At 68.2% G+C, this 57,671-nt stretch carries 46 protein-coding genes (2 of these 46 only partly in view); 18 read left to right on the top strand and 28 right to left on the bottom strand.

Going from position 1 to position 57,671, the window contains the following annotated elements; genetic code table 11:
• The 7 genes from SB751_RS19380 to SB751_RS19350 form a co-directional block, all read right to left on the bottom strand.
• A protein-coding gene (locus SB751_RS19380) for a hypothetical protein (RefSeq protein ID WP_331491834.1) crosses the window boundary here: on the bottom strand, positions 1 to 996 show its 5' portion. It extends 441 nt beyond the left edge of the window; the window shows 996 of its 1,437 coding nt (coding positions 1–996); the start codon lies at positions 994 to 996; its stop codon lies off the left edge, out of view.
• A 64-nt stretch (positions 997 to 1,060) separates the two neighbouring features.
• Complete coding sequence (locus SB751_RS19375) at positions 1,061 to 3,370, bottom strand: polysaccharide biosynthesis tyrosine autokinase (protein WP_144201094.1); 2,310 nt, start codon at positions 3,368 to 3,370, stop codon at positions 1,061 to 1,063.
• A gap of 21 nt (positions 3,371 to 3,391) precedes the next feature.
• Positions 3,392 to 4,582 carry a polysaccharide biosynthesis/export family protein gene (locus SB751_RS19370; RefSeq protein WP_144201091.1) on the bottom strand — a complete coding sequence of 397 codons (1,191 nt, stop codon included), beginning with the start codon at positions 4,580 to 4,582 and terminating at the stop codon, positions 3,392 to 3,394.
• Positions 4,576 to 5,682 carry a glycosyltransferase gene (locus SB751_RS19365; protein WP_144201089.1) on the bottom strand — a complete coding sequence of 369 codons (1,107 nt, stop codon included), beginning with the start codon at positions 5,680 to 5,682 and terminating at the stop codon, positions 4,576 to 4,578. The genes SB751_RS19370 and SB751_RS19365 overlap by 7 nt, the downstream gene beginning before the upstream one ends.
• Before the next feature lie 96 nt (positions 5,683 to 5,778).
• Positions 5,779 to 7,170, bottom strand: coding sequence for an undecaprenyl-phosphate glucose phosphotransferase (locus tag SB751_RS19360; RefSeq protein WP_144201087.1), 1,392 nt, complete (start codon positions 7,168 to 7,170; stop codon positions 5,779 to 5,781).
• A gap of 12 nt (positions 7,171 to 7,182) precedes the next feature.
• Positions 7,183 to 8,736, bottom strand: coding sequence for a mannose-1-phosphate guanylyltransferase/mannose-6-phosphate isomerase (locus SB751_RS19355; RefSeq protein ID WP_144201085.1), 1,554 nt, complete (start codon positions 8,734 to 8,736; stop codon positions 7,183 to 7,185).
• Between the two features lie 31 nt (positions 8,737 to 8,767).
• Complete coding sequence (locus SB751_RS19350) at positions 8,768 to 9,253, bottom strand: GNAT family N-acetyltransferase (RefSeq protein ID WP_092294228.1); 486 nt, start codon at positions 9,251 to 9,253, stop codon at positions 8,768 to 8,770.
• A gap of 410 nt (positions 9,254 to 9,663) precedes the next feature.
• Here SB751_RS19350 and SB751_RS19345 point away from each other — a divergent pair, with 410 nt between their 5' ends.
• A complete protein-coding gene (locus tag SB751_RS19345; RefSeq protein WP_244844458.1) occupies positions 9,664 to 10,680 on the top strand; it encodes a DUF1839 family protein in 1,017 nt (338 codons plus the stop codon).
• Positions 10,667 to 12,643, top strand: coding sequence for a serine aminopeptidase domain-containing protein (locus SB751_RS19340; protein WP_410748301.1), 1,977 nt, complete (start codon positions 10,667 to 10,669; stop codon positions 12,641 to 12,643). Before SB751_RS19345 ends, SB751_RS19340 begins: the two co-directional genes overlap by 14 nt.
• A gap of 73 nt (positions 12,644 to 12,716) precedes the next feature.
• Here the strand turns inward: SB751_RS19340 and SB751_RS19335 are convergent, their stop codons facing one another.
• From SB751_RS19335 to SB751_RS19280, 12 genes are all read right to left on the bottom strand, one after another.
• Positions 12,717 to 14,381 (bottom strand): hypothetical protein, encoded by a 1,665-nt coding sequence (locus SB751_RS19335; protein ID WP_144201077.1) that lies wholly within the window; start codon positions 14,379 to 14,381, stop codon positions 12,717 to 12,719.
• A gap of 86 nt (positions 14,382 to 14,467) precedes the next feature.
• A complete protein-coding gene (locus SB751_RS19330; protein ID WP_092294220.1) occupies positions 14,468 to 15,190 on the bottom strand; it encodes a Crp/Fnr family transcriptional regulator in 723 nt (240 codons plus the stop codon).
• 380 nt (positions 15,191 to 15,570) lie between these two features.
• The gene (locus SB751_RS19325; protein ID WP_313818651.1) at positions 15,571 to 18,120 is read right to left on the bottom strand and encodes a glycoside hydrolase family 2 protein; all 2,550 of its coding nucleotides are present in this window, start codon (positions 18,118 to 18,120) and stop codon (positions 15,571 to 15,573) included.
• Entirely contained in the window at positions 18,117 to 19,097 is a 981-nt protein-coding gene (locus tag SB751_RS19320; protein ID WP_149138553.1) for a DUF1839 family protein, read from the bottom strand. Before SB751_RS19320 ends, SB751_RS19325 begins: the two co-directional genes overlap by 4 nt.
• Positions 19,098 to 20,063, bottom strand: a complete 966-nt coding sequence (locus tag SB751_RS19315; RefSeq protein ID WP_144201071.1) for an amino acid--[acyl-carrier-protein] ligase — start codon at positions 20,061 to 20,063, stop codon at positions 19,098 to 19,100. It abuts the gene before it with no gap.
• A 24-nt stretch (positions 20,064 to 20,087) separates the two neighbouring features.
• Positions 20,088 to 21,281 carry an acyl-CoA dehydrogenase family protein gene (locus SB751_RS19310; protein WP_144201069.1) on the bottom strand — a complete coding sequence of 398 codons (1,194 nt, stop codon included), beginning with the start codon at positions 21,279 to 21,281 and terminating at the stop codon, positions 20,088 to 20,090.
• Complete coding sequence (locus tag SB751_RS19305) at positions 21,281 to 21,523, bottom strand: acyl carrier protein (RefSeq protein WP_144201067.1); 243 nt, start codon at positions 21,521 to 21,523, stop codon at positions 21,281 to 21,283. Before SB751_RS19305 ends, SB751_RS19310 begins: the two co-directional genes overlap by 1 nt.
• A gap of 182 nt (positions 21,524 to 21,705) precedes the next feature.
• Positions 21,706 to 23,112 (bottom strand): undecaprenyl-phosphate glucose phosphotransferase, encoded by a 1,407-nt coding sequence (locus tag SB751_RS19300; protein WP_410748300.1) that lies wholly within the window; start codon positions 23,110 to 23,112, stop codon positions 21,706 to 21,708.
• 36 nt (positions 23,113 to 23,148) lie between these two features.
• Positions 23,149 to 23,877, bottom strand: coding sequence for a phosphatase PAP2 family protein (locus SB751_RS19295; protein WP_144201063.1), 729 nt, complete (start codon positions 23,875 to 23,877; stop codon positions 23,149 to 23,151).
• 302 nt (positions 23,878 to 24,179) lie between these two features.
• Positions 24,180 to 24,482: a hypothetical protein gene (locus tag SB751_RS19290; RefSeq protein ID WP_244844460.1), complete on the bottom strand. Its 303-nt coding sequence runs from the start codon at positions 24,480 to 24,482 to the stop codon at positions 24,180 to 24,182.
• Between the two features lie 98 nt (positions 24,483 to 24,580).
• Complete coding sequence (locus SB751_RS19285) at positions 24,581 to 25,123, bottom strand: DNA-binding response regulator (RefSeq protein WP_244844462.1); 543 nt, start codon at positions 25,121 to 25,123, stop codon at positions 24,581 to 24,583.
• A gap of 323 nt (positions 25,124 to 25,446) precedes the next feature.
• Positions 25,447 to 26,337: a helix-turn-helix transcriptional regulator gene (locus SB751_RS19280; RefSeq protein ID WP_144201061.1), complete on the bottom strand. Its 891-nt coding sequence runs from the start codon at positions 26,335 to 26,337 to the stop codon at positions 25,447 to 25,449.
• Between the two features lie 592 nt (positions 26,338 to 26,929).
• On the opposite strand from SB751_RS19280, the gene SB751_RS19275 reads away from it, so the two are divergent.
• Positions 26,930 to 28,525: a phage integrase family protein gene (locus SB751_RS19275; protein WP_410748299.1), complete on the top strand. Its 1,596-nt coding sequence runs from the start codon at positions 26,930 to 26,932 to the stop codon at positions 28,523 to 28,525.
• Positions 28,526 to 28,597: 72 nt separating this feature from the next.
• Here SB751_RS19275 and SB751_RS19270 read toward each other — a convergent pair whose 3' ends face one another.
• Both SB751_RS19270 and SB751_RS19265 read right to left on the bottom strand, forming a co-directional pair.
• On the bottom strand, positions 28,598 to 29,626 hold the full coding sequence (locus tag SB751_RS19270; protein WP_211942685.1) for a ParB/RepB/Spo0J family partition protein: 1,029 nt from the start codon (positions 29,624 to 29,626) through the stop codon (positions 28,598 to 28,600).
• 5 nt (positions 29,627 to 29,631) lie between these two features.
• Positions 29,632 to 30,288, bottom strand: a complete 657-nt coding sequence (locus SB751_RS19265) for an AAA family ATPase (RefSeq protein ID WP_144201200.1) — start codon at positions 30,286 to 30,288, stop codon at positions 29,632 to 29,634.
• Positions 30,289 to 30,679: 391 nt separating this feature from the next.
• Here SB751_RS19265 and SB751_RS19260 point away from each other — a divergent pair, with 391 nt between their 5' ends.
• Positions 30,680 to 30,883, top strand: coding sequence for a cold-shock protein (locus SB751_RS19260; protein WP_006159056.1), 204 nt, complete (start codon positions 30,680 to 30,682; stop codon positions 30,881 to 30,883).
• 104 nt (positions 30,884 to 30,987) lie between these two features.
• Here SB751_RS19260 and SB751_RS19255 read toward each other — a convergent pair whose 3' ends face one another.
• Complete coding sequence (locus SB751_RS19255; protein WP_144201054.1) at positions 30,988 to 32,082, bottom strand: replication protein RepA; 1,095 nt, start codon at positions 32,080 to 32,082, stop codon at positions 30,988 to 30,990.
• Positions 32,083 to 33,574: 1,492 nt separating this feature from the next.
• Entirely contained in the window at positions 33,575 to 33,778 is a 204-nt protein-coding gene (locus tag SB751_RS19250; protein WP_008646365.1) for a cold-shock protein, read from the bottom strand.
• 331 nt (positions 33,779 to 34,109) lie between these two features.
• Here SB751_RS19250 and SB751_RS19245 point away from each other — a divergent pair, with 331 nt between their 5' ends.
• The 3 genes from SB751_RS19245 (at position 34,110) to SB751_RS19235 (ending at position 37,870) form a co-directional block, all read left to right on the top strand.
• Positions 34,110 to 35,483, top strand: a complete 1,374-nt coding sequence (locus tag SB751_RS19245) for an NCS2 family permease (RefSeq protein ID WP_144201052.1) — start codon at positions 34,110 to 34,112, stop codon at positions 35,481 to 35,483.
• Positions 35,484 to 35,918: 435 nt separating this feature from the next.
• Positions 35,919 to 36,374 carry a hypothetical protein gene (locus SB751_RS19240; RefSeq protein WP_144201050.1) on the top strand — a complete coding sequence of 152 codons (456 nt, stop codon included), beginning with the start codon at positions 35,919 to 35,921 and terminating at the stop codon, positions 36,372 to 36,374.
• 122 nt (positions 36,375 to 36,496) lie between these two features.
• A complete protein-coding gene (locus tag SB751_RS19235) occupies positions 36,497 to 37,870 on the top strand; it encodes a sigma-54-dependent transcriptional regulator (RefSeq protein ID WP_144201198.1) in 1,374 nt (457 codons plus the stop codon).
• Between the two features lie 186 nt (positions 37,871 to 38,056).
• Here SB751_RS19235 and SB751_RS19230 read toward each other — a convergent pair whose 3' ends face one another.
• Positions 38,057 to 38,377, bottom strand: coding sequence for a hypothetical protein (locus SB751_RS19230; protein ID WP_149138543.1), 321 nt, complete (start codon positions 38,375 to 38,377; stop codon positions 38,057 to 38,059).
• Positions 38,378 to 39,653: 1,276 nt separating this feature from the next.
• Between SB751_RS19230 and SB751_RS19225 the strand changes: the two genes are divergently transcribed.
• The 4 genes from SB751_RS19225 to SB751_RS19210 all read left to right on the top strand — a co-directional run bounded on the left by SB751_RS19225 (position 39,654) and on the right by SB751_RS19210 (position 44,928).
• Positions 39,654 to 40,661 carry a YihY/virulence factor BrkB family protein gene (locus tag SB751_RS19225; protein ID WP_410748298.1) on the top strand — a complete coding sequence of 336 codons (1,008 nt, stop codon included), beginning with the start codon at positions 39,654 to 39,656 and terminating at the stop codon, positions 40,659 to 40,661.
• A gap of 76 nt (positions 40,662 to 40,737) precedes the next feature.
• A complete protein-coding gene (locus SB751_RS19220; protein WP_144201042.1) occupies positions 40,738 to 42,330 on the top strand; it encodes a peptide chain release factor 3 in 1,593 nt (530 codons plus the stop codon).
• An 81-nt stretch (positions 42,331 to 42,411) separates the two neighbouring features.
• Positions 42,412 to 43,680 (top strand): MFS transporter, encoded by a 1,269-nt coding sequence (locus SB751_RS19215; RefSeq protein WP_144201040.1) that lies wholly within the window; start codon positions 42,412 to 42,414, stop codon positions 43,678 to 43,680.
• A gap of 303 nt (positions 43,681 to 43,983) precedes the next feature.
• Positions 43,984 to 44,928 carry a mechanosensitive ion channel family protein gene (locus tag SB751_RS19210; protein ID WP_313818650.1) on the top strand — a complete coding sequence of 315 codons (945 nt, stop codon included), beginning with the start codon at positions 43,984 to 43,986 and terminating at the stop codon, positions 44,926 to 44,928.
• Here the strand turns inward: SB751_RS19210 and edd are convergent.
• Positions 44,925 to 46,763: a phosphogluconate dehydratase gene (gene edd, locus SB751_RS19205; protein ID WP_144201036.1), complete on the bottom strand. Its 1,839-nt coding sequence runs from the start codon at positions 46,761 to 46,763 to the stop codon at positions 44,925 to 44,927. The two genes, SB751_RS19210 and edd, sit on opposite strands and share 4 nt — an antisense overlap.
• Positions 46,764 to 47,092: 329 nt before the next feature.
• On the opposite strand from edd, the gene zwf reads away from it, so the two are divergent.
• From zwf to SB751_RS19180, 5 genes are read left to right on the top strand one after another with little or no spacing between them, the layout of a single operon-like run.
• Positions 47,093 to 48,541, top strand: coding sequence for a glucose-6-phosphate dehydrogenase (gene zwf, locus SB751_RS19200; protein ID WP_211942688.1), 1,449 nt, complete (start codon positions 47,093 to 47,095; stop codon positions 48,539 to 48,541).
• A 33-nt stretch (positions 48,542 to 48,574) separates the two neighbouring features.
• Positions 48,575 to 49,255: a 6-phosphogluconolactonase gene (pgl, locus tag SB751_RS19195; protein ID WP_144201032.1), complete on the top strand. Its 681-nt coding sequence runs from the start codon at positions 48,575 to 48,577 to the stop codon at positions 49,253 to 49,255.
• Between the two features lie 48 nt (positions 49,256 to 49,303).
• Positions 49,304 to 50,326, top strand: coding sequence for a glucokinase (locus SB751_RS19190; protein WP_144201030.1), 1,023 nt, complete (start codon positions 49,304 to 49,306; stop codon positions 50,324 to 50,326).
• A 15-nt stretch (positions 50,327 to 50,341) separates the two neighbouring features.
• Positions 50,342 to 51,049 carry a response regulator transcription factor gene (locus SB751_RS19185; protein ID WP_144201028.1) on the top strand — a complete coding sequence of 236 codons (708 nt, stop codon included), beginning with the start codon at positions 50,342 to 50,344 and terminating at the stop codon, positions 51,047 to 51,049.
• Positions 51,049 to 52,431, top strand: coding sequence for a sensor histidine kinase (locus SB751_RS19180; RefSeq protein ID WP_250025702.1), 1,383 nt, complete (start codon positions 51,049 to 51,051; stop codon positions 52,429 to 52,431). Before SB751_RS19185 ends, SB751_RS19180 begins: the two co-directional genes overlap by 1 nt.
• A 7-nt stretch (positions 52,432 to 52,438) precedes the next feature.
• Here SB751_RS19180 and SB751_RS19175 read toward each other — a convergent pair whose 3' ends face one another.
• Positions 52,439 to 53,383, bottom strand: a complete 945-nt coding sequence (locus SB751_RS19175; RefSeq protein ID WP_144201024.1) for a 2-hydroxyacid dehydrogenase — start codon at positions 53,381 to 53,383, stop codon at positions 52,439 to 52,441.
• Between the two features lie 229 nt (positions 53,384 to 53,612).
• Between SB751_RS19175 and SB751_RS19170 the strand changes: the two genes are divergently transcribed.
• Positions 53,613 to 55,445 (top strand): OPT/YSL family transporter, encoded by a 1,833-nt coding sequence (locus SB751_RS19170; RefSeq protein WP_211942691.1) that lies wholly within the window; start codon positions 53,613 to 53,615, stop codon positions 55,443 to 55,445.
• 7 nt (positions 55,446 to 55,452) lie between these two features.
• Here the strand turns inward: SB751_RS19170 and fumC are convergent, their stop codons facing one another.
• Positions 55,453 to 56,868: a class II fumarate hydratase gene (gene fumC / locus SB751_RS19165; protein WP_144201019.1), complete on the bottom strand. Its 1,416-nt coding sequence runs from the start codon at positions 56,866 to 56,868 to the stop codon at positions 55,453 to 55,455.
• A gap of 135 nt (positions 56,869 to 57,003) precedes the next feature.
• Positions 57,004 to 57,354, bottom strand: coding sequence for a four-helix bundle copper-binding protein (locus SB751_RS19160; protein ID WP_144201017.1), 351 nt, complete (start codon positions 57,352 to 57,354; stop codon positions 57,004 to 57,006).
• A 218-nt stretch (positions 57,355 to 57,572) separates the two neighbouring features.
• Here SB751_RS19160 and SB751_RS19155 point away from each other — a divergent pair, with 218 nt between their 5' ends.
• On the top strand, positions 57,573 to 57,671 hold the start of the coding sequence (locus SB751_RS19155) for a hypothetical protein (RefSeq protein ID WP_144201015.1). Its footprint extends 273 nt past the window's final position; the window shows 99 of its 372 coding nt (coding positions 1–99); the start codon lies at positions 57,573 to 57,575; its stop codon lies beyond the right edge, outside the window.

Below are 57,671 nucleotides of genomic sequence, written 5' to 3'. Positions count from 1 at the left end.
CTTGATCGACGTCACGCTCTCCATGCGGTCCAGTACCGGCTTGGCGAATTCCTCGACAGCGAACATCGGCACGGACAGCGCGGAGACGATCAGGATGGCGAGGATCACCCGGGCCCGCGTGCGGGCGTCGATGCAGGCCAGCGCGTAGATCCCGCCGATGATCAGCCCGCCCCAGGCCGAGCGCACGGCCGTCAGCAGCAGCACCACCAGCCCGGACACCGCGCCCACCCAGACCACCTTGCCGCGCCCGGCCAGCATGAACAGCAGCCCGCCCATCAGCACCGTGGCGAGCGGCCCCGGCGAGTTGAGCGTGCTGAACACGCGGAAGCTGAACGGCAGCGGCTCGCCCACCGAGCCGATGCCTGACTTCAGCATCCACATGGCGTCCCAGGGCGGCATCAGCACGTACTGGATTACCCCGTAGATGCCGATCACGAACATGCCCCAGCTGAACGTGGAGACCAGCACGCGCGAATAGACCGGGAAGTGCTTCCAGGTAGCCAGCACATGGAAGCCCACGAAGACCGGGATGATGGCGTAGCCGAACGAGAACAGCGCGGACGGCACCGAGTTGCGGATGCATCCCACCACCAGCGCGTACGTCATCGCCAGCACGATCAGCAGCGACGGGAAGGCCCGCTTGGTTGCCACCACGCGGTAGTGGGTGAGCACGGTCAGGCCGCTGAGGATGGCCACCAGCACCGGCGCCATCTGGATCGGGCTGATGGGGTTGTAGGCGCCGTTGAAGAAGTCGGCGATGCGGCGCACCTCGGGCGAGAGGAAGTAGAGCCAGCACATGAAGGACACATACTCGGCCGGGTTGCGCCGGTAGCACATCAGCCCCACCAGCACGGCGCCCACCGGGTACGCCAGCTCCACCACGCGGCCCAGCCTGAGCAGGATCAGCACCAGCACGAAGGCGAAGAACAGCCCCGGCACCAGTGCGGGGTGCAGCTGCCGGCTGGCGCGGCGGGGGCCGTCGAGGGCGAGGGTCATCACGGGCGGGCTCCCGGGAGGCGTGCGTGGCGCGTGAGGCGCGTATGACGGGCGGGGCGGCGCATCACGCGGGCTGCCCGGCGGCACGCGCGAGCGTGTCGCTCAGGCTGTCCGACTGCGGCACGGCGTCGCCAACCACGGTGTTGAGGATGCCCCCCACCACGTTGCCGCCGGCCCGCTTGAGCCGCTTCACCGCATCGACGATCTGTTCCTCGGTATGGGCGCCCGTACGCAGCACCATCACGGTGGCGGCGGCCAGCGCGGAGACGGCCATCGCATCGTTGTGGTCCAGCACCGGCGGGGTGTCGATGATGACCAGGTCGTAGGTGCGTGCGTAGGTGTCCAGCGCCTGGCGGAAGCGCGTGTTCATCAGCAGCTCGGCCGGCGTGGCGCCGAAGTTGCCGGCGGGCACGATCCAGAGGTTCGACACGCCCGTGGGCACCACCGCCTGGTTGGCGTCGATGCGGCCGCCCAGCATTTCCGAGAGGCCCATGCCGGCGGCGCGGTTGAAGTAGCCGGACAGGCGCTGCCGGCGCAGGTCGCCATCGATCAGCAGCACGCGGCGATTCGACTTGGCCAGCAGCGTGCCGAGGTTCGACGTGACGAAGCTCTTGCCCACTCCGGAGGTGGCCCCGACCATCGCCACCACGCGGTGGCCCATCTGCTCCAGCGTGAACTGGAACTGCGTGCAGATGCCGCACAGCGCCTCGATGGCCTCGTCGTGCGGCCGGCTCTCCGCCAGCACCGGGCGGGTGGCGGCGGGCAGCCATTCCTCGGCGCGCTCGGGCGTCACCGGCACGTGCTCGGCGCCGGCCAGTTCCACCGGCAGCGGCAACTCGGGCGGCGCGGTGGCTTCAAGCCGCGAGTAGTCCTCCAGCCAGCTCTGCGCCGGGCTGAACGGAATCTCGCCGAACATCGGCAGCGCCAGGCGCCGTTCGATCTCCTCCATCTCGTGCATGCGGCCAAACACCGCGCGGCGCAGGAACACCGTCAGCACGGCCAGCACCAGCCCGAGGATCAGCCCGGCCGCGATGATCAGCGCCCGCTTGGGCTTGACCGGCGACGACGGCACCAGCGCCTCGTCCAGCACGTGCACATTGCCGACCATGCCGGCACGGTTGATCATCAGCTCCTGCGTCTTGTTCTGCAGCGAGATGTAGATCTCCTGGGCGATCTTCACGTCGCGTTCCATGCGCACACCGGCCTTCTCGGACGCCGGCATGTCGTGGAAGCGCGATTCCAGCTTCTGCTGCAGCGCGCGCAGCTGCCCAAGCTGCGTGTCGATGGTCTGCACCTGCGGATGGCCCGGCATGAAGCGCTGCAGCAGCTGCGTGCGCTGCAGGTTGAGCTGGGCGATCTGGCGATCCAGCTCCAGCCCGCCAGCCAGGTACGATTGCGCCTCCGACGTCGGCTTCACCGCGCCCTGCCGCTGTTGCAGCGCGGCCAGCGCGTCCTCGGCCTTCTCCAGGTCGGCGCGCACGCGCGGTACCTCGGCGTTGAGGAAGTCGAGCGTACGGGCGGTTTCCTCCTGGTGCCGCTCCAGGTTCTGCCGCACGTAGGACTGCACCACCGCGTTGGCGATCTGCATGGCGCGCACGCGGTCGCTGCTCTCCATCGAGATCTGCACAATGCCGGTCTGCTTGCCCTGCTCCAGCACCAGCAGGGACTTGGCCAGCCCGCCGATGGCCGCGAGCTGGTTGGAGCGCGTGACCGTGAACTCCGTGCCGGGCCGGGCCACCAGCTTGCCGATGCGGATCTGCAGCGGGCCGTCGTCGACAATCTCGCCCACCTGCCCGCTCAGCAGCTTCATCCCTTCGGGGTCGTACAGCGCGAAGCTGTCGTTGCCGAGCGCGCGCAGCGTCAGCGGCACGCCTTCCAGTGCCGCCGGCACGCCGAGCAGTTCCAGGTCGATCTGCTCGCCGCCCCAGGCGTAGCGCGACATGCCGAACCACGCCGGCGCCGGCTCGCCCGGCTTGGCGAAGCGCCGCGCCAGGTTGCCGAGGTAGGGCATGACCACCGGCGACACCGAGACGTTGAGCCGGAACGCATTCACCACCGGCTCAAGCACCGAGCGGCTGCGGATGATCTCGATCTCGGTCTCGGTGCCGAGCTGCGAGGTGCCGCCCATCATCTGCGAGGCACGCGACAGCGGGTTGCTGTCCGCGTTCTTTGCCTGCACCTGGAGCAGCGCGTCCGCCGCGTAGATCGCCGGCAGCGAGTAGGCGTAGAGCGTGGCCACCGCAGCCACCACGGCCGTGATGCCGATCACCCAGCCAAGCTGCTGGCGCACCATGCGCACCAGATCGCGCAGGATGAACTCGTCGTCCTCCAGGGGCAGTGGCGTACCGTAGGGACGCTGGAAAGGGGTATTCATGTCGGCTCCGTCCTGACGAGGCTAGCGAGCCAGTTCCACTGTGAAGAACAGGGTCTGGATGGTGGGGGTGATCTGGTCGAGCACGCGGTTGAAGCGCACGGCGTCCGAGGTGCCGACGTAGACCACATCGAGCGGCTCAAGCCGGAACTGCGTGGACAGCAGCATCGCGTCCACCTGGGTCATGTCCAGGCGGTACACGTCGGGCGTCTGCGGCTTGTCGCGCATGCCGCGGATCACGAAGATCTGGCGCGGGTCGGCCGCCTTCACGTCGATGCTGTTCACGCCGGCCAGCGCGTCGGCCAGCGACAGCCGTCCCTTGTTCATCAGCAGCGACTGCGGCCGCGCCACCTCGCCGAGCACGAAGATGCGGCTGGACAGGCGGTCCGGCACGTAGACCACGTCGCCGCCGCGCAGCAGGAAGTCGTGCGCGCCGTTGCGGCGTTCGATCAGTGCTTCCAGGTCGAACTCGAACAGCTTGCCGTCACGGGTCAGGCGCACCTTCTGCACGTCCGCCTCCGGCGCGAAGCCGCCGGCCCGCGTGATGGCGTTGACCAGCGTCACCGGTACGTCCGTCACCGGCAGCATGCCCGGCGTGCGGACCTGTCCGGTCACGTCCACGCGCTTGCTGCGGTAGGCGATCACGCGCACGTCCACGCGCGGGTCGCGCACGGTGTTCTTGATCGCGCTGGTGATCATGCCGCGCACCTGATCGACGGTCTTGCCGCCCACGCGCAGCTTGCCCACGGGCGGGTAGTACATCTCGCCGTTGCGGTCCACGCGGTAGCCGCTCTGGTCGGATGGGAGCACGGTGGGCGTGATCTGCGGCACGCCGGGCACGGGTGCGGTGGCGCCGGTGACCGGGGCGGTCATCAGGCCCGAACTCATCTCGGGGTGGTCGAGCACGGTCACCCCGACGAGATCCTGGGGTCCGATCAGGTATTCGTAGCCGTCGAGGTCATCGCCCAGCTTGCCCGTGCGGGCCGGCGAATCGGGCACGGCCGCCGCCAGCGCGATGGAGTCGGGCTGGGCGCGCACCACGTCGGCGGTGATCAGCTTGACCGGATAGACATCCGTGCCGGTCTTGGCGGTCAGGTCGTCCTGGATGCGGCTGCTGTCCAGCGCGGGCCCCGGTGCCCAGGTGCAGCCGCCAAGCGTACCGAGCGCGGCCAGCATGGCCAGCACGGCGAGGCGGGGGAGGAATCGAATTACCATGGCAGCTTCTCCTTGTCGGCGCCTGCGCGCCCTTGTTGCTGCATACCGATGGGGGTCATTGAAGCGCCGCCGGCATGGGGGCGGACGTCTGTTTCCGCACGTTCCGGCACGCCGGACGTGGGCGGCCCCACGTGGGGCATTCGCCGCAGGGCGGCCATGGCGAGCATGGCGTCGGCCCGCGCGCGCTGCGCGAGCGCCATGCGCCGCCACGCGCGGCCACCCTCGCCCCCCAGGCACAACGCCAGCGCGCGCAGCCAGCCCGGATAGTTGCGCGAGCCCGCCAGCACCTGCCACGCGCCCGCCATGGCCCGGCGGCTGGCCGGCACGCCGGTGGCGCGCAGGTGCTCGTCCAGCACCAGGTGGAGGTTGTAGCTGGCGTTGTAGTAGGACTCGGCGTTGAAGATCGCGCGCTGGTCGGCATCGGCACGTGGCGCCGGAAAGTGATCGACGCACAGCGCCGGGTCATAGAGCAGGCGCCAGCCCGCGCGGCGCACGGCCAGGCTGAAGGCGAGGTCGTTATGAACCTGGGCGCCCGCGCCGCGCAGCCGCGTATCGAAGCGCAGCCCGTCCACCGCGCTGCGCCGCCACGCCATGTTCACGCCCTTGAGCACGTCCACGTCGCGCGGCGCGCCGGCTCCGATGTGATGATTGCCGATCACCCGGCCATACCAGCGCACCTGGCCCACGCAGCTTGCCGCACCCTGCAGGATGCGGCCGCCCTCGTGCACGCGGTCGCGCCCGCCCACGCCGCCAAGGCTGGCATCGCGCGCGAAGTGGCTGCCGATGCGCGCCAGCCAGTCTGGATGCGGCGCGGCGTCGTCGTCGGTCAGGCACAGGATGTCGCCGCGCGCGGCCGCGAAGCCGCGGTTGTTGGCGGCCACCTGGCCGGGCTCGTCCACCGTCACCAGGCGCAGGCCCGGCAGCGTCTCGGGGCAGGCCGTGGAGAGCCAGCGCGAGAGCAGCGCCAGCGTGGGCGCGTCGTCGGCGCGCGCCACCACCACCACCTCGTCGGCGGGGCGCTGCTGGCGCGCCAGCGCGCGCAGACAGCGGTCCAGGTCGTCGCAGCGCCTGTAGCTGGGAATGATTACCGATAGGTCCATCTTGGCGTCCCCCGGCGGATCAGCGGGCGGGCTCCATTGCCGCGCTGCCTTGCCGCCACTTACACGTACCCTGTCTCAATACCGCCCGCGCCGCTCTCAGTAGGCGTTGCGCCGGAGCAAAATGCACGCCGGCGTGCGCAGGATGATCTGCATGTCGAACCAGAACGACCAGTTCCGGATATAGAACAGGTCGAACTTGACCCGGGTCTCCATCTTCTCCACCGTGGACGTCTCGCCCCGATACCCGTTCACCTGCGCCCAGCCGGTCAGGCCGGGACGGATGCGGTAGCGGTGCATGTAGCCCTCCACCAGATTCTTGTAGAGCTCGTCGTGCGCCAGTGCGTGCGGGCGCGGCCCCACCAGCGACATCTGTCCGCGCAGCACGTTGAGGAGTTGCGGCAGCTCGTCGATGGACAGCGCACGCAGCACCGCGCCCACGCGCGTCACACGCGGATCGCCGCGCCGCGCCTGCGTCACCGTGCCGGGTGCCTCGTCGTGCAGGCACATCGTGCGGAACTTGAGAATCTCGAACTCGCGGCCGTCGTAGCCCTTGCGGCGCTGGCGGAAGAACACCGGCCCGTGCGAGGACTGCTTGACCAGCGCCGCCACCACCACGAACAGCGGGATCAGCGCCACCAGCGCCAGCGCGGCGGCCACGCGGTCGAAGATCTCCTTCGGCCAGAGCTGGTATTCGTCGGCCGGCGAGACGGCCAGATTGAGCGTGGGATAGCCCAGCACCTTGTCCACCGAGCATTGCAGGTGCGGCAGGCCGCGCAGGTCCGGCATGTAGCGGATGTCAACGAAGTCGTTGCGGAACTCGCGCACGAAGCGGCGCACCAGATGCTGGTCCGCCAGCGGCAGCGCCAGCCAGATCTCATCGATGGCGCGCGCGCGGACCATGCCGGCGAAGTCGCGGAAGTTGCCGCAGACCGGCACGTTGTGCAGCCACTCGGGGGCGTCGTCGCTCTCGTCATAGACACACACGGCGCGGTACTGCGCACCCGGCGCATGGGCGAGCTGCGCCAGCATGTTGCGCGCATGGGCGCGCGTGCTGACCACGGCCACCGTGCGCGTGCGCGTAGCCGCCCGGCCCAGCCGCCGCGCCACCCAGCCCGGTACCAGCCGCGCCAGCAGCAGCATGCCCGCCGAGGCGGCGGTCACGGCGATGAACCACGAAGTCGGCACGTTCTCCAGGCGTGGCGTGCACAGCAGCGCCAGCCCGGCCAGCGCCACCACGCCACAGGCCGCCAGCACCCGGTGGGTAAGCTGGCTGAGCGAGCGGTCGCGCCACTGGCCGTAGACGCCGAAGGCGGCGAACAGCACCACCGCCAGCAGCGCGTTGAACGACACCAGCATGGTCTGCGTGTCCGACCAGGCCAGCGGCAGGCCATGCCCCGGCAATGCCGGGGGCAGCATGAGCTGGTGCACCAGCAGCGCGCTGCCCGCCACCAGCAGCAGGTCCAGCGCGCAGGCAAGCAGCCCGGTCATCGCGGCATCTCCTTACTTGCGGCCATAGTTGTCCTCGAAGCGGACGATGTCGTCTTCTCCCAGATAGGCCCCCGACTGCACCTCGATGATCTCCAGCGGCGTCTTGCCCGGGTTTTCAAGCCGGTGCAGCGTGCCGATGGGGATGTAGGTGGACTGGTTCTCGCTGAGGATGCTCACGGTCTCGCCGCAGGTGACGCGCGCGGTGCCGCGCACCACGACCCAGTGCTCGGCGCGGTGGTAGTGCATCTGGAGCGAAAGGCTGGCGCCCGGCTCGACAATGATCCGCTTCACCTGGAAGCGGTCGCCATGGTCGATGGCGTCGTAGCAGCCCCACGGGCGGTGCACCTTGCGATGGTTGACCACCTCGCTGCCGTGTTCGGCGCGCAGGCGCTGCACCACGTTCTTCACGTCCTGCACGTGGGCCTTGTCGACCACCAGCACGGCGTCGGCGGTTTCCACCACCACCACGTCATGCACGCCCACGCAGGCAATCAGCCGGCCTTCCGAGTGGGCGAGGCAGGCCGTCGCGCCATCGAACACCACGCGGCCCCGCGCGGCGTTGCCGAGCGCATCCTTGGGCGCGATGTCCCAGATCGCGGCCCAGGAGCCGACATCGGACCAGCCCGCGTCCAGCGGCACCACGCGCCCGGGCACGTCGGGCAGGCTCTCCAGCTTCTCCATCACGGCGTAGTCGATGGAGTCCGACTGGCACGCGCCGAAGGCCTCGCGGTTCAGCCGGAACGTATCGCCGCCGGCCTCACCAGCCTCGCCAGCCTCGTAGGCGGCGCGGCACTGCATGTACATCTCGGGCTGGAGCTGGCTCACCGCGCGCAGCCACACCGCCGCACGCACCACGAAGATGCCGCTGTTCCACCAGTAGCCGCCGGATTCCACGTAGTGCCGGGCCAGCTCCAGGTGCGGCTTCTCGACGAATTTCTCCAGCGTGTAGGCGCCATCGACCGCCGTGCCGCCGGCGCGGATGTAGCCGTAGCCGGTTTCCGGCGAGACCGGCACCACGCCGAGCGTGACGATGGCGCCGGCGTCGGCATGGCGTACCGCCGTGGCGAGCGCCTGGCGAAACGCCGGCAGGTCCGTGACGCTGTGGTCGGCCGGCGTCACCACCAGCACCACATCGCCCCCATCCGTAGCCGCCATCGCGTGCAGCGCCGCCACGGTCAGCGCCGGGGCCGTGTTGCGGCCGCAGGGCTCGGTCAGCAGCCGCGCGGGCTTGCCGGCGCGCTTCATCATGTCCGCGATCATGAAGCGATGTTCCTCGCCGCAGACCACCAGCTGCGGCGGCTCGATGCCGGCCGGGCGGCCCGCCAGCACCGCCACGCCGTCGAAGCGGCGCGCGGTGGCCTCCAGCAGCGTGTCTTCCGCCACGAGGTTCAGCAGCTGCTTGGGAAACTGTTCGCGCGAGAGCGGCCACAGGCGCGTGCCGGCACCCCCGGCCATGATCACGGGCTGGATCGGGAACTGGATGACGGGCAGCGCCGCAGCCACAGGCGGCGCGAGGGCGGCGCCGAGCGTGACGGGCGGCAGGCCCACCGGAATCGGTTGGTTCATGGAATGCTCTCCCGGCCGGGCCGCATGCGGCTCAGCGTGTCAGGCGGAACAGCCGGGCGCGCGCGCGGGGCGGCTGCCAGACCATACCGATGAAATGCGTACCGTGTTCCAGGTACGGGCCCTCGCGTTTGCTGAAGCCGAACCCCTCGCAGAACTCGCGCAGGTAGAACGGCACCTGGATGCCCACCGGCGCACCGGGCCAGCGCGTCTGGATGGCCTCCTGCGCGCTGCGCATCAATGCCTCGGCCGTGCCGTCGCCGCGACGCGACATGCGCGTGAGGAACTTGTCGATCCGGATCTCACTGCCCTCCCCCTTGAGCAGGCGGGCGTAGGCCACCACCTGCTGTGTGTCCTCCGCCGGCTCCACGCCAAGCACGTGCGTGCCGACGATGTCCTTGCCGTCGACGTCGAGCAACAGGCTGCCCTGCTCCACGATGAAGACCTCGCTGCGCACGCGCAGGATCTGATACAGCTCCCGCGTGGTCAGCTCGCTGAATTCCTTGTCCACCCAGTTCATGCCCGTCTTCCTGGTCTGTCCAAAGGCACGGACGGCGCTGCGCGCCGCGCTCACGCTCCCCATGCTCACCGCTGTTCTCGATGCGCGCGCCGCAACGCTGGCGGCACGCGGCCACAATCCATGAGTTGCAGTGTAGGAACGGCCCCTCGCCGTCTCTGTACGCTTCCGCACACCTTGCCCGGCGTGCGGTGGCGTGCCCATCAGAGCGCTAAATCGGCCGGGAAAGTGCCACTGCCGGCACGCGGCCTGCCCTCTGCCGGTGCCCCGCCAGCATGCGCGCAAACGTGCACCTTGCTGCGCCGCCTGTGTTGCCTCGCGCACCAATCTTTGGCGCGGTTGGGGCTGTAATGGAGACCGTCTGGCCGCGCCCGGCACGGCGCGGCATGCCTACACAGCGGAGGAGAATCCATATGAATGTCACGGCGACCCTGGCACGCAGCACGCCACAGCCCGCGCCGCACGCGCTGCATGGCGAGGACGTGATCTGGCAGGAGACCAACTGCTACATCGACCTGTGGATCGAACTGCTCAACGGCTGGGGGCTCGAGCCGCGCGCCGCGCTGCCCTTCACCGTCACGCAGGATTTCGAGGGCGATCACTTCACCTTCTTCAAATACCCGACCAACGACATCGAGCGGCTGTACGGCACCGTGGTGCAGGAAATGGCGCTCTACGATGCGCTGGAGGCGCATCTCGTCGAGCAGGTCGGGCGCGGCCACACGGTGCTGGTGGAGGTAGACAGCTACTACCTGCCGGACACCAAGGCCACCTCCTATCGGCAGAAACACGTCAAGACGTCGATCGGCGTGGACATGATCGATGCGCAGGCGCGCCGGCTGGGCTACTACCACGGCCTGGGCTACCACACCGTCAATGGCGACGACTACGAGGGCCTGCTGCGCCTGACGCCCGAACTGTCCGGCAACCCGGACCTGCTGTTCCCCTACGCCGAGTGCGCCAAGCGCGTGCGCGCGCCGGTGGCGCCGGGCATGCTGGCCGATGCCTCGGTGCGGCTGCTGCGCGAGCATCTGGCGCGGCGCCCCGCCGCCAACCCGGTGAGCCGGCTGCGCGCGGTGTTTCCGTCGCATATGGAGCGGATGCTGGCGCGCGGCGACGCCTACTTCCACCAGTACACGTTCAACGTGCCGCGCCAGCTGGGCGCCAACTTCGAGATGCTGCATCACTACCTCACGTGGCTGGCGCGGCAGGGCCACAAGGTGCCCGAGCCGGTGGTGGACGCGGCGCACAGCATCGCCACGGAAGCCAAGGTGCTGCAGTTCCGGCTGGCCCGCGCGGTAGCCCGGGGCCGGCAGGACCCCTGCACGGACTGCCTGGATGTGCTGGAGTCCGCCTACGACCGCACGCTGTCTGGCCTGGTGGCCACGTTCGGCGCGGCGGGGCCGGTGCATGTCCATGCGGGCGTCTGAGGGCGGCGGCGCCATGGGCGGCGCGGGCGGGGGTCCGCACCAGGACGGACACGGGGACGGACACGGCGGCCACGGGCCGCACGGCCCGGGGATGGTGCACGCCGTGATGGAACCGCTGCTGTTCGACGGGTGCTACGGCTGGCTGCACCGGCCTATCGTGCCTCTTTCCCCGCTCTTGCCCGATGCCTGCGGCGTGGTGCTGTGCAACCCGTTCGGGCAGGAAGCGATCATGACGCACCGTGGCTGGCGCTACCTCGCCACGGTGTTGTCCGCCAACGGCATGCCGGCGCTGCGCTTCGACTATCACGGCACCGGCGATTCCGATGGCGACGAGAGCGATCCCGCCCGGCTGCAGGCGTGGACGGCCAGCATCGTGGCCGCCGTGCGCGTGCTGCGCGAGCGTACCGGCGTAACGCGCGTGGCCTTGTGCGGCATCCGCCTCGGCGCGCTGCTGGCCGTCCTCGCCACGCAGGAGATGGAGGCGGAGGCGATCGACGCGCTGGTGCTGCTGGCCCCGGTGGTACGGGGGCGCGACCATCTGCGCGAACTGCGCGCGTTGCAGAGCACCGCGCGGTCGTCCCCGGCGGACCAGCTCGATCCGGCCGAGACCGAAGACTTCATGACCGTGGTCGGCAACCGCTTCTACCGCGACACCATCGACGCCATCCAGGCGTGCGACCTCGGCAAACCCGGACAACTGCGCCAGCGCCCGGCGGCGCGCATGCTGATCCTGTCGGCCAGTACGCTCGACGGCGCCGGCCGCCTGGCCGAGCGCGCCGCGGCGCTCGGCTGCGACGTGACGCAGGCGCCGTTCGACGAGTACGAGACCTATGTCAGCTATCCCGAGCTGAACGACCTGCCCTGGCAGGCGTTCCGGCACGCCACGGCGTGGCTGGCCGGCGTGCCCGAGACCGATGTGCGCGAGCCCGACAACGCGCGCGTGCGCCGCCTGGCCACCGACGACGCGCCGGTGCTGCACGGTGACCGCTTCGTGGAGCGCCGCGCGCACTACGGCGCCGACGGCCTCTTCGGCATCCTGTGCGAGCCGCCCGCCGCCGCGCGCGGCGACGGCGCGCCGGTGGTGCTCATCATCAACACCGGCGCCGGCCATCATGTGGGCGATGCGCGCATGGGCGTGCTCTGCGCGCGCTACCTTGCCCGGCGCGGCATTGCGTCGATGCGGATGGACCTGGGCGGGATTGGCGACAGCGTCTCGCTGGCGCTGCCCCGCTATGCCTTCCAACCCTACGGCAGCCACCTGCGCCGCGACGTGACCGCCGCCGCCGCATGGCTGGCCGCGCAGGGCTTCGGCCGCGTGGTGCTGTTCGGTATCTGCTCGGGCGCCTTCGTGGGACTGCACGCCGCCACCGGCAGCGAACACGTGGCCGGCGCGGTGCTGGTCAACGTGCAGAAATTCCTGTGGCCCGAAGGGCTCGGCATCCAGGACGTGGTGCAGCAGCGCCCCAGCCCACGCCAGGCCGCCACGCGCGTGTACCTGACCGCCGCGCTGGACACGCAGAAATGGGTACGCGTCTTCAAGGGCGACGCGGAAATCGGCTCGATTGCATGGGAGCTGGGCCGCCGCATCATGGCCCGTGTGCGCACGCGGGCGCAGACGCTGGCCGCATGGATTACTCGCGCTGATACGCCGGTGCGTCAGGTGCATGGTCTCATTCGTCGGCTCGATGAACGCAGCGTGCCGGTGTGGCTGGTCTTCGGCGGCTACGATCCGGGCCTTGGGGAACTCGCCACGCACTTCGGCGCGCGCGGGCGGCAACTGCGGCGCTATCGTCATGTGAAGTGTGTGATTTCGGATGAAGTGGACCACGCGCTGCGGTCTTACGCGGCGCGCGAGGCGGTCTACGCGCTGCTCGACCAGTACCTGCGTACCCATTTCTGCGAGGATGCGGACACCATCGCCGCCCTCGTCGCCGGCATCGATCCGGAGCCGGCGCTGCGCTGAACCGCGCTGAACTGCGCTGGATCGCAGGGATACAGCGGTCGAACGGGCGCCCTAAGCCGGGCGCCCACGGTACTCAGAACACAAACTCCCGCCGCACGTGGTCCACCACGGTGACCGTGCCGGTGCTGGTCATGTGGTGCGAGCCGATCAGCCGCCGGCCGAAGTCCGGGTCGATGCGGCGCACCTCGCGCTCGCGGTACGCCTCGTCGGAGACCGCCAGCACCTCGTTGACGATCAGCCCTTCGCCGTAGCGGTCGAAGCCCTGGCGCTGCGCCAGCCGGTAGATGCGTCCGCCGTCCATGATCAGGCCGGCGTTGCGCCCGCCCGCCGGGTCGATCCGCACCGGGTTGGCCGCGCAGGGCGTCCAGTCCGTACCGAGCGGAGACGGCCCCGAGAACAGGTACAGCTCGCTGCAATGGTCCTTCACGTCGGCGGGGTCCATGCTGGTCAGCAGCCACCATTTGCCGTCGCGCGGGAACAGCACGGTATCGGCGGCGGAGACGTTTTCCATGAGCACGGCCGCCAGCTCCCACTTGAGCGGGAATTCGGCGCACCGATAGACGCGGATCTGTCCGGACCCCGAGCATTCGGGGCACATATACAGCGCCCCCTCGTACGCGAACAGGTAGGGGAACGACATGTGGTACGGCTCCACGATCACCGCGCCAAGATCCACCGCGCGATGGCCGACGATCTCCAGCGCCGAGATATGGGCGCGGCCGGTGGCGTAGCGGTAGTCCTCCACGAAGCAGACCACGCGGCCATCGGGGCCGGTCCACAGGAACGGATCGGCCCAGAAGCGGCCGCGCGGCGCGGTCACCTCCACGGCCTGCCGCAGGTCGGCGTTGCGCCAGGAGCCTTGCAGGATCGAGATACCGAACTTGCGCCGCATGCGCAGCGCGCGCTGGGTGCCCTTGATCGCCGCGCGCTTGAACAGGCGGCCCGCGTAGCCGAGGAGGTCGCGCGCACGGGGCCGGGCCAGCCCGGGAACCGGCGCGCCGGCCGGCGAGGGCAGCGTACCCGTCGTAGCAATGCCGGTGAGCAACGCGCGCAGGTGCACATCGGCCTTGCGGTACAGGTGGGCCTGGTTTTCCAGGTAGCTCACACGCGTGCCCACCCGGCCCGCGCGCAGCACACGGCGCGTACCGTCGATACGTTCGATGGCAAAGCCGGTGGCCGGCTCGGCGTGCCGGCATTCGTCGAAACCGGCGGCTGGCGCCACGCCGCCCCGGCCATAGCGCATCCATAGCGTGCCGATGCGCGCGGCGGCCGCCATGCGTGCATCGACCGTGGCGGGGCCGAAGCCGAGCAGCAGGTCCAGCCCGAGGGCGCGCACCTGGTCTACCGCGGCGACGTCGAACTGGATGTGGCCGTTGGCGCCGGGCATGGGCGCGGCAATGTCCAGGCGCTCGGGAATCGAGCGCGCGAGGTCGTGGCGGGTCAGGTGGCCGCGATAGGTGCGGCGCAGCACCATGCCTTCGGCCCGCATCAGGCCGCGCAGCATGGCCGCGAGCATGCGGTCCCACGGCGGGGTACCGCCCTGCACGGGCGCGTGCACGATCAAATGGGTGATGGCCAGGGCCGGCTGCTTGCGGGCCCAGAGCACGAGCTGGTAGAGGTGGTGCAGCGCCTGCGGGCTGTCCAGCAGCAGGCCGATGCGTAGCGGAACGACCGCTGCCTGGGCATCGCCGCCCGGCTTGGCATCGAGTTCGGGCAGGTCAAGCGAGGTGACCGTCATGGCGGGCTCTCCGGTTGGCGCAAGGATCCTTCGGCAGGAATGCGCGCGGCGCGGCATCACACCGCGCCGCATCGCCCTGGCGGGAATCAGGCTTGCACCAGCGCCGGCAGCAGGCGGTCGTACTCGCGCTTGACGAGCTTGTAGCACTCGCAGGAATGCTTCTCCAGCCCGCAGCGGTCCAGCACCGTGATATGGCCACGGCTGTGGTGGATCAGGCCCAGGTCCTCGAGCTTGCCGGCCGCTTCGGTTACGCCCTCGCGGCGCACGCCGAGCATGTTGGCGATGACCTGCTGCGTGATCACCAGTTCGTTGGAGCTCATGCGGTCGATCGCCAGCAGCAGCCAGCGGCACAGTTGCTTGTTGAGCGAATGGTGGCGGTTGCAGGCGGCGGTCTGCGCGATCTGCGTCAGCACGGCCTGCACATAGAGCAGGGTCACGCGTTGCAGGGCGGGCATGTGGGCCAGTTCGGCACGCAGGGCACGGGCGGGGATGCGATAGGCGAAGCCGGGGCTGCGCACTTCCACGCGGCTCGGCATGGTGTCGCCGCCGGTGACCACGGGAATGCCGACGAGTCCTTCGTTGCCGACGGCCGCGAATTCCACCGTGGCGCCGTCCTCGAGCAGCGACAGCAGCGAAACCACCGACGTGGTCGGGAAGTACACGTGGACGATGCGCTGGCCCGAGTCGGTCAGTAGCTCACCGGCGCGGAGCCGGACCAGTTCGAAATGCCGCGAGAGCGTTTCCCATTCGTGACGCGGCAACGCGTTGAGCAGGTGATTGACATGCAAGTCTGACCGATGCGTAATCATGGTGATTCTCCTCCCTCTGACCCGGGAGCAGCATCGGTCCTCCACCCCGCATGGCAATCTCCATGCAGGCTGTGACCCGATCTCGCCGCTCCACCCGTTTGCGTTTTCTGGCGATCTCTGGCAGCCCCGTAGCTGCCACCCTCTTTACCCCCGGCACCTCGCGGGCCCCGGTTTTGCTATCTCGTTGTTGACTCTATTAAGGGCCATGCAGATCAGAATCGACAGTAGGCAGACGGCTGGTGCGGCGGTCATGCTTTGGGAGGGAAGGAGGGAGGCAAACGGCGGAGAGACGGGGATGACGCGCGACGGGCCGGGCCCTGCGGATATGCCGCCCTGCCGCGCCGCATATGGCGCAGCGGGCAGGGGTTGAGAGGATGAGATCAGGCGTCGTAGGAGAGCGGGCGCTCGGCGTTCAGGGCGGAGATCTCGCCTGAAGGAATGGCGTCTCCCCCACCTCCTCCCCCTCCCTCATTCATCAGGCGGATACGGCGCGCTTCCCCGGGTCCGAGGTGGAACCAGTCGAGCTCCGGGCGAAACGCATGGTCCTCAATATGCACCCAGCGCGCAAAACGCCGGGCGCTGACGGTCAGCCACCACACGCCATCCACCTGATCCACCGTGGCACTCAACCCTGGCGCGCGCAACGCGGCGGCGCGGCGGTCCGGCAGGTACGCCGCCTGGCTGAGCAACGCGTTGCTGGCGGCCGGGTCGTGCAGGGTGGCCAGGACGACGTCGTGCGCGGGCGGGCCGAAGCGATAGGCGTAGGTGAAATCGAAAAAGTGATCGATGAGTTCTGCCGCCACGAGCCGGCGCGTCTCGCGCGGGGCCAGCGTGAGCGTTTGCGTGGCCTGCACGGTGGCGATTTCGCCATCGCGCAGGCAGCGGAAGGTCAGTTGCACCGTGCGCGGCGTGGCCGATTCGTTGACCACGTGCACGTGCAACCCGTTCAGGCCCTCGTCGGTGATCAGCACCTGGAGCGGCTGCCAGACCTGCCGCAGCGCATGCCAGGCCGATTTCGGCCGGCCCCGCGCATCGACGATGCCCCAGCCGGCACCCGGCAGCAGGTCCTGCAGCTGCCAGACCAGCCCGCCCATGCAGGTGGAGCCGGCGCGGCGCCATTCGCTGAAGACGTCGGTCATGATCTCGGCCACCACCGCGCGCGAGAGCGCCAGGTAGCGCGCAGGCTGCTCGTAGCGCAGGCGGGGCGGATCGACCTCGAACAGCGCCCGCAGGTAGAAATCGCGGATGTCCTCGAAATCCCAGGCGGAACCGGCGTCGCGCGGCACGCGCGCCTTCCAGCGCGGGTCGTGCAGCGGCTGGGAGAGGCCCGCCTCGGCCAGCGTGCGCGCGCACGGCACGTTGGCGAAGGCCAGGCACTCGGAGGTGAAGCGCACGTTGGCCAGCCGGGCATCGGCCAGCGGGCGCTGGTAGGCGCCCACGCCGTAGTAGTGCGTGATGCCGGTATCGGGCTGGAACGGCCAGGCGCCTTCGCTGGGCGAATTGCGCACATAGATCACATCGGGGCGATGTTCGGCCACGAGCGCGGGAATCAGGGTGTCGAACAGCGGCTGGCGCCACGCGCCGCGCGGCGTGCCGAGCATGGCCGCCTGCTGCTCGGCCTCGCTGCCGCCGCAGAGCACGGCGAGGCTGGCATGGGCGCGCGTGCCGGCCAGCCACTGGGCCACCTCGCGCGCGGCGTCGTCCATCAGGGCCGGCGTGGCGCTGGTCTCGCTGCCATAGTCGAAATTGGCGAACATGAAGTCCTGCCAGACCATCAGGCCGAGGGCGTCGCACTGGCGGTAGAACGCTTCGCCGGGATAGCAGGTCACGCCGCTGACGCGGACCATGTTGGCGCCGGCGTCGCGCGCCAGTTGCAGCCAGCTGGCCACGGCTTCGTCGGTGTCGGCCAGACCCGGCAGGTCGTGGCTGGAAACGCAGGCGCCCCGGCAGAACACGCGCTCGCCGTTCACGCGCAGCGCGAACGCGCCGGGCTCGCCGTCGCGGTCTTCGGTGATGGTGCGGAAGCCGGTCTGGCCGCAGGGGATGGCGTGGCCGCCCACCTCGGCCTGCACGCGGTACAGCGCCGGCTCGCCGTGCGTATGGGGCCACCAGCGCTGGGCATCGGGCACGCGCAGGGTGCCGGCCAGCGAGTGCGCGCCCACGCGGCGCAGCTCGCCCTGCCAGACGCCGCCATCGGCCCCTTCGGCCCGGAAGCTGCCCTGCATCGGCGCCGGGCCGGGAAAGTGGAGTTGCAGCGCCACCACGCCGTCGCGGCCATCGAGATGGCCCGCCAGCACGGCGCGCGCGCCATGCGCGACATCCGCGCCCTCGGGGTGCAGCAGCTCGATGTCGCGCCACGGGCCCACCGCGTGCACGGGCGGGCACCAGCCGGGCATGTGGCCGAGCAGCGTGGTGCGCACCGCGCGCAGCGTGGGCGGCTGGATCATGCGCGGCTTCCAGCGCACCGCGCCGCGCTGCGTGCGCAGCCACGGATGCAGCGCGCGGAAGCAGATATGGAGCACATTGTCAGCGCCCTGCAATTGCACTGCCACCTGGTGCGCCACGAACATATGGCGCGTGGTGAGCACCTGCACGCCGTTGAGCCAGACCTCGGCCAGCGTGGCCAGCCCGTTGCAGCGGAGCACGCGGCGGCCACTGCCGGCGAAATGGAGCCGGTACCAGTAGTCGTGCTGGTGCAGCGGCGGCGGGGCGGAATCGTCCCACCGGCCGGCGGCGCGCAGCGCGCTGGCCACCGTACCCGGCACCGGCGCGGGCAGCCAGTGCCCGTCCTCGCCCAGTTCGCGCGGATGCGTGGCCGCGCCGGCCAGCGTCTCCAGGAAGGTCCAGTCGCCCTCCAGCCGCGCATCGCCCACGGCCACGCCGGCCCACAGGACGGGTTGCAGCGCCGGTTCCGGATCACGCGCGGTCATGTGACGGTCTCCCCGAAATAGGCGGCCAGCGCCGGCACGGTGCCCTCGTACGACAGTTCGAGCTGGTCGAGGCAGTCCTGGCACGGGTCCGGCTTGTGGCTGATGACGGCGCGCATCAGGCGGAACTGCATCACCATCGCCTCGGACGCCATCGTGTAGCAGGCTTCGCAGATCGCATCCGGCAACGGCTGGCCGTGTTCCGAGAGCCAGCGCAGATAGCGCCCCAGCAGCTCGAAGTTGGCGCCCAACTGACGCAACACGCTGGCCGCGTAGACCTGGAAGTTGGGCTCGCCGCGCGCCATCAGCTGCTCCAGGTGCCCGGGAAAGGCGCTGCGGAACGCGGTGATGGGGTTCTGGCGGGGCCGGCAGGCCAGGTGGTGGCGTAGCAGTTCCAGCGAGGCCGCGACCAGCGCCTCGCCCGCCTGCGCCGGAAAGCGCCGGCGCACGACCTCGGCGTGGGGAAACGCGGGCGCCTCCCACTCGGGGGCGATGCTCGCCTGGCGGAAGATGGCCGCGTAGTCGTCCCCGCTGGCGGTGTGGTAGCCATCGCCATGATAGAAACCCACGGCGTTGGCCTCCGGCACCAGCACGTCGATGCCGATGGCCGAGCGCGTGTGCTGGCGGCGGTAGGCATTGGGCGGCTGGGGCAGGTAGAAGCCATCCACCTCCAACAGCACCACGTTGCCCCGGCAGGTCTGCGCGGCCACGTGGGTCTCGAGCTTGTCGTAGGTGGACAGCTCGTGGGTGTGAATGCCGTAGAGGCGCTCAAGATCGCCGGGCGGAAAGCTCGCCAGCGTGAACTGGTCGCCCTCGAAATCCTGTGTCACGGCGAACGGCAGGGCCGCCACGGGTTCCAGTTCCCATCCATGCAGCAGCTCGACCCAGAGATCGATATGGCGGTTGGCGTGTGCCCACACCGGATTGCCACCATGCAATGCCGGGCCGCCCCGCGGCCGAAGCCTGCCGTCACCGTACATTTACTGGCCTCCGAGCGTATCCCGTACCGACTGCGGCCAACGGGCCGGATCCAGCCCGTGATGCTTGAGCAGCGCCAAGGTGAGACGCTCGATGCCAAAACCCACGCAGCCGGTGTGCGCCGTGCCGCCATCGGCGGTACGGATGTCCCACAGCGCGCCGAAGTGGTCCATGTGATAGTTGAAACTCATGCAGGCGGTGGGTCCCAGCCCGTCGTTCACCGGAATCAGCAACTCGAACTTGAGCTTCAGCTCGCGCTGGCTGTCCGCCACGATCTTGCCGCCACGCCCGAAGAACGGGTCGTTGGCCACGTCCAGCTCCATCGGCAGGCCCAGCGCCTGCACGGCGGCCTGCCCGCGCCCCATCCACATCTCCCGGAACGCGATGATCTGCTCGGGCGATCCGATGCACACGAACTCGTGCTGGCGGAACAGCTGCATGCGCGTGGGCTCCAGCGAGGGCTCGTGCCGGTAGCAGTACGACATCACGTTGATGATCTTGCCCTCGGGCGGCAGCGGCCCGCGCCGCGCGATGACCGGATACACCGGATAGCAGGCGGCCGGCGTCAGCACCACGCCGGTGGGCTGCTGCTGGTCGGTCCAGTCTTCCTTGTCCTCCAGCCGCGCCAGCAGGCGGCGATGGCCGCGGTCGTCGCCACAGAAACTGTGGATGGTGCCGGCCAGCTGCGGAAAGCTCTTCAGGTACTCGCTGGTCTCGAAGTCGTGCTGGCCGATGGCCGGCGGGAAGCGCAGCGTCTCGGCGTGGTGGTCTTCGCCCAGCCGCTTCACCATGCGGTTGAGGCTTTCGGCGATGGCCTCGAAGGTCTCACTGCGGCCATACAGCCCGAGCACGCCGCTGGGAATCAGCAGCCCGGCCTCGATCAGCTGTTCGAGGAAGGTGGGCGCGGCAGCGCTGCCACCGGCTCCGCCGAGGGCGTGCGCGTCTGCCGTTACGGTTTGGGCGTCCATGGAAGCTCCTTGTTCCGACTGCTCTCAGGTCCGGTCGGCCAGCAGCAGGTTGGCCGTGTTGGACAGGATGCGGTCGTTATTGATCATCAACGGCGCCGACCACAGGTCGCGCAGATGGCGCCCCAGGCTGAACGGCGTGCCGTGCTTGTAGCCGGCCATGCCGCAGACCAGCATCGCCTGCTGCACCACGTCCAGCGCCATGGTCGAGACGGCCGTCTTCAGCCCGTTCATCTCGGCGGCCAGCGTGAAGGACGACACCGCCTTGGCCACATGCCGCTCGCGCTGGTGCGCGAGCGCGAGGTCCAGGCGCCCTTCGATCATCTGCAGCAGGCTCACGGCCTCCGCCACGCGCGGCGCGGACGGCGGCATGGAACCCGGACGCGCGCGCGCCTGGCCCTGGAAGAAGGTCTTGGCGCGCTGCACGGCGTCGCCGGCAATGCCAAGCCAGAGCGCGCTCCAGACGATGTGCGACACCGGCGTCATGGTCTCGTCGGCAATCTGGCCGAACGGCACCGGCAGGATCTGCGCCACATCGCCCGCCGCTTCGAGGCGGAAGCCGTTGCTGCAGGTGCCGCGCATGCCCAGCGTGTCCCAGGTGTTCAGGCTCTGGAGGGTGTAGTCGGCTTTCAGCGCACAGACCAGCACCTGGTCGGACGGCGCGGCGTCGGCGCTGCGGCGCGCGGTGATCAGGATGCCGTCGGCGTGCGCGCCGTACGAGATCGTCGGCGCCATCTTGAGCAGGTGGAAGCGTTCGCCCTCGGCGTTGACTGCGCAGCCGCTGTTGCGCAGCGCGCCGCCGATGGCTTCCTCCGAGGTGGCCGAGGCCAGCAGCAGCTGCTCGCCGGCCACGCGGGACAGCAGGCGCTCGTGCCACGGGCTGCCCATGCCGTGCTCCAGCACGCACGCCACCTGGATCTGGTGCATCGCGTAGACCATGCCCGTGGCGGCGCAGGCGCCGCCCAGCACGCGGCAGATGGCGGCCACGGTATCCAGCGTGGCGCCGGCGCCGCCGAGGTGCGTCGGGATCATCGCGCCGAGCAGGCCGTGCTCGCGCAGCGTGACGAAGGCTTCGTCCGGAAAGCGCGCGTCGCGGTCCACCGCATCGGCATGCGTGGCGGCGACGGCGGCAGCGGCCTGGGCGGCGGCGATCAGGGTGGCGGAGTCCGCCGGCGCGGGATGCGGCGACGCCTGGTCCACCGCGGCGAGAACGGGGTTCATCACGCAGCCTCCTGCAGTTGCGAGGCTGCCGCCGCGAGCGAGTTCACGCTCTTGAACAGCTGGCGGGTCAGCATGTGATCGGGAATCTCGATGTTGAACGCATTCTCGAGGGCCAGCATCACGTGCACCGTGGCCAGCGACGACAGGCCCGCCTGGTAGAGGTCGGCCTGATCGTCCAGCGTCTCGATGGGGACGTCGAGGCGGGCCACTTCGGCAAGGATCTGTCGGATGGTTTCCTTCATGGCGTATCTCCTGGTCAGAAGGCAGGGTGTGGCGCTGGCCTTGCCGGGCGCCTGTTTCGGATCGTTTCCTGCTCACGGTGCCATTGGGCCGCAGCGGGGGTACGGCTTCGGTGCGGTGTCCAACAAACGCCCTGGGGCACGCGCGAGAGGTCACATTGCCGGGCTGGGTCGGTCGTCAGTCGTCAGTAGGCGTCCCGGCCGGTCCAGCCATAGACGGCGGTGTGGACGATGATGCGGAGGTCCAGCACGAAGGACCAGTTGCGGATGTAGAAGATGTCGAACTCGGTACGCCGGCGCATTTTCTCCACCGTGTCGGTGCGGCCCCGGCAGCCGTTGATCTGCGCCCAGCCCGTGATGCCGGGCTTCACGCGGTGGCGCAGCATGTAGCGGTCCACGATCCCCTTGTAGAGCTCGTTGTGCTCGATGGCATGCGGGCGCGGGCCCACCACGGACATCTCGCCGCGCAGCACGTTCAGGAACTGCGGCAGCTCGTCCAGGCTGGTGCGGCGCAGGAAGGCGCCCACGCACGTCACGCGGGGGTCGCCGGGCGCGGCCTGGGTCACGCCGGCGTCCGTGTGCGCCACCATCGACCGGAACTTGAAGACGTGGAACGGCTGGCCGTCCATGCCGAGCCGAGCCTGCCGGAACAGAATCGGACCCGGTGAGGACAGCCGCACGGCGAGGGCGATGGCCAGCAGCAGCGGCGACAGCCCGAGCAGCACCGCGAGTGCGAACACGCGGTCGAAGCTGGCCTTGACCAGGCCGGTCACGCCCGAGTCGGGCGGGCTGTTGAGGTCGATCACGGGCAGGCCCATGAATTCGGAGAAGCGATGGCCGAGCAGCTCCACGGACATGATGTCCGGCACCCAGCGGATGTCGACCAGGTCGTTGCGGAAGTGGAAGACCACGTCGTAGAGGTCGCGGCAGGCCGCCATCGGCAGCGTCAGCCAGATCTCGCGCACGCGGTGGGCGTGCACGAAGGTGCAGACCTGGTCGAGCGAGCGTAGCGGGGCTACGCCTTCGGGGAGGTCGTCGGTGCCGGCTTCGTCGTAGATGCCCACCACCTCGTAGCCGGCGCCGGGAATCTGCGCCACGCGGCGGAACATGTCGTGCCCGAGCGGCCCGTAGCCGAGGATCACCACGCGCTTGGCGTTGATGCCCTGCTGGCGCACGCTGCTCAGGGTGCCGTAGAGCACCACGCGCGAACTCACCAGGCCAACCGCCGACCACGCCACCCAGAGCACCGACCACAGCCGCGATACGCCGGCCACCTGGTGCAGCAGGAAGGCGGACACCAGTGCCAGCAGGCAGACCACGCTCCAGGCCGCCAGCACGCGCACGGCCAGCCCTGCCTTGCTGCGTCCGCGCCAGGACCCGTACAGGCCGCAGGCGGGAAAGATCAGCAGCGCGCCCAGCGCGCAGAAGGCGGTCAGGAAGCCGTGGACCGGCGTGGCGCCGCGCAGGCCGCCGGGGAAGACCAGTTCGCCGATGGCAAAGCCGGTGGCGCCGATGATGAGGGCGTCGGTCACGCGGTACAGGTACTGGAAGGTTCCCTGTCGCCCAGCGACGAAGGCGCGCACTGCTGACATGTTGGTTCTCCTGCCGGGGCGGAGCGGGCCACCCTGTCAGGTATCGTCGTGCTGCCGGGCGGGCGGGTCTGTTTGGTGGCGCACACAGCGGGCGGCATCGCCGGTCAGCGCCGCGGCCCGTCCTTGTCGCGCTTCATGCCGGCCTTGCCCATCGTGCCACTCGCCGCGCCGGTACGGCTCCTCCCGGCCGGCGAGATGGCTGGCGATGCGCTCGAGCATGCCATGCGTCGGCAGGCTCACGGACGGATGCGGCGCCGCCAGCGCCAGCAGCAGCACGACGCCCGCCACCACGCGCGGCGCGGCGCGCAGCGGCCGGGCCGACCATGCCAGGAAGGTGGCGCTGGCGCCGAAGCCCAGCGCCAGCCCGGCCACGACCTCGGCCGGCGAATGGACCTCCAGCGCCAGCCGCGACACCCCCACCACGATGGCGACCGCCACGCTTGCCGCCACGGCCAGCGCCGCCATCGTGCGATGGCGCTCCGGCACCAGCAGCCGCGCCAGCACCGGCAGCACGGCGGCCGCCATCGTGCTGTGCCCGGAGATGCCGGTGAAATCAAAGGCGCGGCTGCCGATGCCCCAGCCCATGTAGGCCAGCTTGCTGGCCACGACCAGCGCGACGGCGCAGCCGAGCGTGAGCGCCCAGCGCACGGCGTTGGCGCGGTCGTGCGGGGCACGGCCCGACTGCAGCCACGCGAACACGACGAGCGCGCAGGGCATGAGCAGTGCGCTTTCGCCAACGCGCGAGACAAGGGGCCAGGCAGACATGGTGCGGCAGCTCACAGAAAAGGATGACGGGGTTAGGCCGGCAGACGGAGGTTCGCCCCGTCGCGCCCGCAGTGTGCGACGCAATGTTCAGCCGCCTCAACCAGCCAGAAGGTGGAGACGGCGCCGCGCGGCGCGCCGCCGCCGGGCGTGCGCCCGGCGCGGGGCATGCGTTTGCGCGGGAAGGTGGAGCCTGGCGGCGGCGGCGTGCGCCCCATGCGGCGCGTGATGCTTCTGGCCAATACGCCCCTTGCCCGCGTTTGGCTATCGTCACATGAATGGCGCACGTCCAGGACGGCGTCATTTCAAAGCCCGCATGGTCCCCCGGTCGGCGGGCTTCTTTTTTGGCGCGACGCCTCGTCGTCGTCCGCCGCGATCATCGCGCGCGCGGTGGCCATGTGCCGGGTAGCCTCCCGCTCGCCGAACTCGCACGCGGCGAGCACGGCGGCGGCCTCGGTGGCAAAGCACCGGCCATGCAGCTCGCCCCGAAACAACAACGGCCCGCCTCCTGCGATGGCGAGCCGAATCTCGAAACAACATGCCCACTTGCCCCGGCCCTCGCGCACGGCAAAGCCATGCACGACCAGGATATTGACGCCCCGTTCCATACGACCCCCTGCGTGGCCACGGCGGCCGGCCTCTCAAAGGCACCGGCTTCAGACCGTGGACTTCTCGCAAGCATAGGTCGCGCGACGCGGCCGCGCCTTCATCCGGTTGCCGTAGTGCCGTCAGCGGAGTGGGGGTGGGGGTAGGGGTGAAGGTGGGAGACGGGCGCTGCGCCGGCATGGCGCGGCTGGGCGCGCAGCATCGCCAGGGCCGCGCGCGGGAAGCACTGGCCGCCGGCCCAGACCAGGGCGGCGGCGGCGCAGACCAGTTCGATCGGGGCGGGCACGGCCAGGCAGCCGCTGGCGCCGATCTGGGCGGCGTAGACCATCAACGCGGCATCGAGCGAGTCGGACAGCACCAGCCAGCGGCGCGGGGACAGTTGTTCGCGCACGCGGTCCAGCAGCGCGCGGGGGTCGCCCTCCACGCCGCTGCAGTCAACGACCGCCATGTCCACCGGGGCGTCCGGCACGGCTTCGGAGGCGTCCGGATTGTCGATGGTGGCGGCGCGCGTCTTCGCATCCGGGGTGTCGAGCAGCCAGTCAGGCGCGTGCCATCGCACGGGCATGGAGATGTCCTGCCCCTCCATGCGTCTGGCGAGGATGCGGCACATCATTTCGTTGCTGGCGATCAGGTAGGTCGTCATCGACAGAGATCGGCTTGTTGGGCGTCTGCACCGCGCGGCGTTGCTTACCGCTGGCGCGACGGTGATCGGACGTCGGTTCACTGAACGCGTGCCAAACGGCACACGCACCGCCTGCCCGCGCGACAGGCGCAGCCGGGAAGGCAACAGATGGCAGGCAGGGGATGGATGACGGTGGCGACACGCGTCTGGTGACGCAGTCCGCAAATCGGTCTGCAAATCGGCCTGCAATAACGCTAGCAAGCGCAGCCGGTCACCGCCTCATGCTTTCGGATGAGGGCGGGCCGGCAGATGGGGGACGCGAGTGGCAGGCCGCGCGACCGCGCTCAGGCGGCCTCACAGGCCTCCCGGGGCTGCAGGACGGCGGACGTACGGATCGAGGTCGGCGCGGTCACAACAGGCCCCGGCCAGTTCAGCGTGGCGCCGCGCTGGAGCGCGACGTAGACTGCCTCGCCCTTGTTGCGCACGTGCAGGCGCTGATAGAGCGTGCACGCATGGGTCTTTGCCGTGGCCACCGAGATATTGAGCAGCCGGCTGACGGTCTTGATCGGATAGCCGCGCGCGAGCAGGGCCAGCACCTCGTACTGTCGCTCGGTGATATTGAGCAGATGGGCGCCCGCCGTCGGGGTTTCCAGCGGCGTGGCGTGCGACTGCGGGCCGTGGCTCGGCACACCATGCAGCGGCACGACAATCGGCGCGGCGGCATGGCGGCCGTCGCGACCATCCGCATGGGCCGCCGGCACCGGTACCGACGCGGCGTGAACCTCGGGCAGCGGCTGGCCAGGCTGCGCAAACTGATTGGCCGCCGCCTCGGCACCGCGCATCACGGCGATGGGCGACGGGAAGCATTCGCCCCCGGCCAGCACCAGGCGGATGGCGGCTTCGAGCGCCTCGGCGGAGCAGGCTTTCGCCAGCAGGCCGCGCACGGTCTCCGGGAGGCCGAATTCGGGCATGGGTGCCGGCACGTGTTCGGCCAGCACCAGCACGCGCTGCGGCTCCAGCCGCTGGCACAGGCCGGCAAGGCCGAGCCAGCCGGCTTCCGCATCGGCGGGCAGGCCATAGATCAGCAGATCGGCGTGGTGCGTCCACGGATCCGGTTCATGCAGAGACTGGGGATCGATATCGACCAGATCGCCGGGAACATGCGCCTGTGCCAACAGGTGGCGCAGCCCAAGGCGTAGCAAAGGATGTGGCTCGAGCAACAGGATGGTGGCCATGGCCGCTCACTTCTTATTGGCGCGCGCGGATGCCGCGTACAATCCACTGCGCGCTGATTGGACACGCTCCGCTTTTGGCACGGCTGCACGCCCATACGATAGGTATCGCCTCCTGAGCCCTGCAGCGTTTCCCGTCCTGGCTCGCTGCTGTCCTGCCGGCCCTCCCTCGGAGGATGCCTACCGCCCCGTTTCGCGTATTCACGCGTTAGATGCTTCGCAACTCAGATTCAAATTAAATTGAATTCTGGTGTTCAGCATAGGAAGCACGCCGAGTGATTGCAAGCAAATGCTGCATTGCGGGGGTTTTCCCGCGTTGGGTTTTTGCGAGGTCGCTCACGGCACAAAGTGCGTTATATGGCGCTTTTTTTGGCGACTATTTTCCATACGTCACGCGTATGACCTGGATGGTTGCCACGTATGCTTCACATCCCCATCCTCCGATCTCCGACCATCTATATAGGCGAGGACGATAGAGGCAGCTTGGCCTCCCATCGAAAATAATTTACATTGCATTTTGATATTCAAAAGTGCCTGGTACGGATTGGCACTCCGCTAGAACTGTTATAACTCAAGCACTTACCGTCCCTTCTTCATGAGCACGGATCCCGACACGCTGGCCGCCACCAAGCTCACCCGAACCGAATTTGCCGTGGTTCGGGCCTATGCCCAGGGCATGCGGCCAGTCGATATCGCCAATCGCTACCTGCTCGATCCGGACGATGACGATGTGCTGACCGAGCATCAGGCGGTGCAGCGCATCCTGACGCTGCGCGACAGGCTGGTGCAGTTCGCGCTCCAGCATGACCGGCCCGATATCGCGGCCATGTTCGAGGCACTGCGCGGGCGCTCTGACGCCGGGATGACGCGCCGGGTGGACGCGCTGTCGTCCATCGAGCGGCTCGGCCAGGGCCGGCCGCTGCCCGGGCATCAGGTGTCGCTGTGGTTCCGCCCCAGCCTCGCCCGCCGGCTGGCCACGGGGGGCGTACGCACCATCGCCGACCTGACCGATCTGGCGAACCAGCGCGGCAGTAGCTGGTGGCGTGCCGTGCCACGCATCGGGCAGCAATCCGCCGAAATCATCACACGCTGGCTGCGTCAGCAGCAGTTGGAGATTGCCACAGCAGTTCGCCCATATGTGATGCCACCATCACAACATCGTGACCGGCCTGCGCTGGTGCCTGCGCGGCTGGGGCCGGCGATGCGCGATCCTATCCCGCTCGAACACATGCTGACGCCCGCGCCTGACTACCCCGGTGCGATCTCGTTAGGGGATGACCTGCGGTTTATTTGCGACTGGGTGGCTCGCCGCAGCGGCTCCCCGAACACGGCCGGGAGCTACCGCCGGGAGGCCGAGCGGCTGCTGCTATGGGTTGCCCAACAGCGGGGGTCGGTCCAGGCGCTGGAGGCGGACGACCTGGCACGCTACCGCAGCTTCCTGGCCGACCCGCAGCCGGCGAGCTTCTGGTGCGGCCCGGCGGGTGCCCGGGACCGGGCGCTCTGGCGGCCATTCGAAGGGCCGCTTGGCGCAAGTTCGATCGAGGCGTCGATGCGCGTGGTTCGGGCCTTGCTCCGGGCCATGGCGCGGTCGGGGCTGCGGCAAGGTGGCCAGGCTGTGTTGGCCGGTAGCGTACCCGTTGCTGCGTCGGAATCCATCGAAACGAATCGCTCGAATTTGCTTCCGCCCGGTGTCGTCGAGGATTTCCTGGATTGGCTTGGGACGGCAGATCCCTCCCCTAGGCAGCGGGCGGCACGAGCGACGGCGCTGCTGTTGCATCGGCACGGTGTGCGGATCTCGGCGCTGCCGGCGATGCGGCTCGGGGATGTCCGCCTGGCCGGGCGCAGCGCGCGGCTGCTGTCCGGGGCACAAAATGAATCCGAAGATTCAGGGTTGCGGCTCGATGAAGATGTCTGGATGGCGCTGCGTGCGCACTGGGCCGATCGGGGGATTCAGGTGGAAGCCGGCTGGAACGCCAATGCTGCCCTGCTCGCGCCGAGCGAATTTCCGGCCACGAAGCGGGGTCGCGCGAAGCAGGCGCAGGACGGTGCGGGCTACGCCGCGAGTGGTCTGGACCAGTTGCTGCGGGGCACCTGGAAGCGCTTCGCGGCGGGGCGCGAACTGCCCGAAATCGGGTTCACGCCGCGCCTCCTGGCGCGCGCCGGGCGCCCGCTGCCGGACGCCCCGAAATGACCCCGAGCGTACCTTTTGCTGCGATCCAAATCTTCGATGAAACAATGAGTTAGCGAAGCGACTGCAAAAAACTCAGAGTAGCGTTTTATCCAGTCCAAAGCGTGCCTTAAGTACCTCGAGCAGGTCCTCCCGGGCATTGCGGTCGGACAGCTGAACATCGAGCATTACCCGACCCGAATCCCACTCCTTGATCGTGCCCAGTAACTGGCCCGATTCGGTCCGAATCTTGTACTGCCGGCTGATCTCCTTGACCTTGCGCGACTTCCCTTCCTGCGCCTGTTTACGGATCGCCTCGACCTCGCGGCTGGACAGGCCGTCGTTCATGATGCGCGTTGCCAGGTCACGCGTGCGGTCCTCGCCGGCGATCTTGCAGAACAGCGTCAGCTCGTAGCCGGCGGCAATCCCGATGGCACTCGGTCGCTCGCGCATCACGCCAAGCACTGAATCCGGCAGCTTCAGCAGCGCCAGGGTCTTGTTGACCGTGCCCGCCGACATACCGGTCAGTTCGCAGATCTCCTCCTCCTTCTGAACCTTGCCTTCGTCCAGCAACTGACGCCAGGCGATGGCATTGTCGAGCGCGGACTGGTCCGAGCGCTGCTCGTTGAGCAGGAACGACAGCCGGTAGAAATCGAGATCGCTGAGGTCGCTCTCGATGAAGCATTCCATCTCGAGCTTGCCGGCGGAGGCCAGGGCACGCTTGCGATAGTGACCGTCGATGAGGATGTAGTGCCCGGGACGCACGGGGTCTGGCGCCGCCAGACCAGGTGTTTTCTGCCCATGCGTGGCGATCGACGCAGCACGTTCCTGGACCACTGCGGGATCATAAATTCGACGCGCATTGAAAGGATTGTCGTGCAGTTGCGCGATGGGGATCTTGATCAGCGTGCGGCCCGTTTCCGACGGTTCCACACTTTCAGCGCTGAAAGTTTGGATTTCGGCAACCGGCAGACGCTCGGCGCGTTGGGTCTGGAGCAACCCGTTCGGATGCTGGGAGATGGCTGCCTCCGCCCTCGCGAAGCGATCCATCGTGTCGTTGCGGGTCTTCTCCGCCGCCATGCCGGCCAGCATGCCAGCCTTGAGGCTCTTCAATTTTGTTGCCATGGGAATTACTCGATCAGGGACAGGACTTCGTCGACCATCATGTCAACCTCCTGTATGGCCTCGCGGGCACCCGGCACACCGTGCACGGTGCAGCCAATGGCCTGGCATTCCCGGAACGCCGAGCGCGAGCCAATCATGGCATTCAGCAGCGGCACATCGCCGTCATCGCCCAGGATCTCGATGGCCTGACGGGCGATTGAGACGCGTCGCTGGACCATATTGGCCATGACGCGGATCTGCAGGGTCTCATTCTGGACCTGGGCATGCTGCGCGAGCGTCTTCGCCGCCACGGCCGCCCACAGATCGGGCGGGGACGGGACGACCGGGATAATCGCGAGGTCGGAAATCAGGAGCGCGCTCGACGGCGCGGCCGAATGCACGGCGGGCGGGCAGTCGACAAGGATGTAGTCGTAGTCGTGGATGAATTTGCGGACTTCGCGGTGCATCGCGCCACCGGACGGCGCCAGGCCGATCACGGAAGCGGGAAACGGGCGCTCATCGCTCGCCTGTGCGGCCCAACGGGTGGCGGTGCCCTGTTCGTCCATATCGACAAGCATGGAACGGGCGCCGCGCAGGCCCAGCGTGCCAGCCAGGTGCATGCTCACCGTGGTCTTGCCACAGCCGCCTTTCTGGTTGAACACGGTAATGATTTTTGCTGCCACACTGGCCTCACTTTCAGCGCTGAAAGCGCACATGACGAGTTCTCTACAGGCGGAACTGTAGCCAAATCGGCAGTGCGCTACAACCCATTTTTCATTATTCAAATTTTATGTGTCGTAACGTCGCACCAGCCCGTCACGGTGAAGGGTAAACACGGCTTACCCTAAATTCGGGGATATTTCCTCTTGAAATGAGGCAGAGAATCCGCCTAAAGTAAAGATAGTGCGCATTACCCCGCACATGACACAGCAGAACAAACTGGTTATGATGCGCGCTACAGTCGAGTCAAGTCGTGTCAACCTCGTTGGCTTCCGTTCGGTATCTACGAGACCTCAACGTGCTTGAACGGTTGTTTGCGTTGTGTACAAGAACTTGCTTCGAAAGGAAATTCCTATGGCAACCGGTACGGTCAAGTGGTTTAACGAGACCAAGGGCTTCGGCTTCATTACCCCGGACGACGGTGGTGCAGATCTGTTCGCGCACTTCTCGGAAATCCAGGGCTCGGGTTTCAAGACCCTGAAGGATGGTCAGCGTGTGACGTTTGAAGTGAAGCAGGGCCCCAAGGGTCTGCAGGCATCGGCGATCAAGCCCGCCTGACCCTGGTTCACTGAACGCCCCGCCACGTGCGCAAGCGCGTGAACGGTAAAGAAAAAGGCAAGCGCTCGTCGCTTGCCTTTTTCGTTCCGGCGGTCAGATCGCCTTCAGGCCAGCTTGCGAACGCTAGTGCGTGACGGCTGCAGGATCAGGGCCTTCGACGAATCAGCATCCACCTTTGCGCCCGGATAGACCACCAGCACATCCTTGAGCGCCTTGCGGAACAGTGCGCGGAACTTGCGCTCGCTCTCGGTCTCCGTGCCGAACTGCATCTGCAGCGCTTCCCACGGGATTTCGGTGCGGCGCTGGATCGTGAAGAACCGGTATGTCAGCCATGAATAGACATCGAGCGCGAACGGCGACTGCTTGAGCGCCTTGAGCGCACGCATATCCACAGGCACCGGGCGGTTTACCAGCTCGTTGAAGAATGGCTCCGACAGCACCACAAAGCTCTCGAACATCGAGCCCTGGCCGGGTTGCATCGGATCCCACCACGTCGACAGCTGGTCGGCCAGCAGGTAGCCCACGCGATCGATCGACAAGGGTTCGTGATTCGGCGTTTGATTGGGCGTCGGCGTCGACTTGTTCTGCACGATCGCAATCGTTGCCGAGAAAAGGCGGATCATCTGCTGGCGCACCAGCGTCATCGTGCCGCGCTTGCCCCCAGTCGCCATCGGAATGCCGAGGTTGTACATGAACTCGGACAGCGAGTTACCCAGTGAGATACGGCGGTCCTCGACCGTGCCCGTAAACTCGCCGCGCTTCTTCTTCGCCATGATCTCCTTGCCAATCCAGGCAAGCATCAGGCGTGGATAGGAGCCGTACGGATACCCTAGCGAAACAGTTTCGGAAACGAGCTTCTGACGGCCATTGGCCGCCCGCTCGGAGCGTTGCTGCGTGAAGTAGCCCGGCTGGATCATCAGCGAGATGTTGCCACTGGTGCGCGTCCACACGGGCGGCGCGCCTTTGGGAGCACGATACGGCAACGTCACCTGCACGCTGGCGCGGCTCAGGAAGCCCACCTCGCCGCTTTGCCAGGCGTCCTCGCGCTCCATCGCCTGAGCCTCGTCGAAGAGGCGCTGGAATTTCTCGGACGGAACCAGGACGTTCTCGTTTCCGGGAACGATGATGCGGGAAGGCTCGTGATCCCCTTGCAGGACGGAGCGATCCCCCTCGGTGGCCAGGGAGCGTTTGATGGGCATATTGACGGGCTTCGGATTACCCGCCTTTTTACGCGAACCCGTAAACGTTGTCACGCAGAAACAGGTACGTATACGTTCTTTGTGTTTTTCCGGTGCCGAGCGCTGTTGACGTCTTGCCTGCGGTTGCGGTGCCACACCGCCAGCTTGTTTGCAGGCGATCTGTTTGAGGTTTCGGGTTTCTCAAGATTGGCAGGATGTCCGGCATGCGGTGGGCAACCCGACAGGGTTGTCCACGGTTGGCGGCACATCAACTACAAGTAAACGATACCGATACGGGTTAACTACTTGTAAACCGTATACGGAGGGAAAACGGGCTTGATTTCAAAAGGAAAATGAACGCCCAGCGAACCCGATTCTGCGTGGAACCGTACTCGATTCTGCGAAGCCCCGAACCCGAATCTGCGACTGGGCGAACCCGTTTCAGCGGAAAGCGCGAACCGGATTCTGCGGGGATAACTCACTGATCCCACAGGCTTTTCCACAGTGGGACGCGCCCAAAGCGTACCTGATTCTGCGTGACCTGTGCTCGGCGACCGCTTCCCTGCTCGGAAGCCCTGTGAACAACCGTGTTATCCCCGCAGAAATGGGTGCGCGGGCGGGCTGCGTGATGGCTCAAGCGTACCCGATTCTGCGGACTCGACGCCCTAGAACGTACCTGTTTCTGCGCTGGGCAGGTTCGGGGCCGACCACATCCTGTGCGTACCCGTTTCTGCGGCGTACCCAATTCTGCGGAATGACATCACTTTGCTGCGCCGCCGGCAAACGTACCCATTTCTGCGCTGGTTCTGCTCGTCACAATCTCCGGGAGCGTACCCAAATCTGCGTGGACCGGAGGCGCAATGCGTCAGCCTGCAGAAGCAGCACAACTATACCACTGCCTTCCAGTAAAAGCCAGTGCTCACTCTCAACGTATACGTGGCTGCGACGAGATATCCATGCCGTACCCGTTTCTGCGCCATGTCGCTCTTCCGCATTGCGGCCGGACACGTATACATCACCGGTATCGTGGGCGCCCGTACCCGTTTCTGCGAGCACATTGATGCTGTCCGTCCCGGGTGCCATCGAAGAGCGTACCCATTTCTGCGTCCCAATCGCTGGGATGGGCCGCATACGTCGAGAAATTGCCGCGTACCAGATTCTGCGGGGACAACTCGACGCGAAATCCGGCCTCGGTCGGCCTATGACAGTGGGGTGGTGCCTTAAGCGAAGGGAGGGAGCGGACGAACTGCGTACCCGTTTCTGCGTGCGAATGCGGGAGGCCAGGGCGGCAATCCGCCGCCGACCGTACCCATTTCTGCGGAGATCAGTCAGGAAGGCGTACCCGTTTCTGCGGCGCGACTGCGCAGGGTACGAAGGAAGAACCACATCAAAGCGAAGCCGGACGACCAGGAAGCCTGATCCGACGAAAAACAGGCGAAAAAAAACCCCGCCAGTGATGGCGGGGCTCTTTTCGGTGCTGGCACACCTTGCGGCGTGCCGGAGCTACCTTGGCTTACAGCGGCGTGATGTTCGCAGCTTGCAGACCCTTCGGGCCGTTCTTGACTTCGAACGACACGCGTTGGTTTTCCTGCAGCGACTTGAAGCCGTCGGCGCGCACTTCGGAGAAGTGGGCGAACAGGTCATCACCGCCTGCGTCCGGCTTGATAAAGCCGAAGCCCTTGGCGTCATTGAACCACTTGACGATACCGGTTTGCATGGTATTGCTTTCCAAAAAAAGATAAAAAAGAAACCGATGGTGCACACACCATCGCACTGCCAACTCAAGGAAAGGACACCATGGACAACCGAAGTACCAACGGTGGCTAACGAATGAACTGTTGCCTCGTCGCTTGAATCTAGCTGAGGTTTATACGGGGGATTCGCCGCCTCGTCAAGGTGGGGATTCCCCGGCAGGGGCTGGCAGCGTCACGTGGGCCTATGGGATCATCCTGCCTTTTGCCTATTGTCTGTCATGCAGCCCTTGACGCCGCCCCGGGCCGGGCGAGCCGAGCCGCAGCAGACGCGCAACAGATCCAGGAGACCCCCACATGTCCCTACCGGACCCCGCCGAGCGGCCGGGCAGCGATGCCGCGCCCGCCTTTCAGTCCAGCCCGGCCCCCGCCAGCCTCGCCGAGCGCCTGTTCCGCCTGGCCGAGCACAACACCAATGTGCGCACCGAAGTGCTGGCCGGCGTGACCACGTTCCTGACCATGGCGTACATCATCTTCGTCAATCCGAGCATTCTTGGCGATGCCGGCGTGCCGAAGGACGCGGTGTTCGTCGCCACCTGCGTGGCCGCAGCCATCGGCACGCTGATCATGGGGCTCTTTGCGAATTATCCGATCGCAATGGCGCCGGGCATGGGCCTCAACGCCTACTTCGCCTATACGGTGGTCAAGGGCATGGGTCTGCCGTGGGAAGCGGCGCTCGGTGCGGTGTTCATCTCCGGCTGCCTGTTCCTGCTGGTCACGCTGTTCCGCATCCGGGAGATGATCGTCAAGGGCATTCCGCATGCGATCCGGGGCGCGATCACGGCGGGCATCGGACTGTTCCTGGCGATCATCGCGCTGAAGAACGCCGGCATCATCGCGGCCAGCCCGGCCACCCTGGTCACCATCGGCGATCTGCACCAGCCGCCTGCGATCATGGCCATCATCGGCTTCTTCGTGATCGTTGCGCTGGACCGCCTGAAGGTGAAGGGCGCGATCCTGATCGGCATCCTGCTCACCACGGTGCTGAGTTTCCTGTTCGGCGGCAACACCTTCCACGGCGTGTTCTCGGCGCCGCCGTCGATCGCGCCCACGCTGTTCAAGCTCGATATTGCCGGCGCGCTGTCCATCGGCATCATCAACGTGGTGCTGGTGTTCTTCCTGGTCGAACTGTTCGATGCCACCGGCACGCTGATGGGCGTGGCCAACCGCGCCGGGCTGCTCAAGGCCGGCAAGATGAACCGGCTCAATCGGGCGCTGATGGCCGACAGCACGGCGATCATGGCCGGCTCGCTGCTCGGCACGTCGTCGACCACGGCCTATATCGAGAGCGCGTCCGGCGTGCAGGCCGGCGGCCGTACCGGCCTGACCGCCGTGACCGTGGCCGTGCTGTTCCTGGCCTGCCTGTTCATCGCACCGCTGGCCGGCACGGTGCCGGCCTATGCCACCGCGCCGGCGCTGCTCTACGTCTCCTGCCTGATGCTGCGCGAGCTGGTCGATATCGACTGGACCGATGTCACCGAAGTCGTGCCCGCCGTGCTCACCGTCCTCGGCATGCCGTTCACGTACTCGGTGGCCAATGGCGTCGCGTTCGGCTTTATTGCCTACGCGGTGCTGAAGCTGCTGACCGGCCGCGCGCGCGAGGTGCCGGTCATGGCGTGGATCATCGCCGCCGTGTTTCTGTTCAAGTTCTATTACCTGCCGGGGCATTGAATCCGCCCGCATCCGCCCGATGGCGTACCCGATTCTGCGTCAAATGTGAGCGCTCATTAACCTGATGGGTCGCCTGCGGCGTGCGATTCTGATCTCACACTAAAGTATGAGACATGAATGAAAACGATCACTTCGGGCTGGACAAACCGTCTCAAATGCACTGAACTAGAGGCGAAGTAGACGAAGGGCGCGTGAGAGCGCCCTTTCTTGACTCCGGCCTATGTCGAGGCCGCGCCCCGCGCGCGGCGGCCGCCATCGGCCGAGGGCATCCAACGAGACCGTCTTGCAGCGACGGCGGGGCCACCACGAGATCACAGAAGTCATAAACAGACCACACGGCCGACACGTGTGGCAGACAACAGACAGCTCAAAACCAAACGTAGACAGTGGTAATCGTACGCAGTGCCGGGGGTGTTGTTCAACGGGGAACAAATCATGACCGCAGGAGAGATCCGGCGTCCCGAATTCGGGCCCATCAGTGCATCCGCCAGTCGATCGATTCACCGCGCGCCATTGGCCAGTGACGCTTCCGCCATTTCACTACGGGATGCCGACCTAGGCGGCCCGGACACCGAAGTCGCCGTGCTGCTCGCCGAGGACACGGAGATTTCGCCACGCACGCGCCAGGCCGTCGAGGCCCTGATGCAACGCCATCGCATGCTGGCCGAGGAACTCGCGCGCCAGCGCACCTTGCTCCAGGAATGGATCCTGAGCCAGCTCACCTACAAGGCGCTTTACTTCCAGTACTCCGGCCAGTCGCCCGAAGCGCCCAGCGTGGACCTGATGCGCGAGAAGGACATGGTGCGCCGCCGTATCCGCGACCAACTGCACGCCGGCCGTGATTACGACAGCGTGCTCGAAGAACAGTCTCGCAGTCTGTCCAGACCGTGATACCGACGTTGAGTGCGGGGGAACTCCCCCTGCCGGCGGAACCCAGCCGGGCCATGTGGCCCGCTTCCGGCCCGATTGCCGGCACCGCCGCGAACAAGAAGACAAACGTCAGGGAGAACGGCATGGACCGACTGTGCAAAGCGTCGACACGCTCCGCACAGATCGTGCTGGTGTCGCGTTACGAAGATTTTGGATTCAGTGCCGAGCAATTCGGCCAGGGGTGGGAGATCCGGCGCGTGCAGCAGGTGCGCGACCTGGAGCGCGTCGTGCGCGGCAGTGCGCCCATGGCGGGCATCCTCGACCTGCAATCGAGCTATTCCGATGCGGAGCTGACCCAACTGGAGCAGGGCCTCCAGCATCTGCACGTGACCTGGGTGGCCATCACCTCCAACGAGATGATCGAGGACGAGCGCATCCGCCGCATGATCCGCGACTATTGCGTGGATTACGTGCGCACGCCGTTCTCGTTCGACGAACTGGCGTACACGCTCAAGCACGCCCACGGCATGGCCAGCCTGCATGGCGTGCGCGCGCCGGAGCATGTGCCGCACGGCCCGATGATCGGCGACTGCAACGTCATGCGCGTGATGTTCCGCTCGCTGGCCAAGGTGGCCCACAACGACGCGCCGGTCTTTATCTCGGGCGAGTCCGGCACCGGCAAGGAGCTGGCCGCGCAGGCGATCCACGAGGCGTCGAGCCGCCGCAAGGGCCCGTTCGTGGCGATCAACTGCGGCGCCATCCCCTCGCACCTGGTGCAGTCCGAACTGTTCGGCTACGAGAAAGGCGCGTTTACCGGCGCCAACGCGCGCAAGATCGGCTGGATCGAGCAGGCGCAGGGCGGCACGCTGTTCCTCGATGAAATCGGCGACCTGCCGCTCGAGAGCCAGGTGGCGCTGCTGCGCTTCCTGCAGCAGGGCTGCATCACGCGGTTGGGCGGCCATCAGTCGATTCCGCTCGACCTGCGCATCATCTCGGCCACGCACGTGGACCTGGTGCTGGCGCAGACCGACGGCCGCTTCCGTTCCGACCTGTTCCACCGGCTCTGCGTGCTGACGCTGACGATTCCGCCGCTGCGCGACCGTGGCGAGGATATCCTGCTGCTGGCCAACGCGGTGCTGACCGAGCACGGGCACGAGGCCCACCGGCGCATTCGCGGCTTCTCGGCGTGCGCCACGCAGGCGATGATGCAGTACGCGTGGCCCGGGAATGTGCGGGAACTGATCAACCGCGTGCGGCGCGCCATCGTCATGACGGACAACCGCAAGATCACCGCGGAAGACCTGCAACTGCACGGGGGTGTGGAGGTGCCGCGCAAGACGCTCGATGCCATCCGCGAGGAGGCGGAGCGCGAGGCGATCCGCACGGTGATGGCCAGCCACGGTTTCCACGTGGTGCCGGCGGCGCGGGAGCTCAATGTCTCGCGCGTGACGCTGTACCGGCTCATGCACAAGCACAACATCCGCGTCGATTCGCAACCGGGCGCCGTGGCGGAGTAGGTTGCCGCGGAGTAAGTTACCGAAGTGCCAGGGGGGGCCCGGCGACGTCCGCTCGCCGGACCCCCTTCGTCCCACCGCCCGGACAGCAGCGGCCGGCTAGCGCGGCCTGGCCCGCGCGGAGATCGTCCTTAATCCCTCCCTTTCTCTTTCCCTCTCAAGAATCGTTCCTGGCGCCTCCCTAGTCATTCAAGTCATGCTGATCTTGTCGCGCCGGTGCCGTGGCGGCGTGGCGTCGGCCGGCCCGCGCGTGGGCAGCGGGTCGCGCGGCTCGGCGCTCTCGCGCGCCTGGCGCGCGTCGGGGTGGGGCGCGCTCTGGTCGGGCGCGAAGGTCAGGTCGCCCCAGGCCCAGGCGAAGCTGCGCACATAGCTGTCGTTGCTGAGGGCGGCGTGACTGTTGAGGTTGGCGCAGTCGGGCCGGTCGAAGTACGCGTAGTTGCCGGCGAACGCGGCAGTCGTCGCGGTCGAGAGCAGCGCCAGCGCGATGATGGCGGGGACTCTGGCGTTCATGGGTGGCTCACTCCCTTGCTGGAAAAAGGTGCCCGCCGGGGGACGGAGCACGTAAAGCTTTCAAATACTGCAAGCAATGCCGTTGTCGGTTGTCATCCACTGTTGTCCTTGCGACGTGGCCTCAGCATGCCGGCAACCCGTTGCGGCGCCGGCTGGCGGACACCGCGAGCGTTCGGCTGGCCGCCGCGCAATACGAGGCAACCGGGCGCAGTGGCTGGCGGGGCGACGGAAGCAGGGGCGGCGACAGCAGGTCAATCACGGACGGTGCGGGGCCCGCCAATCGATGGGCGCGCCTGCGTGCCGTCATTCGTGCGGGCGGATGACGCATGGCGGGGGGTCCTCCTGCGTGGTCTGTCGAATAGTTGTCAAAGGCGCGTGCTTCTCCCTGCCCGGTACAGAGCGACAAGTGTGCCAATGCACGCGAAACGCTTGTTTTATAGGGGTTGCGCGACTTTGGCACATGCGCCGGCCCCGGAGCGGGCCGTCAGGCGGCGTCGATCGGTTTCGCCGCTGTAACGCAAGCGGACGGAGGCGCGCGTGGCCGTGTGACATGTGGCAGGGCGGTTAGGGCGGGCGGTGCGTCATCATGCGGCGCCCATGCTCCCGGCCACGCTGCCAAGGTGGGAGGCGGTGGCAGATGTCGCCCCTGAATGACCCCCCGGCGCCACGCCGTTGCGCGTGCCGGTGGGGCGGCAGGGCCGATGGCGCGTCCTGATGCGCGACCCGGGCGCCCTGGCGCCGGGGCGCGGCACGAGGGTGCACCCGGTTGCAGGGCTGAAACATGGGTCTGGCGGGGAGGATCGACGCAGAAACGGGTACGCTCGCCGGCCCGCAGGTCGGCGGGGCCGGGCAGGGGAGGCGGGGAGTGTGGTGCCGGTGGCTAGCGCGGGGTGCCCGACGGCACCGATGCTCCCGGTGCCATCGGTGCCGGTCGGTCGCCGGGGGTGGCGTTCGAGGTGGCGCCGGAAATGGGCTTCGGGCCCGGCTGTCCACGCTGTTGTTCGCAGCCAGCCAGCGCCAGCAGGCCAAGGCAGAGCGCGGCAACGGGGCGCCTGATCGAGGTGCGGATCACGGAAGTCTCCTGTTCCTGGCCGGGCGCGGCGGGTCCGCGCGCCGGCGGGTGTGCCTGAACCTACTGTAGCAGGTTGCACCGGCGCCGCTCCGGATGCGCATTATCATGAACGCAGGTCGGACGCGCGCGGACAGACAGCCCCGGCCGCGTCGTCCATGCTCTGAACGTGACGAGGTCATCACCCTTCACCATCCGAGATCCGGCATGCCTCCTGAACAAGCTTCCCGGCCGCCCGAGGGCGCACCGCCCCGGCCTCAGCGTGGACGGATCCTGCCCGACCGCCATACGGCCGCGCGCACCTTCCGCGTGGTCACCGCCGCCATCCAGGCCTGGTTCGAGCACCGCGCGGCCAGCAAGGGCGCGGCGCTCTCCTTCTATATGTTGTTCTCGCTCGCGCCGATCCTGGTGCTTGTGATCTCGATCGCCGGCCTGTTCTTCGGCGCCGAGGCCGCCCGGGGCGAGATCTTCGCCCAGCTCAACGGCCTGGTGGGCGAGCAGGGCGCCGCCGCCATCCAGGGGATCCTGGCCGCCACGCACCGCGCCGGCGGCAGCGGCGTGGCGGCGGCCATCGCGTTCGGCATCCTGATCGTGGGTGCGACGAGTGCCTTCGCCGAACTCAAGAGCAGCCTGGACGACATCTGGCACGCCCCGCCCCCGGCCGGCGCCGGCTGGAAGACGCTGCTGCGCGCGCGGGTGCTGTCGTTCAGCATCGTGCTGGCGCTCGCCTTCATGCTGCTGGTCTCGCTGGTCGTCAACGCCGCGCTGGCCGTGGTGGACCGCTTCTGGGGTGCGCTCTGGACCGCCTCCTGGTTCGCCCCGGTGGCGGACGCCATCTCTACGGCGTTCTCGTTCGCCGTGGTCACGGCCCTGTTCGCGGTGATCTTCAAGATGCTGCCCAACGCCCGCATCGCCTGGCGGGATGTGACGATGGGGGCGATCATCACCGCGCTGCTGTTCGCCGTGGGCAAGCGGCTGATCGGGCTCTACCTGGGGAACAGCGCGGTGGCGTCGTCCTATGGCGCGGCCGGCTCGGTCGTGGCGCTGATGTTGTGGGTGTACTATTCGGCACAAATATTCTTCTTCGGGGCCGAGCTGACGCGCCAGTACGCGTTGCAGTTCGGCAGCCTGCGCGGGCACGATCCGGCCAAGGAAAACCGCGCGGAGCCGGGTACCACGCGCGGTGCCACCCCGCCGGGGGCCGCGAACCGGTAAAATACCGCCCCATTCCCTGTGCCCCGCCCGGGGCCCTCCACCCGATCCTGCCTGTCAGTCACCAGATTCCGTTGCCGTGAGCTCGCTCGTTTCCGAAATTGCGCGTCGTCGCACCTTTGCCATCATCTCTCACCCCGACGCGGGCAAGACCACGCTGACCGAAAAACTGCTGTGGTTCGGCGGCGCCATCCAGGTGGCCGGCGAAGTGCGCGCCCGCAAGGCCGACCGCCATGCCACGTCCGACTGGATGGAGCTGGAAAAGCAGCGCGGCATCTCGGTGACCTCGTCGGTCATGCAGTTCCCGTACCGCCGCCGGCCGGACGTGCCCGAGAACATCGTCAACCTGCTGGACACCCCGGGCCACGAGGACTTCTCCGAAGACACCTACCGTACGCTGACCGCCGTCGACTCGGCGGTGATGGTGATCGACTCGGTGAACGGCGTGGAAGCGCAGACCATCAAGCTGCTCAACGTCTGCCGCCTGCGTGACACGCCCATCCTGACCTTCATCAACAAGCTCGACCGCGAAGGCCGTTCGCCGATCGAACTGCTCGATGAAATCGAGGACGTGCTCAAGATCCAGTGCGCGCCGATGACCTGGCCGATCGGCATGGGCAAGGCGTTCCGCGGCGTGTACCACATGATCGACGACAAGGTGCAGCTGTTCGACCCCAAGGGCGAAAAGGGCACCGCCGCGATCCTGGACGGGCTGGACAACCCCGAACTCGACCGCATCCTGGGCAGCCAGGCCGACGAGTTGCGCGTGGAAATCGAACTGGTACGCGGTGCTTCGCACACCTTCGACAAGGAAGCCTTCCTCTCCGGCAAGCAGACCCCGGTCTACTTCGGCTCGGCGATCAACAACTTCGGCGTGCAGTCGATGCTGGACGCGCTGTGCGAGCTGTCGCCCCCGCCGCTGGCGCGCCAGACCGAGAGCCGCGTGGTGGTGCCGGAGGAAGCCAAGTTCACCGGCTTCGTGTTCAAGATCCAGGCGAACATGGACCCGCGCCACCGCGACCGCATCGCCTTTGTGCGCGTGTGCTCGGGCAAGTTCGACCGGGGCATGAAGCTGCTGCACGTCTCGGCCGGCAAGACCGTGGCCATCAACAACGCCATCACCTTCATGGCGCAGGACCGCAACACCACCGAGGAAGCCTACGCGGGCGACATCATCGGCGTGCCCAACCACGGCACGATCCGCCTCGGCGATGTGTTCACCGAGGGCGAGTCGCTCAAGTTCACCGGGATTCCGTCGTTCGCGCCCGAGTTCTTCCGCCGCGCGCGCTTGAACAACCCGCTCAAGGTCAAGCAGTTGCAGAAGGGTTTGCAGCAGCTGGCCGAAGAGGGCGCGACGCAGATGTTCCGCCCGCTGGCGTCGAACGATCTGGTGCTCGGCGCGGTCGGTATCCTGCAGTTCGACGTGGTGGCGCACCGGCTGGAGCACGAGTACGGCGTGGATGCGATCTTCGAATCCCATGAATGCGCCACGGCGCGCTGGCTGCGTGGCGATGCCGCCGAGATCGAGAAACTGATCGAGAAGGCCGGCCACAACGTGGCGCTGGACGGCGCCGGTGACCACGTCTACCTGGCGCCCAGCATGGTCAACCTGCGCCTGACGCAGGAGCGCTTCCCGAACCTCCAGTTCCTGGAAACGCGCGAGATTGTCTGACATCTCCTGCTAGAATCCTGAGCTTGTACGATGACCGGCGTGCCTTGCACGCCGCACATCGCTCCCTTCCTGCCGCCCCCCATGTCCACCGCCACACCCGTGCCGGCCGCCGAGCCGGACACCGTATTCCGCGACCCCGCTTTCCGGCATTTCTGGTTCGCCAGGCTTTGCACCACCATCGGCTACCAGATCTTCACGGTGGCGGTGGGCTGGCAGATGTACGACCTCACGCGCGATCCCTTCATGCTCGGCATGGTCGGGCTGGTGCAGTTCCTGCCGTCGATCGTGCTGCTGCTGATGTCCGGGCACGTGGCGGACCGTTTCGACCGCCGGCTGATCGTACGCACCTGCCAGGCGCTGGAAGCGGTGATTGCCGTGTCGATGGCCGTGGCGAGCTTCTCGGGCTGGATCACGCGCGAGCACATCTTCCTGTTCGTGGCGGCCATCGGCGCCTGCCGCGCCTTCGAGACGCCCACGCTCCAGGCGCTGCTGCCCAGCGTGGTCACGCCACGCCAGCTGCCGCGCGCGGTGGCGCTGGCCAGTTCCGCCGGCCAGACCGCCATCATCATCGGCCCGGCGCTGGGCGGCTTCGCCTACGTGGCGGGGCCGGGCGTGGTCTATTCGATCAGCGCCGTGCTGTTTGCCATCGCCGCCGTGCTGGTGGCCACGCTCAAGCTGCGCCAGGCCGCGCAGCGGCTGACCACGCCGGTCAGCATCAAGACGCTGTTCGCCGGGTTTGCCTATATCCGCAGCCATCAGGTGCTGCTGGGCGCGGTGTCGCTGGACCTGTTCGCGGTGCTGCTCGGCGGCGCCACCGCGCTGCTGCCGATCTATGCGCGGGACATCCTCCACACCGGCCCCTGGGGGCTGGGGCTGCTGCGCTCGTCGCCGGCCATCGGCGCGCTGGTCACGGCGCTCTGGCTGGCGCGCAACCCGCTGAACCGGCGCGTGGGCCGCGTGATGTTCGGCGCGGTGGCGCTGTTCGGCGTGGCGACGATGATCTTCGGCATTTCCAACTGGCTGCCGCTCTCGATGGGGGCGCTGGTGGTGCTGGGCGCATCGGACATGATCAGCGTGGTGGTGCGCCAGACGCTGGTGCAGCTCGATACCCCCGACGACATGCGGGGCCGCGTGGGGGCGGTCAACTCGGTGTTCATCGGCGCCTCCAACCAGCTTGGCGAGTTCGAATCGGGCGTCACGGCGGCGCTGCTCGGGCCGGTGGGCGCGGTGCTGCTGGGCGGCGCCGGCACGGTGCTGGTGGTGTTCGCATGGATGCGGCTGTTCCCGGCGCTGGCCGACCGTGACCGCCTGCACGATCATCCCCACGACCGCCCGGCCCCGGCGCGCTGATCGCTCCCGATCCGGGCAAAGCGTACCCGTTTCTGCGCACACCTTCCCGCCGGACCCTGCTGCCCGCGCGCGCCATGCAGGGATTACAACGGCTCACGGCCGAAAGTTGTAATCACTGCACTCCCCCTGCCTTTTCTCCCTCGACTGTGATGTAAACGGCGCGCCGCACGGGCCGCCGTGAGCCATTGCGTGGCAACGGCTCACGCAGAAACGGGTACGCTTTGGGATTGTTCGCCGGGTTGGCTGGCACGTCCTTCGCAAGTCGGCCCGGGTTGCACGGAGGTTGCACTGAGGAGCGAACGCATGGAGCTGCCGTATATCGACGCCGATAAAGTCCAGGCCACCTGGGCCTATCTCACCCAGTTTGCGGTCAGCCAGGGGCTGAACTGCCTTGCCGCGCTGGCCATCCTGATTGCCGGCTGGTGGCTTTCCGGCCGCGCCGCGCGGGCCGTGAGGCAGGGCCTCCATCGCACCCACGTGGACGACACGCTGCGGCCCATGCTGGCCAGCGTGGCCCAGTGGGTGGTGCGCGTGCTGACCGTGGTGCTCGTGCTGTCGCAGTTCGGCGTGCAGACCGCGAGCATCATCGCCATGCTCGGCGCCGCCGGCCTGGCCATCGGCCTGGCGCTGCAGGGCACGCTCCAGAATATCGCCGCCGGGATCATGCTGGTGCTGCTGCGCCCGTTCCGCGTGGGCCAGTACATCGACGCCCAGGGCGTGGCCGGCACCGTGCGCGAGACCGGGCTGTTCATGACCGAGCTGACGACCTTCGACGGGGTCTGCCTGCGCGTGCCCAACGGCAAGCTCTGGGGCAGTTCGATCATGAACTACAGCGAGAACGTCACGCGGCGCATGGATATCGAGATCGCCGTGACCTTCGACAGCCCCGTGCAGTCCGGGCTGGATGCGCTCAAGGCCATGCTGGCCAAGGAGCCGCGGCTGCTGGCCGAGCCCAGGCCCGAGGTCATGGTGACGAAGTACACCGACCGGGGCATCGCGCTGAACGCGCGCTACTGGACCTCGAATGACGATTTCTGGAACGTGCAGTTCGGCTTCTTTGGCAAGCTGAAGCCGACGCTCGAGGCGGCCGGCTGCCGGATTGCCGTGCCGGTGCAGGAAGTCCTCGTACCGGAGATGGATGAGGCGGCGCTGGCCGAAGGGGCCGAAGGGGCCGATGGGGCCGATGGGGCCGACGGCAAGGCGGAGCGCTACGACGCCCGCCGCACCCCGCCGCGCCGGCCGAACTAGCCCCGCTCGGCCTCTTCCTCCGCGAACAAGGAGCACGCGCCGGTCTCGGCCGTGCTCACATGGGCGCGGAAGCCGCCGAACAGGTCGCGGCCCACGCCGTGCCGGTTGCGCGAGAGATCGGGCCGATCAGCTTCGCGCGCGGCCAGGTCGGCATCGGCCAGCTTCACGGTCAGCACGCCGGCTGGCGCGTCCACGCGCACGATGTCGCCGGTGCGCACCTTGCCGATGGCGCCGCCCAGCAGCGCCTCGGGGCAGACGTGGATGGCCGCCGGGACCTTGCCCGAGGCCCCCGACATCCGCCCGTCCGTGACCAGCGCCACGTGGAAGCCACGGTCCTGCAGCAGCGTCAGCGTGGGCGTGAGCTTGTGCAGCTCGGGCATGCCGCACGACGCCGGCCCCTGCCACGGCAGCACCGCCACGAAATCGCGCTCGAGTTCGCCACGCTTGAAGGCGTCCAGCAGATCATCCTGCCGCTCGAAGACGATGGCGGGCGCCTCCACCACCTGATGTTCCGGTTTCACAGCCGATGTCTTGATAACACATCGCCCCAGATTGCCGTCGAGCAGCTTGATCCCGCCATCGGCCGCGAACGGCTGCTCGGGCAGGCGCACGATGGTGTCGTCCAGCGAGGCCGTGGGACCGTCGATCCAGGTCAGCTTGCCGTCGCGCAGCACCGGCTCGCGCGTGTAGTCGGCCAGCCCCTTGCCGGCGATGGTGGTCACGTCGTCGTGCAGCAGCCCCAGCGCCAGCAGGCCGCGAATCACCACTGCCAGCCCGCCGGCCGCCTGGAACTGGTTCACATCGGCCTTGCCGTTCGGGTAGACGCGCGCCAGCAGCGGCACCACGGCGGAGAGTTCATCGAAGTCGTCCCAGGTCAGCTGGATGCCGGCCACGCGCGCCATGGCGATCAGATGCAGCGTGTGGTTGGTGGACCCCCCCGTGGCCACCAGCCCGACGATGCCGTTGACGAACGCGCGTTCGTCGAGCACATCGGCCACCGGGGTGTAGCGCTCGCCGCCATGCACCAGCGTCAGCGCGTGGGTGGCGGAATGGCGCGTCAGCGCCTCGCGCAGCGGCGTGCCGGGGTTGATGAAGGCGGTGCCCGGCAGGTGCAGGCCCATGATCTCCATCAGCATCTGGTTCGAGTTGGCGGTGCCGTAGAAGGTGCAGGTGCCGGGGCCGTGGTAGGACCGGGTCTCGGCTTCCAGCAGCTCCGCGCGGCCGATCTTGCCTTCGGCATAAAGCTGGCGGATGTGGGCCTTCTCCTCGTTGCCGATGCCGGTGGTCATCGGCCCGCCCGGCACGAACACGGCCGGCAGGTGGCCGAAGGACAGCGCACCCATCACCAGGCCAGGCACGATCTTGTCGCACACGCCCAGGTACAGCACGCCGTCGAACATCTGGTGGGACAGCGCCACGGCGGTGGCCATGGCGATCACGTCGCGCGAGAACAGCGACAGGTCCATCCCATCCTGGCCCTGCGTCACGCCATCGCACATGGCCGGGGTGCCGCCGGCGAACTGCGCCGTGCCGCCGGCCGCCAGCGCGGCCTCCTTGATCCAGCGCGGGAAGGCTTCCAGCGGCTGGTGGGCGGACAGCATGTCGTTGTAGGCCGAGACGATGGCCAGGTTGGGGCGCTCCTGCGCCTTGAGGCGGATCTTGGCGTCATCCGGCATGGCGGCCACGCCGTGGGCGAGGTTGGTGCAGGACAGGTTGGCGCGCTCGACCTTCTGCCCGGCCATGGCGCGGGTGCGGTCGAGATAAGCCTGGCGCGTGGCGCGGCTGCGGGTCACGATGCGGGCCGTAACCCGCTCCAGGACAGGGTGGCGTGGCATGGAGTCTTCTCCTGTGAGGCGTGGGGCGCTTCGTGCGGCGCTCCATCAGCGTAGTCCAAATCGGCGGATACAGGTCGGATCGCTCACACGCCCGGATGTTCCGCGCTGGCCTGTGACAACGGCGTGTACCCCCGGTGTGCAGTCCGCGACGCTACGCAGAAATGGGTACGCTCGGGGTCCGCCTGGGGCCGCCCGCCGGCCGAATCCGTCCCGCCCACTGCCCAATCCCCGGCGAGTGACGTAACATGGCCGGAACTTATCCGCCCCTCGCCGGCACTCAGTAGTTGCCGGGGCGCCCACTTCCCCCCCGCAAGGAGCCCAGGGTGAGCATGCCCGATTTCGACATGGTGCTGTTTGGCGGCACCGGTGACCTGGCGCGGCGCAAGCTGCTGCCGGCCCTCTTCGACGCCCACCGCTGCGGCGTGCTGCATCCGTCCGCGCGCATCCTCGCCACGGGCAGCCACGCCCAGACCACCGAGCAGTACATCGCCACGCTGGAAGACACCGTGCGGCCCGCGCTGGAGCACGCGCCGCCCGACGCCTGGGCCTCGTTCCTGCAACGCATCTGCTATGTGCAGGCCGACGCGCGCGAGCCCGCCCACTTCGACGCGCTGGCCGAGAAGGTGCTGGCCCGCAAGCCCGAGGTGGTGGTCTGCTACCTGGCCACCGCCCCCCACATCTTCGTGCCGATCTGCGAGCAGCTGGGCCGCACTGGCGTGAACACGCCCAATGTGCGCGTGGTGCTGGAGAAGCCGCTGGGGCACGACCTGGACTCGTCCGAGGCCATCAATTCCTCCGTGGCGAAGTTCTTCGCCGAAGACCAGATCTATCGGATCGACCATTACCTGGGCAAGGAATCGGTCCAGAACCTGATGGCGATCCGCTTCGGCAACGCGCTGTTCGAGCCGCTGTGGCGCCGCGAATGGGTGCAGGACGTGCAGATCACCATCGCCGAGGAACTGGGCGTGGAGTCGCGCGGCGACTTCTACGACCGCACCGGCGCGCTGCGTGACATGGTGCAGAACCACCTGCTGCAGCTGCTATGCATGGTGGCGATGGAGCCGCCGGCGAGCCTGTCGGAAGACGCCATCCGCGACGAGAAGATCAAGATCCTCAAGGCGCTGCGGCCGATCCAGCCGCAGGACGTGGCCGAGAAAACCGTGCGCGGCCAGTACCGCGCCGGGGCGGTCGGCGGCAAGCCGGTGCCGGGGTATATCGAGGAACCGGGCATCGCCCCGGACAGCCGCACCGAAACCTTCGTCGCCATCAAGGCCGAGATTGCCAACTGGCGATGGGAGGGCGTGCCGTTCTACCTGCGCACCGGCAAGCGCATGCAGTCGCGCGTGGCCGAGATCGTGGTCCACTTCCGTGACGTGCCGCACGCCATCTTCCCCAAGCCGCTGACGCTGTCGCCGCAGAACCGGCTGGTGATCCAGCTCCAGCCCGAGGAAAGCATCAAGCTGTATTTCCTGGTCAAGCAGCCGGGCGATACCCTCGAACTGACCCCCACCTCGCTCGACCTGGACTTCGCCAACTCGTTCAAGGTGCGCCGCGCCGGCGCCTACGAGCGCCTGCTGCTGGACGTGATCCGCGGCCGGCTGGGCCTGTTCGTGCGCCGTGACGAGCAGGTGCAGGCGTGGCGCTGGGTAGAGCCGATCATCGACACCTGGGCCGACAGCACCGTGCCGCCCAAGTCGTATACCGCCGGCACCTGGGGGCCTGCGGCGTCGTCGGCGCTGATGTCGCGCGACAACGCGCTCTGGCACGAGGAAGTCTGACCCACCATCTGTCTAACTAGAAAGGGACCGATCATGCGCCAGTACGAACATGCCTCCGTGATGGATCAGGCCGAATCGCTGGCCCTCTCGATCGGCCATGCGCTGGAACTGGTGATCCAGGCCAAGGGCTGGGCGGTGCTGGCGGTGTCCGGCGGGCGCTCGCCGGTGCCGATGTTCGAACGGCTGCGCTATCGGCCCATCCGCTGGGACGCCGTGACCGTGACGCTGGTGGATGAGCGCGCGGTGCCGCCCGACCACCCTGACAGCAATGGCGCGCTGGTGCGCCACAACCTGCTGCGCGAGGCAGCGGGCGTGGCGGCCTGGTTGCCGCTGGTGGAGGATGCCGCCGAGGCGGCCCAGCCGGAGCGCGCCGTGGCGCGGCTCAACGAACGCTTCCAGCAGCCGGACGTGGTGGTGCTCGGCATGGGCGAGGATGGGCACACGGCGTCGCTGTTCCCCGAGGCGCCCGAGCTCCAGACCGCGCTGTCCGAGCCGAAGCCCGGTTTCCTGGTCACCCATCCGACCAGCGCCAACCACGCCCGCGTGACGCTGAACCTCGCCGCGCTGCTGGCCGCCGAACGCACCTTCCTGGCCATCTCGGGCGAGAAGAAGGCCGAGGTGCTGGCCCGCGCGCTCAAGGCGCCCACGCCGGCCCTGCCGGTGAGCCTGGTGCTGGCGCGCCACCACCACGGCGTGGATGTGTTCCGCACCTGATCGCTCGCCAACGTTCGTTCTCGACAAAGTTTTCGACAAAGGGTCCCGATGTCTCCACCTGATGCGCAAGCCGACTCGTATCCCCGCCTGCTGGCCGACGTAGGCGGCACCAACGTGCGGATGGCGCTGGAAACGGCACCGATGCGGATTGGCGCGGTCACCGCGCTGAAGGTGGCGGATTTTCCGTCGCTCGAAGCGGCCATGCGGCAGTACCTGCGCGGCCTGCACGACCTGCCGCGCCCGCGCCACGCGGCCATCGGGCTGGCCAATCCGGTCACCGGGGACCACGTCAAGCTGACCAACCACAACTGGGCGTTCTCGATCGACGCTACGCGCCGCGCGCTCGACCTGGACACGCTGGTGGCCATCAACGACTTCACCGCTTTGGCGCTGGCGCTGCCCTACCTGCCCGCGGAGGACCTTGCGCTGGTGCGCAGCGGCACGGCGGTGCCCACGGCGCCGCGCGCGCTGCTGGGGCCGGGCACCGGGCTGGGCGTCTCGGGGCTGGTGCCCGCGCCCGGCGGCGGCGCGGTGGCGCTGGCCGGCGAAGGCGGCCATATCGAGATCATGCCGGCCACCGACGACGAGTGGATCGCCTGGCGCTACGCCCATCAGCATCTGGGGCGGGTCTCGGCGGAGCGCATGTTGTCGGGCATGGGCCTGTCCCAGATCCACGCCGCGCTGGCCGCAGAAACGGGTACGCCTCTGGCCCAGCCGCTGACCCCGGCCGAGGTCACGGACGGCGCCATCAAGACCGGCGACCCGCTGTGCCAGCGCGCCTTCGCGGCGTTCTGCGGCCTGCTCGGCTCCGTGGCGGGCGACGTGGCGCTGGTGCTCGGCGCGCGCGGCGGGGTCTATCTCGGCGGCGGCATCGTGCCGCGTTTCGTCGATGCCTTCCGGGCCTCGCCGTTCGCCGCGCGCTTTGCCGCCAAGGGCCGCATGGGCGCCTATCTGGCCGACATCCCGGTCTACGTGATCACCGCCGCCTACCCGTCGCTACCCGGGCTGGCGCGCGCGCTGGCAGACCGCCTCGAGGGCGACATGCGCCACGGCGCCGCCGCCCAACCCTGACTGACCGATCCCGACATGCGTGTATTGCTGGTGGAAGATGACGCCATGATTGGCGAGAGCGTGAAGGTGGCACTGCGCCAGGAGGGCTTTACCGTCGATTGGGTGCGCGATGGCGATGCCGGCCTCGACGCCGCCTCTGACCAGCACGGCCCCCGCGCGGACGGCGGCTACGACCTCGTGCTGCTCGACCTTGGTCTGCCGCGCCGCTCGGGCCTGGACGTGCTGAAGACCCTGCGCGCCCGCAACGTGCGCACGCCGGTGCTGATCCTCACCGCGCGGGACGCCGTGGCGGACCGCGTGGCCGGCCTCAACGCCGGCGCGGATGACTACCTCGTCAAGCCCTTCGACCTCCAGGAACTGGCCGCGCGCATGCACGCGCTGGCGCGCCGGGCCGAGGGCCGCGCCGAGCCGCTGCTGCGCTACGGCGACATCGTGCTCAACCCCGCCACGCGCGAGGCCACCCAGGCCGGCACGGCGGTGCGGCTGTCCGCACGCGAGTTCGCGCTGCTCTCCGCGCTGATGGCGCGCCCCGGCCAGGTCTGGTCGGTGGCGCAGTTGCAGGAGCGCCTGTACGGCTGGGACGACGAGGTGGGCAGCAACACGGTCGAGGTCTATATCCACGCGCTGCGCCGCAAGTTCGGCGCCGCCCTGATCCGCAATATCCGGGGCGTGGGCTACGTGGTGCCGCAGCGTGATGGCGCCGACGAGGAGCGTCCGTCCTGATGCGCTCGATCCAACGTACGTTGTTGTGGTGGCTGGCCGCCGGGCTGGCGGCGGGTATCGCCGTGGCCACCGGCCTGATCTACGCGCAGGCCCGGCAGGAGGCCAACGCGCTGTTCGACTATCAGATGAAGCAGGTGGCGGCGGCGTTGCCGAGCCAGTTCCCGAGCCCGATCGCGCCGCCGTTCGACGGTGGCAATGGCAGCGGCGCCAGCGCGGACCTGCTCCATGCAGACGAGGACGTGGTGATCCACATCTGGGACGGCACGGGCCGCAGTCTCTACCTGTCGCACTCCCACCCGGTGCTGCCGCCGCGCGCGGAACTTGGCTTCTCCAGCGTGCGCACGGATTCCGGCGAATGGCGCATCTACAGCGTGCAGCTGGGGCCGGCCGTGGTCCAGATCGCCCAGCCGATGAGCGCGCGCCGCACGCTGGCCGCGCATATGGCGCTGCGCACGGTGGCGCCGCTGCTGTTGCTGATGCCGCTGCTGGCGTGGCTGATCTGGATGGCGGTAGGACGGGGTTTGCGCCCGCTGCGCGAGATTGCTGCCGAGGTGCGCGCGCGTGACGCCAACACGCTGGCGCCGCTGGCCTTGCGCCAGATGCCGGACGAAATCGCCCCGCTTTCCGACGCGCTGAACCAGTTGCTGGCGCGGCTGGCGCAGGCCATCGACACCCAGCGCGCCTTCGTGGCCGACGCTGCCCACGCGCTGCGCACGCCGCTGGCGGCGCTGCAATTGCAGGCGCAACTGGTGGAGCGCGCCGACAGCGCGCCGGCCCGGCAGGAAGCCGTGTCGCAACTGCGGCAGGGGCTGGAGCGGCTGACGCACCTCGTCGCGCAGTTGCTGACGCTGGCGCGGCAGGAGCCCGGCGCCGCACCGCCGCCGCATGAGCCGGTGGACCTGCGCGCGCTGGCTGCGGGGGTGATCGCGGAAATGTCCCAGGCGGCCATCGACCGGGATATCGACCTGGGGCTGGAGGCCGATGCTGCCGAAGCTGAAACCGGCCCCGCCACGGTGCGGGGCGATGCGGACGCGCTGCGCATCCTGCTGACCAATCTCATCGACAACGCGCTGCACTACATTCCGGCCGGCGGGCGGATCGATGTGCGGGTGGCGAGCTTGCCGGGTGTCGGCAGCGAGGGTGGCGTGGAACTGCAGGTCAGCGACAACGGCCCGGGCATTCCCGCCGACGAGCGCGCGCGCGTGTTCGACCGGTTTTACCGTGTACCGGAAGCGCCCACGGGCGGCAGCGGGCTGGGGCTGGCCATCGTGGCCGAGATCGCCCAGTCGCACGGCGCCCGCGTGGCGCTGGAAGATGCCGCGCCGGGGCTGCGCGTGCGCGTGACCTTCCCCCCGTCGCGGCCTGAGCCCGTCTTCCCTTAGTCGTGCCTCAGCCGACCGGCGCGAACAGCGGCTCGCCCGCGAAGTGCCGGCGCGCGTTCTCCAGGAACTGGCTGACCGACGCCAGCACCGCTTCCGGCGACCAGCCGGCCACGTGCGGGGTCAGCACCACGTTCGGGCAATCGAACAGTTCCTTGGGCGGCAGCGGCTCGCTCTCATAGACATCGAGCCCGGCGCCGCCCAGCTCGCCGGCGCGCAAGGCATCGGCCAGCGCCGCCGTGTTCACCACGCTGCCCCGCGCGATGTTGACGAGGTAGCCGTGCGGCCCCAGCGCGCGCAGCACCGGCGTATCGACCAGATGGCGCGTCTCCGGGCCCCCCGGCGTGGCGATGACCAGATAGTCGGCCCACTTGGCCAGTGCGCCCACATCGGCAAAGTACGAAAACGAGACGTCCTCGCGTGCGCGGCGGTTGTGATAGCCGATCTCCAGGTCGAAGCCCTGGCCGCGCTGCGCAATGCGCCGCCCGATGGTGCCAAGGCCGACGATGCCGAGCCGCTTGCCCGAGAAATTCGGCGGCAGCGGCAGCGCGTTGCGCCAGACGCCGTCACGCGTGGCGTGGTCCAGCGCCGGCACGCGGCGCACGGTGGCCAGCAGCAGCGCCATGGCGTGGTCGGCCACGCAGCTGTCGTTGGTGCCCGCGCCGTTGCCCACGGCAATGCCGCGCGCCCGGCAGGCGGCCAGGTCGATGTTCTCGTAGCCGGCGCCCAGCGCGCACACCACCTCCAAGGCCGGCATGGCCGCGATCTCGGTGGCCGTCAGGCCGACCGTGCCATTGGTCAACACGGCGCGGAAGGTCTTGCCGTGCGCGGCCACTTCCGCCGCCCGGCCCTCGGCCGTGGGCGCGTAGCGGACGTCGTACTGGGCGGAGACAAGTTCAAGATGAGCGGGTTCGAGCTGGATCAGGACAAGCAGGGCGGGCAGGGCGGGCTTCATGACGTCACGGCGAGGGGAAGTGAAAGGAGGATGCCGGCGAACCGACGCGCCATTCTATGCCCGACACCGGATCAATGCTTGACCCCGCAAGGGTTGGTGCGCGCAGAAATGGGTACGCTTTGCCGGCAGGGGCGGCACCAGGCGGCGGAAAAAGCCGCGCAGAAACGGGTACGCTTTGGCCTGTTTCGCCAATTTCGCCGCTATGCTCGGTCATCCACCCGAGCCGACCATGTCCACCCTCCTCACCACCCCTCGCTGGCGCTGGCTGCCCGCCCCTGACACCTGGCAATACCACGCCCTGCTTGGTGCGGCGGGGATGCTGGTGCTGGGGCCGCTTGGCTGCGTGGCGGCGGCTTACATGAACTTCTCGCTCGGGTTCTTTATTGGCGGGCAGGTGCTGGCCGGCATTCTGGGTTCGGCGGTGACGGCGGGATATGGCGCCGCCGGGCGGCATGGGGCCAACTATATCCAGACGGCGGCGGCGTCCGTGGCCGGCATGGGCGGGATGGTCGTGGTGATCCAGGCGATGGGCTGGATGGGCATGGATGCGCCGCCGCTCTGGCACCTGATCGGCTACATGCTGTGCATCGGCATGTATGGCGTGGGTGTGGGCATGCTCTACACGCCCTTGCTGGTGGACCGCATGCAGCTGACGTTTCCGTCCGGGCTGGCCGTGGCCAACATCCTGCGGGCGCTGACCGATCCGGTGCTGCTGCGGCGCTCGGTGGCGCGGCTGGGCGGCGGTATCGCGCTCGGGGCGGTGGCCGGGGTGGGGGTCACGCGCGTGGCGTGGCTGGGTGCTATCGACCTGTCCGCGTCGACCTTCGGCGCCGGCATGATCGTCGGCGCGCGCATCGGCATCGCGGCGCTAGTCGGGGGGCTGGCGGGATGGGCGCTGACGCCGTATTTCGTGTCGATTGGCTGGCTCGCGCCGGGTGACCCCTATCGCAAGATCACCTTCCTGATCGCGCTGGGCATGATCATGGGCGCGGCGCTGGTCGATGTGTCACTGCTGCTCGCGCGGGCCTGGCGGGAGCGCCTGCCGGCCACGCAGGTGCCGGCGCCCGCCGTCCCTGTCCCCGCCTCCCCTATCCCCGCCTCCCTTATCCCCGCCTCCCAGCGCGGCCTGCCGATGCGTTGGATCTGGCTCTGGGTGGTGGTCTGGGGCGCGGCGGTGGTGGCAACGGGCGCGGCGTGGTTCGGCCAGCCGGTGGGCTACCAGCTGCTGGCCGTGGCGCTGGTGCTGGTGTTCGCGCTGGTCAACGGCATCTCGGTCGGCATGGTCGATGCGAATCCGATCTCGTCGGCCTTCGTGCTCACGGTGATCCTGATGGCCGCCGTGGGGCTGCGCGAGCCCCATATCGGCCTGATCGCCGCGACCGTGCTGCTGGTCTCCACGGCCGAGGCGTGCGACATGCAGCAGGACCGCTCCACCGGCTGGCGGCTCGGCACCAACCGGATGATGCAGTTCGGCTATCAGGTGGCTGGCATCGTCGTGGGCGCGGTGCTGGCGGTGCTGCTGGCGCGGCTGTTCATGCAGGCGTATCCGGTGCTGCGGCTCGACCAGACCCTGCTCCCGGCGGACCAGCAGCCGGCGCGCTGGACCTCCGCCATGACCTACAAGATCGTTGGCGCGCTGCGCAGCATGACCGAGGACCGCTCCTACCAGCGGCTGGCGGTGTGGATCGGGGTGGGTATCGGGCTGGTGACCGAGGTGGCGCGCAAGGCGATCCGTGCCTCGGCCCGCTACCGGCGCTTCGCGCAGTCGGGCGGCGCCGGCAAGACCGTGGATTTCCTGCTCGATGCAGCGGTGCTGCCGTCGCCGTACGCGTCGTCGTTCGGTGGGTTTGTGAACCTGCCGGCCGCCGCGTGGATGGCGGCGGGCGGCGTGCTGGCCAGCGTGGTGGAGAGCGTGGCGAAGAACCGCGGGGCGCCCGCCCGCGATGCCGCGCTGCCCGAGGACATGAGCACGACTTCGCTGGTAGGCGGCGGGCTGATCGCCGGCGACGCGCTGGCGGCGCTGGCGCTGGGTGTAGCGGGGTTGGTGGCAGTGGTGGGCTAGTCTCCCCTCACACCTCCTTCGTCATCCCCTTGAAGTCGATCCACTGGCCGAACTGTTCCTCGGTGACGTGGCCCGAGGCAATCGCGGCCTCGCGCAGGGACAGGTTCTTCTTCACGGCCAGCTTGGCGATTTCGGCAGCCTTGTCGTAGCCGATATGCGGGTTCAGGGCCGTCACGGACATCAGGGAGCGTTCGAGCAGTTCCTGAATCCGTGCGCGGTCCGGCTCCACGCCTTCGACCATATGTTCGGCGAAGCTCGACGCCGCATCGGCCAGCAGTGTCACAGACTGCAACAGGCTATAGACGATCACCGGCTTGTAGGCGTTCAGTTCGAGCGTGCCCAGGCTGTTGGCCAGCGTGACCGTCGTATGGTTGCCGATGATGCGGCAGCAGACCATGGCGAGGGCTTCGGCCTGCGTCGGATTGACCTTGCCGGGCATGATCGACGAACCGGGCTCGTTGGCCGGCAGTTGCAGTTCGGCAAACCCGGCGCGCGGGCCCGAGCCGAGCAGCATGAAGTCCCGTGCGATCTTCAGGAACGACGACGCCGTGGTGTTCAGCGCGCCCGAGAGGTCGGCCAGCGCGTCATGCGCGGCCTGGAGCGCGAAGCGGTTGGCTGCCGGCTCGAACGGCAGGCCGGTGTAGCCGGCCAGCGAGCGGGCAAAGGCGGCGGCGAATCCCGGGGGCGCGTTCAGGCCGGTGCCGACCGCGGTACCGCCCTGCGCCACCGGCATCGCGCGCAGCATGGCCTGTTGCAGGCGCGATTGCGCGTCCGCCACCTGGGTCATATAGCCGGAAAATTCCTGGCCGAGGGTCAGCGGCACGGCGTCCTGCAGGTGGGTGCGGCCTACCTTCACGATGTCGGCAAACGCTTCCACCTTCTTTGCGAAGGTTTGTTGCAGTTTCTCGAGCGAGGGGAGCAGCGTCTGCTGGATGGCGCGCGTGGCGGCGATGTGCATCGCCGTGGGAAAGCTGTCGTTGGACGACTGGCTGGCGTTGACGTGGTCGTTCGGGTGAACCGGCTTCTTGCTGCCGACCTCGCCGCCCAGCAGCTGGATGGCGCGGTTGGAGATCACTTCGTTGAGGTTCATGTTGGTCTGCGTGCCCGAGCCGGTCTGCCAGACCGAGAGCGGGAACTCGGCCGGCCACTTGCCGGCGATGACTTCCTCGGCGGCCTGCTCGATGGCTTCGGCAATCTCGGGCTTCAGCACGCCCAGGTCGCGGTTGGCACGGGCCGCGCAGAGCTTGAGCACGGCGAACGCCTCGATCAGGGCCGGGGGCATCTTCTCGCTGCCGATGCGGAAATTCTGGCGCGAGCGCTCGGTCTGGGCGCCCCAGAGATGATCGGCCGGTACGGCCACATCCCCGAGGCTGTCTTTTTCGATGCGGGTGGCTGACGAGGGGTTTGCGGGCTTGGCGGACATGGACGGACTCCTTGAGGGAAGGCTGCAGGATCAGGCAGGACTGCTAGCATAGCCTTCCCGCGTCACATTCGCGCCGAAGCCCCTGTCGCCGTCAGGCGGTTAGATTGCTGTGCATGTTGCGGCGATGCCGGCAGGTCAGGCGGTCATCTTGAGGCACATTTCCATGCAGGCCTGGCACGCCGCGGCGCATTCCTGGCAGTGCCAATGGTCATGTCGCTCACATTCTTCCTTGCACCATTTACACACTTCGGCGCAGTCTTCACAGACGAGGGGCGCAAATTCGCTATTGCGCAGCATGTAGGAGGCGGCGAGCGTGCAGATGCCGGCGCAGTCCATGTCCAGGGCGATGCAGCGTGTCATCTTCCGGGCGTCCTGCTCCTCGAGGCAGGCGGCCGCGCACTTCAGGCAGGCCGCCGCGCAGGCGTTGCAGGCGGCGATACAGTCGGCATACCGTTCAAAATTCTCTCGCACTGTGGGTCGAATCATCGGGTGTCCTCCTTGGGGGTGGGTGGTCGACAACCAGCAACCGTTATCCACAATAGCAGGCGCCTCGGCGTCCTGCCGCAATGTGGCGTGGTCTACAATGGCCGCCTCAGGTTCGGCGCCGTCAGCGTTGGATAGTTCCGGTCCATTCATTCGAATGGGCGGAGAAGCGTGAAGAAGTTGAAAATTGGCAGCGATAGGCTGCAAGAAAGGACGGCATCATGGGTGAAGCAAAACGGCGGGGCACGCCCGAGGAACGGGCGCAGCAGGCGCAGGCACGGATCGACGCCCTGCGGCCCGCACAACTGGTCTGCGGCGCG

It is taken from the genome of Cupriavidus sp. SIMBA_020, assembly GCF_046535395.1.
Classification (GTDB): domain Bacteria; phylum Pseudomonadota; class Gammaproteobacteria; order Burkholderiales; family Burkholderiaceae; genus Cupriavidus; species Cupriavidus campinensis.
Note: the sequence above shows the minus strand (reverse complement) of the source record. Positions and strands in the feature narration are given on the sequence as shown.

Excerpts from the sequence above, each read along its gene's own strand:
- SB751_RS19295 (WP_144201063.1), bottom strand. The coding sequence starts at position 23,877 with ATGTCTGCCTGGCCCCTTGTCTCGCGCGTTGGCGAAAGCGCACTGCTC.
- SB751_RS19185 (WP_144201028.1), top strand. The coding sequence starts at position 50,342 with ATGCGTGTATTGCTGGTGGAAGATGACGCCATGATTGGCGAGAGCGTG.
- SB751_RS19305 (WP_144201067.1), bottom strand. The coding sequence starts at position 21,523 with ATGAAGGAAACCATCCGACAGATCCTTGCCGAAGTGGCCCGCCTCGAC.
- SB751_RS19335 (WP_144201077.1), bottom strand. The coding sequence starts at position 14,381 with ATGACGGTCACCTCGCTTGACCTGCCCGAACTCGATGCCAAGCCGGGC.
- SB751_RS19290 (WP_244844460.1), bottom strand. The coding sequence starts at position 24,482 with ATGGAACGGGGCGTCAATATCCTGGTCGTGCATGGCTTTGCCGTGCGC.
- SB751_RS19240 (WP_144201050.1), top strand. The coding sequence starts at position 35,919 with ATGACCGCAGGAGAGATCCGGCGTCCCGAATTCGGGCCCATCAGTGCA.
- SB751_RS19310 (WP_144201069.1), bottom strand. The coding sequence starts at position 21,281 with ATGAACCCCGTTCTCGCCGCGGTGGACCAGGCGTCGCCGCATCCCGCG.
- SB751_RS19170 (WP_211942691.1), top strand. The coding sequence starts at position 53,613 with ATGTCCACCCTCCTCACCACCCCTCGCTGGCGCTGGCTGCCCGCCCCT.
- zwf (WP_211942688.1), top strand. The coding sequence starts at position 47,093 with ATGCCCGATTTCGACATGGTGCTGTTTGGCGGCACCGGTGACCTGGCG.
- SB751_RS19160 (WP_144201017.1), bottom strand. The coding sequence starts at position 57,354 with ATGATTCGACCCACAGTGCGAGAGAATTTTGAACGGTATGCCGACTGT.
- SB751_RS19360 (WP_144201087.1), bottom strand. The coding sequence starts at position 7,170 with ATGACCGGGCTGCTTGCCTGCGCGCTGGACCTGCTGCTGGTGGCGGGC.
- SB751_RS19275 (WP_410748299.1), top strand. The coding sequence starts at position 26,930 with ATGAGCACGGATCCCGACACGCTGGCCGCCACCAAGCTCACCCGAACC.
- SB751_RS19225 (WP_410748298.1), top strand. The coding sequence starts at position 39,654 with ATGCCTCCTGAACAAGCTTCCCGGCCGCCCGAGGGCGCACCGCCCCGG.
- SB751_RS19355 (WP_144201085.1), bottom strand. The coding sequence starts at position 8,736 with ATGAACCAACCGATTCCGGTGGGCCTGCCGCCCGTCACGCTCGGCGCC.
- SB751_RS19280 (WP_144201061.1), bottom strand. The coding sequence starts at position 26,337 with ATGGCCACCATCCTGTTGCTCGAGCCACATCCTTTGCTACGCCTTGGG.
- SB751_RS19325 (WP_313818651.1), bottom strand. The coding sequence starts at position 18,120 with ATGACCGCGCGTGATCCGGAACCGGCGCTGCAACCCGTCCTGTGGGCC.
- SB751_RS19285 (WP_244844462.1), bottom strand. The coding sequence starts at position 25,123 with ATGACGACCTACCTGATCGCCAGCAACGAAATGATGTGCCGCATCCTC.
- SB751_RS19180 (WP_250025702.1), top strand. The coding sequence starts at position 51,049 with ATGCGCTCGATCCAACGTACGTTGTTGTGGTGGCTGGCCGCCGGGCTG.
- SB751_RS19370 (WP_144201091.1), bottom strand. The coding sequence starts at position 4,582 with ATGGTAATTCGATTCCTCCCCCGCCTCGCCGTGCTGGCCATGCTGGCC.
- SB751_RS19330 (WP_092294220.1), bottom strand. The coding sequence starts at position 15,190 with ATGATTACGCATCGGTCAGACTTGCATGTCAATCACCTGCTCAACGCG.
- SB751_RS19350 (WP_092294228.1), bottom strand. The coding sequence starts at position 9,253 with ATGAACTGGGTGGACAAGGAATTCAGCGAGCTGACCACGCGGGAGCTG.
- edd (WP_144201036.1), bottom strand. The coding sequence starts at position 46,763 with ATGCCACGCCACCCTGTCCTGGAGCGGGTTACGGCCCGCATCGTGACC.
- SB751_RS19250 (WP_008646365.1), bottom strand. The coding sequence starts at position 33,778 with ATGCAAACCGGTATCGTCAAGTGGTTCAATGACGCCAAGGGCTTCGGC.
- SB751_RS19320 (WP_149138553.1), bottom strand. The coding sequence starts at position 19,097 with ATGTACGGTGACGGCAGGCTTCGGCCGCGGGGCGGCCCGGCATTGCAT.
- SB751_RS19345 (WP_244844458.1), top strand. The coding sequence starts at position 9,664 with ATGAATGTCACGGCGACCCTGGCACGCAGCACGCCACAGCCCGCGCCG.
- SB751_RS19255 (WP_144201054.1), bottom strand. The coding sequence starts at position 32,082 with ATGCCCATCAAACGCTCCCTGGCCACCGAGGGGGATCGCTCCGTCCTG.
- pgl (WP_144201032.1), top strand. The coding sequence starts at position 48,575 with ATGCGCCAGTACGAACATGCCTCCGTGATGGATCAGGCCGAATCGCTG.
- SB751_RS19315 (WP_144201071.1), bottom strand. The coding sequence starts at position 20,063 with ATGGACGCCCAAACCGTAACGGCAGACGCGCACGCCCTCGGCGGAGCC.
- SB751_RS19260 (WP_006159056.1), top strand. The coding sequence starts at position 30,680 with ATGGCAACCGGTACGGTCAAGTGGTTTAACGAGACCAAGGGCTTCGGC.
- SB751_RS19300 (WP_410748300.1), bottom strand. The coding sequence starts at position 23,112 with ATGTCAGCAGTGCGCGCCTTCGTCGCTGGGCGACAGGGAACCTTCCAG.
- SB751_RS19365 (WP_144201089.1), bottom strand. The coding sequence starts at position 5,682 with ATGGACCTATCGGTAATCATTCCCAGCTACAGGCGCTGCGACGACCTG.
- SB751_RS19270 (WP_211942685.1), bottom strand. The coding sequence starts at position 29,626 with ATGGCAACAAAATTGAAGAGCCTCAAGGCTGGCATGCTGGCCGGCATG.
- fumC (WP_144201019.1), bottom strand. The coding sequence starts at position 56,868 with ATGTCCGCCAAGCCCGCAAACCCCTCGTCAGCCACCCGCATCGAAAAA.
- SB751_RS19235 (WP_144201198.1), top strand. The coding sequence starts at position 36,497 with ATGGACCGACTGTGCAAAGCGTCGACACGCTCCGCACAGATCGTGCTG.
- SB751_RS19340 (WP_410748301.1), top strand. The coding sequence starts at position 10,667 with ATGCGGGCGTCTGAGGGCGGCGGCGCCATGGGCGGCGCGGGCGGGGGT.
- SB751_RS19190 (WP_144201030.1), top strand. The coding sequence starts at position 49,304 with ATGTCTCCACCTGATGCGCAAGCCGACTCGTATCCCCGCCTGCTGGCC.
- SB751_RS19175 (WP_144201024.1), bottom strand. The coding sequence starts at position 53,383 with ATGAAGCCCGCCCTGCCCGCCCTGCTTGTCCTGATCCAGCTCGAACCC.
- SB751_RS19245 (WP_144201052.1), top strand. The coding sequence starts at position 34,110 with ATGTCCCTACCGGACCCCGCCGAGCGGCCGGGCAGCGATGCCGCGCCC.
- SB751_RS19375 (WP_144201094.1), bottom strand. The coding sequence starts at position 3,370 with ATGAATACCCCTTTCCAGCGTCCCTACGGTACGCCACTGCCCCTGGAG.
- SB751_RS19230 (WP_149138543.1), bottom strand. The coding sequence starts at position 38,377 with ATGAACGCCAGAGTCCCCGCCATCATCGCGCTGGCGCTGCTCTCGACC.
- SB751_RS19210 (WP_313818650.1), top strand. The coding sequence starts at position 43,984 with ATGGAGCTGCCGTATATCGACGCCGATAAAGTCCAGGCCACCTGGGCC.
- SB751_RS19215 (WP_144201040.1), top strand. The coding sequence starts at position 42,412 with ATGTCCACCGCCACACCCGTGCCGGCCGCCGAGCCGGACACCGTATTC.